The organism is Leptospira licerasiae serovar Varillal str. VAR 010 (assembly GCF_000244755.1).
Lineage (GTDB): Bacteria > Spirochaetota > Leptospiria > Leptospirales > Leptospiraceae > Leptospira_B > Leptospira_B licerasiae.
In genome coordinates, this window is record NZ_AHOO02000012.1 from 115,343 (window position 1) to 173,013 (window position 57,671).

General features: G+C 40.6%; 53 protein-coding genes and 1 riboswitch (2 of these 54 running past the window's edge). Of the genes, 38 read left to right on the plus strand and 15 right to left on the minus strand.

Annotated elements, in window-relative coordinates:
* On the minus strand, positions 1–139 hold the 5' end (the start) of the coding sequence (locus LEP1GSC185_RS15395) for an ATP-binding protein (protein WP_008589717.1). It extends 3,011 nt beyond the left edge of the window; the window shows 139 of its 3,150 coding nt (coding positions 1–139); it begins with the start codon at positions 137–139; the stop codon falls past the left edge of the window.
* Positions 140–422: 283 nt separating this feature from the next.
* On the opposite strand from LEP1GSC185_RS15395, the gene LEP1GSC185_RS15400 reads away from it, so the two are divergent.
* From LEP1GSC185_RS15400 to LEP1GSC185_RS15445, 10 genes are all read left to right on the plus strand, one after another.
* The gene (locus tag LEP1GSC185_RS15400) at positions 423–1,700 is read left to right on the plus strand and encodes an acetyl-CoA hydrolase/transferase family protein (RefSeq protein WP_008591662.1); all 1,278 of its coding nucleotides are present in this window, start codon (positions 423–425) and stop codon (positions 1,698–1,700) included.
* Between the two features lie 209 nt (positions 1,701–1,909).
* The gene (gene ccoN / locus LEP1GSC185_RS15405; protein WP_008590668.1) at positions 1,910–3,349 is read left to right on the plus strand and encodes a cytochrome-c oxidase, cbb3-type subunit I; all 1,440 of its coding nucleotides are present in this window, start codon (positions 1,910–1,912) and stop codon (positions 3,347–3,349) included.
* Positions 3,346–4,035 carry a cytochrome-c oxidase, cbb3-type subunit II gene (ccoO, locus tag LEP1GSC185_RS15410; RefSeq protein WP_008589952.1) on the plus strand — a complete coding sequence of 230 codons (690 nt, stop codon included), beginning with the start codon at positions 3,346–3,348 and terminating at the stop codon, positions 4,033–4,035. The genes ccoN and ccoO overlap by 4 nt, the downstream gene beginning before the upstream one ends.
* 8 nt (positions 4,036–4,043) lie before the next feature.
* Entirely contained in the window at positions 4,044–4,190 is a 147-nt protein-coding gene (locus LEP1GSC185_RS15415) for a cbb3-type cytochrome c oxidase subunit 3 (protein ID WP_008589929.1), read from the plus strand.
* 1 nt (position 4,191) lies between these two features.
* Complete coding sequence (locus tag LEP1GSC185_RS15420; protein WP_008591032.1) at positions 4,192–4,725, plus strand: cbb3-type cytochrome c oxidase N-terminal domain-containing protein; 534 nt, start codon at positions 4,192–4,194, stop codon at positions 4,723–4,725.
* 36 nt (positions 4,726–4,761) lie between these two features.
* Positions 4,762–6,129, plus strand: a complete 1,368-nt coding sequence (gene ccoG, locus LEP1GSC185_RS15425; protein ID WP_008591636.1) for a cytochrome c oxidase accessory protein CcoG — start codon at positions 4,762–4,764, stop codon at positions 6,127–6,129.
* A complete protein-coding gene (locus tag LEP1GSC185_RS15430; RefSeq protein WP_008590550.1) occupies positions 6,119–6,604 on the plus strand; it encodes a FixH family protein in 486 nt (161 codons plus the stop codon). The genes ccoG and LEP1GSC185_RS15430 overlap by 11 nt, the downstream gene beginning before the upstream one ends.
* Positions 6,601–9,054, plus strand: a complete 2,454-nt coding sequence (locus tag LEP1GSC185_RS15435; RefSeq protein WP_008590528.1) for a heavy metal translocating P-type ATPase — start codon at positions 6,601–6,603, stop codon at positions 9,052–9,054. The genes LEP1GSC185_RS15430 and LEP1GSC185_RS15435 overlap by 4 nt, the downstream gene beginning before the upstream one ends.
* Complete coding sequence (ccoS, locus tag LEP1GSC185_RS15440) at positions 9,051–9,209, plus strand: cbb3-type cytochrome oxidase assembly protein CcoS (protein ID WP_008591697.1); 159 nt, start codon at positions 9,051–9,053, stop codon at positions 9,207–9,209. Before LEP1GSC185_RS15435 ends, ccoS begins: the two co-directional genes overlap by 4 nt.
* 9 nt (positions 9,210–9,218) lie before the next feature.
* The gene (locus LEP1GSC185_RS15445) at positions 9,219–9,971 is read left to right on the plus strand and encodes a sulfite exporter TauE/SafE family protein (RefSeq protein ID WP_008590983.1); all 753 of its coding nucleotides are present in this window, start codon (positions 9,219–9,221) and stop codon (positions 9,969–9,971) included.
* 7 nt (positions 9,972–9,978) lie between these two features.
* On the opposite strand, the gene LEP1GSC185_RS15450 is transcribed toward LEP1GSC185_RS15445, so the two are convergent.
* From LEP1GSC185_RS15450 to LEP1GSC185_RS15470, 5 genes are all read right to left on the minus strand, one after another.
* The gene (locus LEP1GSC185_RS15450) at positions 9,979–10,647 is read right to left on the minus strand and encodes a hypothetical protein (RefSeq protein ID WP_008591429.1); all 669 of its coding nucleotides are present in this window, start codon (positions 10,645–10,647) and stop codon (positions 9,979–9,981) included.
* A 42-nt stretch (positions 10,648–10,689) separates the two neighbouring features.
* The gene (locus LEP1GSC185_RS15455) at positions 10,690–11,367 is read right to left on the minus strand and encodes a Crp/Fnr family transcriptional regulator (RefSeq protein ID WP_008590034.1); all 678 of its coding nucleotides are present in this window, start codon (positions 11,365–11,367) and stop codon (positions 10,690–10,692) included.
* Between the two features lie 140 nt (positions 11,368–11,507).
* The gene (locus tag LEP1GSC185_RS15460; protein ID WP_008591663.1) at positions 11,508–12,893 is read right to left on the minus strand and encodes an MBL fold metallo-hydrolase RNA specificity domain-containing protein; all 1,386 of its coding nucleotides are present in this window, start codon (positions 12,891–12,893) and stop codon (positions 11,508–11,510) included.
* A gap of 136 nt (positions 12,894–13,029) precedes the next feature.
* Entirely contained in the window at positions 13,030–13,752 is a 723-nt protein-coding gene (locus LEP1GSC185_RS15465) for a LytR/AlgR family response regulator transcription factor (RefSeq protein WP_008591555.1), read from the minus strand.
* A gap of 7 nt (positions 13,753–13,759) precedes the next feature.
* Positions 13,760–15,109 carry a PAS domain S-box protein gene (locus LEP1GSC185_RS15470; RefSeq protein WP_008589557.1) on the minus strand — a complete coding sequence of 450 codons (1,350 nt, stop codon included), beginning with the start codon at positions 15,107–15,109 and terminating at the stop codon, positions 13,760–13,762.
* A gap of 186 nt (positions 15,110–15,295) precedes the next feature.
* Between LEP1GSC185_RS15470 and LEP1GSC185_RS15475 the strand changes: the two genes are divergently transcribed.
* Positions 15,296–15,727 carry an Hsp20/alpha crystallin family protein gene (locus tag LEP1GSC185_RS15475; protein WP_008590787.1) on the plus strand — a complete coding sequence of 144 codons (432 nt, stop codon included), beginning with the start codon at positions 15,296–15,298 and terminating at the stop codon, positions 15,725–15,727.
* A gap of 84 nt (positions 15,728–15,811) precedes the next feature.
* Entirely contained in the window at positions 15,812–16,369 is a 558-nt protein-coding gene (locus LEP1GSC185_RS15480) for an HdeD family acid-resistance protein (RefSeq protein WP_008589887.1), read from the plus strand.
* Between the two features lie 59 nt (positions 16,370–16,428).
* Here LEP1GSC185_RS15480 and LEP1GSC185_RS15485 read toward each other — a convergent pair whose 3' ends face one another.
* The 4 genes from LEP1GSC185_RS15485 to LEP1GSC185_RS15500 all read right to left on the minus strand — a co-directional run bounded on the left by LEP1GSC185_RS15485 (position 16,429) and on the right by LEP1GSC185_RS15500 (position 19,720).
* Positions 16,429–16,872, minus strand: coding sequence for a DoxX family protein (locus LEP1GSC185_RS15485; protein WP_008591416.1), 444 nt, complete (start codon positions 16,870–16,872; stop codon positions 16,429–16,431).
* Positions 16,873–16,954: 82 nt separating this feature from the next.
* Positions 16,955–17,827 (minus strand): AraC family transcriptional regulator, encoded by an 873-nt coding sequence (locus tag LEP1GSC185_RS15490; RefSeq protein ID WP_008590387.1) that lies wholly within the window; start codon positions 17,825–17,827, stop codon positions 16,955–16,957.
* 55 nt (positions 17,828–17,882) lie between these two features.
* On the minus strand, positions 17,883–18,545 hold the full coding sequence (locus LEP1GSC185_RS15495) for an NAD-dependent epimerase/dehydratase family protein (protein ID WP_008591425.1): 663 nt from the start codon (positions 18,543–18,545) through the stop codon (positions 17,883–17,885).
* On the minus strand, positions 18,542–19,720 hold the full coding sequence (locus LEP1GSC185_RS15500) for an MBL fold metallo-hydrolase (protein ID WP_008590603.1): 1,179 nt from the start codon (positions 19,718–19,720) through the stop codon (positions 18,542–18,544). The genes LEP1GSC185_RS15495 and LEP1GSC185_RS15500 overlap by 4 nt, the downstream gene beginning before the upstream one ends.
* Before the next feature lie 151 nt (positions 19,721–19,871).
* Here LEP1GSC185_RS15500 and LEP1GSC185_RS15505 point away from each other — a divergent pair, with 151 nt between their 5' ends.
* Together LEP1GSC185_RS15505 and LEP1GSC185_RS15510 are read left to right on the plus strand one after the other, a co-directional pair.
* The gene (locus LEP1GSC185_RS15505) at positions 19,872–20,408 is read left to right on the plus strand and encodes a TetR/AcrR family transcriptional regulator (RefSeq protein ID WP_008591148.1); all 537 of its coding nucleotides are present in this window, start codon (positions 19,872–19,874) and stop codon (positions 20,406–20,408) included.
* A 134-nt stretch (positions 20,409–20,542) separates the two neighbouring features.
* A complete protein-coding gene (locus tag LEP1GSC185_RS15510) occupies positions 20,543–23,017 on the plus strand; it encodes a SpoIIE family protein phosphatase (RefSeq protein WP_008589711.1) in 2,475 nt (824 codons plus the stop codon).
* Positions 23,018–23,024: 7 nt separating this feature from the next.
* Here LEP1GSC185_RS15510 and LEP1GSC185_RS15515 read toward each other — a convergent pair whose 3' ends face one another.
* Positions 23,025–26,540, minus strand: a complete 3,516-nt coding sequence (locus tag LEP1GSC185_RS15515) for a nitrate reductase (protein ID WP_010515747.1) — start codon at positions 26,538–26,540, stop codon at positions 23,025–23,027.
* A gap of 336 nt (positions 26,541–26,876) precedes the next feature.
* On the opposite strand from LEP1GSC185_RS15515, the gene LEP1GSC185_RS15525 reads away from it, so the two are divergent.
* The 24 genes from LEP1GSC185_RS15525 (at position 26,877) to LEP1GSC185_RS15640 (ending at position 52,252) form a co-directional block, all read left to right on the plus strand.
* A complete protein-coding gene (locus LEP1GSC185_RS15525) occupies positions 26,877–27,398 on the plus strand; it encodes a hypothetical protein (protein WP_008590464.1) in 522 nt (173 codons plus the stop codon).
* Between the two features lie 292 nt (positions 27,399–27,690).
* Positions 27,691–29,478, plus strand: a complete 1,788-nt coding sequence (locus LEP1GSC185_RS15530; RefSeq protein ID WP_008597122.1) for an alginate export family protein — start codon at positions 27,691–27,693, stop codon at positions 29,476–29,478.
* A 465-nt stretch (positions 29,479–29,943) separates the two neighbouring features.
* A complete protein-coding gene (locus tag LEP1GSC185_RS15535) occupies positions 29,944–30,804 on the plus strand; it encodes an SDR family NAD(P)-dependent oxidoreductase (protein WP_175284903.1) in 861 nt (286 codons plus the stop codon).
* A gap of 119 nt (positions 30,805–30,923) precedes the next feature.
* A riboswitch (cobalamin riboswitch) is annotated at positions 30,924–31,107 on the plus strand.
* Positions 31,108–31,245: 138 nt separating this feature from the next.
* Entirely contained in the window at positions 31,246–31,428 is a 183-nt protein-coding gene (locus tag LEP1GSC185_RS15540) for a CbtB domain-containing protein (protein ID WP_008590003.1), read from the plus strand.
* Complete coding sequence (locus tag LEP1GSC185_RS15545) at positions 31,419–32,234, plus strand: CbtA family protein (RefSeq protein WP_008589708.1); 816 nt, start codon at positions 31,419–31,421, stop codon at positions 32,232–32,234. The genes LEP1GSC185_RS15540 and LEP1GSC185_RS15545 overlap by 10 nt, the downstream gene beginning before the upstream one ends.
* Positions 32,231–33,421: a CbiX/SirB N-terminal domain-containing protein gene (locus tag LEP1GSC185_RS15550; protein ID WP_008591144.1), complete on the plus strand. Its 1,191-nt coding sequence runs from the start codon at positions 32,231–32,233 to the stop codon at positions 33,419–33,421. Before LEP1GSC185_RS15545 ends, LEP1GSC185_RS15550 begins: the two co-directional genes overlap by 4 nt.
* 9 nt (positions 33,422–33,430) lie before the next feature.
* Positions 33,431–33,805 carry a DUF3209 family protein gene (locus tag LEP1GSC185_RS15555; protein ID WP_008591745.1) on the plus strand — a complete coding sequence of 125 codons (375 nt, stop codon included), beginning with the start codon at positions 33,431–33,433 and terminating at the stop codon, positions 33,803–33,805.
* A gap of 8 nt (positions 33,806–33,813) precedes the next feature.
* Positions 33,814–34,566, plus strand: coding sequence for an FAD-dependent oxidoreductase (locus LEP1GSC185_RS15560; protein WP_008590918.1), 753 nt, complete (start codon positions 33,814–33,816; stop codon positions 34,564–34,566).
* 6 nt (positions 34,567–34,572) lie between these two features.
* Positions 34,573–35,679: a cobalt-precorrin-5B (C(1))-methyltransferase gene (locus tag LEP1GSC185_RS15565; protein WP_008591079.1), complete on the plus strand. Its 1,107-nt coding sequence runs from the start codon at positions 34,573–34,575 to the stop codon at positions 35,677–35,679.
* Positions 35,680–36,348 (plus strand): precorrin-8X methylmutase, encoded by a 669-nt coding sequence (locus LEP1GSC185_RS15570; RefSeq protein WP_008589844.1) that lies wholly within the window; start codon positions 35,680–35,682, stop codon positions 36,346–36,348.
* Positions 36,345–37,571: a bifunctional cobalt-precorrin-7 (C(5))-methyltransferase/cobalt-precorrin-6B (C(15))-methyltransferase gene (locus LEP1GSC185_RS15575; RefSeq protein WP_008590708.1), complete on the plus strand. Its 1,227-nt coding sequence runs from the start codon at positions 36,345–36,347 to the stop codon at positions 37,569–37,571. The genes LEP1GSC185_RS15570 and LEP1GSC185_RS15575 overlap by 4 nt, the downstream gene beginning before the upstream one ends.
* Positions 37,572–37,579: 8 nt before the next feature.
* On the plus strand, positions 37,580–38,347 hold the full coding sequence (gene cobI, locus LEP1GSC185_RS15580; protein WP_008589586.1) for a precorrin-2 C(20)-methyltransferase: 768 nt from the start codon (positions 37,580–37,582) through the stop codon (positions 38,345–38,347).
* On the plus strand, positions 38,334–39,488 hold the full coding sequence (locus LEP1GSC185_RS15585; RefSeq protein ID WP_008590336.1) for a cobalt-precorrin 5A hydrolase: 1,155 nt from the start codon (positions 38,334–38,336) through the stop codon (positions 39,486–39,488). The genes cobI and LEP1GSC185_RS15585 overlap by 14 nt, the downstream gene beginning before the upstream one ends.
* Positions 39,485–40,933 carry a precorrin-3B C(17)-methyltransferase gene (gene cobJ / locus LEP1GSC185_RS15590; protein ID WP_008591024.1) on the plus strand — a complete coding sequence of 483 codons (1,449 nt, stop codon included), beginning with the start codon at positions 39,485–39,487 and terminating at the stop codon, positions 40,931–40,933. The genes LEP1GSC185_RS15585 and cobJ overlap by 4 nt, the downstream gene beginning before the upstream one ends.
* Before the next feature lie 10 nt (positions 40,934–40,943).
* Positions 40,944–41,726, plus strand: a complete 783-nt coding sequence (gene cobM / locus LEP1GSC185_RS15595) for a precorrin-4 C(11)-methyltransferase (protein WP_008590180.1) — start codon at positions 40,944–40,946, stop codon at positions 41,724–41,726.
* The gene (gene cobO / locus LEP1GSC185_RS15600; protein WP_008591189.1) at positions 41,723–42,256 is read left to right on the plus strand and encodes a cob(I)yrinic acid a,c-diamide adenosyltransferase; all 534 of its coding nucleotides are present in this window, start codon (positions 41,723–41,725) and stop codon (positions 42,254–42,256) included. The genes cobM and cobO overlap by 4 nt, the downstream gene beginning before the upstream one ends.
* A 6-nt stretch (positions 42,257–42,262) precedes the next feature.
* Entirely contained in the window at positions 42,263–43,642 is a 1,380-nt protein-coding gene (locus tag LEP1GSC185_RS15605; protein ID WP_008590569.1) for a cobyrinic acid a,c-diamide synthase CobB, read from the plus strand.
* Entirely contained in the window at positions 43,639–44,343 is a 705-nt protein-coding gene (locus LEP1GSC185_RS15610; RefSeq protein ID WP_010515758.1) for an adenosylcobinamide amidohydrolase, read from the plus strand. The genes LEP1GSC185_RS15605 and LEP1GSC185_RS15610 overlap by 4 nt, the downstream gene beginning before the upstream one ends.
* A gap of 17 nt (positions 44,344–44,360) precedes the next feature.
* Positions 44,361–44,969, plus strand: coding sequence for a histidine phosphatase family protein (locus LEP1GSC185_RS15615; RefSeq protein WP_008590827.1), 609 nt, complete (start codon positions 44,361–44,363; stop codon positions 44,967–44,969).
* Positions 44,957–45,511: a bifunctional adenosylcobinamide kinase/adenosylcobinamide-phosphate guanylyltransferase gene (locus LEP1GSC185_RS15620; RefSeq protein ID WP_008589428.1), complete on the plus strand. Its 555-nt coding sequence runs from the start codon at positions 44,957–44,959 to the stop codon at positions 45,509–45,511. The genes LEP1GSC185_RS15615 and LEP1GSC185_RS15620 overlap by 13 nt, the downstream gene beginning before the upstream one ends.
* Positions 45,508–48,108 carry a cobyric acid synthase gene (locus tag LEP1GSC185_RS15625; protein WP_008591421.1) on the plus strand — a complete coding sequence of 867 codons (2,601 nt, stop codon included), beginning with the start codon at positions 45,508–45,510 and terminating at the stop codon, positions 48,106–48,108. The genes LEP1GSC185_RS15620 and LEP1GSC185_RS15625 overlap by 4 nt, the downstream gene beginning before the upstream one ends.
* Positions 48,105–49,070 carry an adenosylcobinamide-phosphate synthase CbiB gene (gene cbiB, locus LEP1GSC185_RS15630; RefSeq protein WP_008589975.1) on the plus strand — a complete coding sequence of 322 codons (966 nt, stop codon included), beginning with the start codon at positions 48,105–48,107 and terminating at the stop codon, positions 49,068–49,070. Before LEP1GSC185_RS15625 ends, cbiB begins: the two co-directional genes overlap by 4 nt.
* Before the next feature lie 15 nt (positions 49,071–49,085).
* Positions 49,086–49,688 (plus strand): histidine phosphatase family protein, encoded by a 603-nt coding sequence (locus LEP1GSC185_RS15635; RefSeq protein ID WP_008591744.1) that lies wholly within the window; start codon positions 49,086–49,088, stop codon positions 49,686–49,688.
* Between the two features lie 413 nt (positions 49,689–50,101).
* Positions 50,102–52,252 carry a TonB-dependent receptor gene (locus LEP1GSC185_RS15640; protein WP_008589571.1) on the plus strand — a complete coding sequence of 717 codons (2,151 nt, stop codon included), beginning with the start codon at positions 50,102–50,104 and terminating at the stop codon, positions 52,250–52,252.
* Between the two features lie 3 nt (positions 52,253–52,255).
* Here LEP1GSC185_RS15640 and LEP1GSC185_RS15645 read toward each other — a convergent pair whose 3' ends face one another.
* The 4 genes in view from LEP1GSC185_RS15645 to LEP1GSC185_RS20350 are tightly spaced (at most 59 nt apart) and all read right to left on the minus strand, a layout consistent with a single transcriptional unit that may run on beyond the window.
* Entirely contained in the window at positions 52,256–53,017 is a 762-nt protein-coding gene (locus LEP1GSC185_RS15645) for a response regulator (RefSeq protein ID WP_008590477.1), read from the minus strand.
* 59 nt (positions 53,018–53,076) lie between these two features.
* On the minus strand, positions 53,077–53,556 hold the full coding sequence (locus LEP1GSC185_RS15650) for a response regulator (RefSeq protein ID WP_008589419.1): 480 nt from the start codon (positions 53,554–53,556) through the stop codon (positions 53,077–53,079).
* A complete protein-coding gene (locus LEP1GSC185_RS15655) occupies positions 53,553–54,716 on the minus strand; it encodes a sensor histidine kinase (protein WP_008590384.1) in 1,164 nt (387 codons plus the stop codon). The genes LEP1GSC185_RS15650 and LEP1GSC185_RS15655 overlap by 4 nt, the downstream gene beginning before the upstream one ends.
* Before the next feature lie 17 nt (positions 54,717–54,733).
* On the minus strand, positions 54,734–57,671 hold the 3' portion of the coding sequence (locus tag LEP1GSC185_RS20350; RefSeq protein ID WP_008597091.1) for a hybrid sensor histidine kinase/response regulator. It continues 776 nt past the right edge of the window; the window shows 2,938 of its 3,714 coding nt (coding positions 777–3,714); the start codon falls outside the window, past its right edge; it ends in the stop codon at positions 54,734–54,736.

Sequence of the window (57,671 nt, forward strand, 5' to 3'; positions counted from 1 at the left end):
AACGATTACTCAGGTCTAATATTCCGCTTTCGACCCTAGGTCTTTTCTTCGATAAGGATCCCGAATCGCATCCCAAACTAAAAAGTAAAATCGAGATCAGTAAAACTCCTTGGAATTTCTGAGAGGACGCGGAAACCATCTGCACTTATTCTTCAGACCATTCCGGATTTATAAACCTTTTTAATATTATGTAAGAGTATTCGGGAAGGAAATAGGAAGAGCAAAATTCTCCCTTATTCTAGGGATCTTTTCGATCCTACGGACCTTCTTCTTATCGTAGACATCTCCGGACTTTCGAGACCGGAGATTTTGAAATAGACCCGTTTATTCCGCTGAAGGGTAAAAACAAAGAAATATCAATACATTCTCAAAAATTTTGTCCCTTGACTTCTACTCGGCGAAAATTAGAAAATTCTTTCGATATGGATTTACATTTTGTTTCCCCTAAAGAAGCAGTTTCAGAGATCAAAAACAACCAAAGAGTTTTCATTCACAGTGTATTCGCTTCTCCTAAACTTCTAGTGGAAGCATTAAGCGCCAGAGCATCCGAACTACAAAATATAGAGATGGTCCATATCCACACGGAAGGAGAAGCTCCTTACGCACAAAGCGGAATGGCCACTTCTTTTCATACGAATGCACTTTTCGTAGGCGCAAACATGAGAGAAGCGGTAAAAGAAGGAAGAGCCGATTATCTTCCTGTTTTCTTAAGTGAGTGCCCTTCTCTATTCCGTAAAAAGATATTACCCTTAGATGTCGCCTTGATCACGGTTTCTCCTCCCGACAAACACGGTTTTTGTTCTTTGGGTGTTTCCGTGGACATATGCAAAGCGGCAGTCGATTCGGCCAACATGGTAATCGCTCAGGTAAATCGTTTTATGCCTAGGACCCATGGAGATGGGATCATTCATATAAACAAGATCCATAAATTAGTAGAAGGTAATATTCCTTTATTAGAGGCAAAACATACTCAACCAGACCAAGTAGAGGCTAAAATCGGAGAATATATAGCGGGTCTTGTAGAAGACGGCGCCACTTTGCAAATGGGGATCGGCGCCATTCCGGATGCAGTTCTATCTTGTTTACAAAACCATAAAGATCTAGGAATTCATACGGAAATGTTTTCCGACGGCGTAATTCCTTTGGTGGAAAAAGGAGTTATCACCGGTAAAAATAAAAAAATCCATCCCGGAAAAATTGTAACCGGATTCGTGATGGGAACCAGAAAACTTTACGATTTCGTGGATGATAATCCGGGGGTTGTGTTTTTAGATATAGGTTACATCAACGACACTGCAAATATCCGCAAAAATCCTAAAGTAACTGCAATCAATTCCGCGATAGAAGTGGATATTACCGGGCAGGTATGTGCGGATTCGATAGGAACCAGACAATATTCAGGAGTTGGAGGACAGATGGATTTTATCCGAGGTGCCTCTCTTTCCGAAGGAGGGAAACCGATTATTGCGCTTCCTTCCGTTACATCCCATGGAAAATCCCGAATTGTTCCGATATTACAGCCTGGTGCAAGTGTAACTACTACCAGAGCAAATGTTCATTATATAATCACGGAATACGGTATTGCAGATCTTTACGGCAAAAATCTGAAACAAAGAGCAAAACTTCTCACTCAGATCGCTCACCCGAACCACAGGGAATCTCTGGAAAGAGAAGCTTTCGAAAGGTTCAAAGGATTTTAATTCTCAAAATCGAAAAAATTAAACTCGTTCTATCGTACATTAGAATTTCATTAAACACTAATTTATTGACATCCTAACGCAAACCGTAAAACTCCTGTTGACAATTATCAAGACCGTTTTGAAGGAAGAAGAAGTCGGATTCCTTGCGTTTCGACATTCCAATCTAAAAGTGGAATTATCCTTCACGGAAAAAACCGGAGAGATCAAGAATGAGTTCTTCAGAACAAAAATATAACGATACGATCGTCAAAGGATTTTTGATATCGGGATTGGTTTGGGGAGTGGCTTCCATGCTTGTAGGAGTATGGATCGCTTTCCAAATGGTATATCCTGAATTAAATTTCGGACCCTACTTCACTTTCGGCAGGCTGAGACCTTTGCATACGAATGCGGCAATTTTCGGTTTCGCATTGAGTATCATATTCGCAACAGGTTATCACACAGTACAAAGACTTTGTAGAGTAAAGATTTGGAGCGACAAACTCGCATACTTACACTTATTTCTGTACAATCTTACGATCATAGCTGCGGCTATCACTTTACCTTTAGGCTTAAGCCAATCTAAGGAATACGCCGAATTAGAATGGCCACTTGACCTTATGATCGTGATCTGGTTCGTGATATTCCTAATCAATTATTTCGCGACGATCTTTACGCGTGAAGAAAAGCAACTATATGCTGCAATCTGGTTCTATATCGCGTCTTGGGTCACTATCCCGATACTATTTATAGTTAATAATCTTTCTATCCCGGTAAGTTGGATAAAGTCCTATTCGGTTTACTCAGGTGTGTACGATGCAAACATCCAATGGTGGTACGGACACAACGCTGTTGCCTTCGTTCTCACCACTCCTTTCTTGGGATTGATGTATTATTATCTTCCAAAACATATCAAACAGCCTATCTACAGTCATAGACTCTCCATCATTCACTTTTGGAGTTTGATCTTTTTATATATTTGGGCAGGTCCTCACCACCTACTCTACTCTCCTCTTCCTGATTGGTTACAAACTACAGGAATGGTATTCAGTATCATGTTATGGATGCCTTCTTGGGGTGGAATGTTGAATGGATTTTTGACTCTGACTCAAGCCAAAGAAAAGATCAAAACGGACGCAACTTTAAAAATGCTCTTAGTGGGACTTACATTCTACGGTATGTCCACATTCGAAGGTCCTCTTCTATCGATCAGAGCTGTCAGCGGCTTAGGCCATAACACAGACTGGATCATTGGACACGTTCACGGAGGAACCTTAGGTTGGGTGGGAATGATGTCGTTCGCCGTCATTTATTATCTCGTGCCTAGGTTATGGAATACAAACCTATTCTCTGAAAAACTAGCTAACACTCACTTCTGGGTCGCAACACTCGGGATCTTATTATACATCGTATCCATGTGGGTATCCGGTATTACCGAAGGTTCTATGTGGAGAGCGATAGACGAAACAGGTGCTCTAAAATTCCCTAACTGGGTGCAGATCACTGAAACTTTGAAACCTTATAGATTGTTCCGAGGTATCGGAGGAGGACTCTACTTCATCGGACTGATCATCATGATCTATAATGTGGTTCGCACTATCCTGAATTCCGGCTCCGGATTCAAGGAAATCGATCTAAGGATCGGATCAAAAGAGGAGAAAGTTGTATGAATTGGTTCGACAAATTATTGGATTGGTTCTCCGGTTTTACCGATCAGTGGGAAAAACACGGAGTTAAATTCACTTTATACACCACCGTCGCAATCTTGATCGGTGGAATATTCGAGCTGGTTCCTCCATTCTTCCTCACGAAAACGGCGGAACCCATCCAGAATGTAAAGCCGTATAACGCGTTAGAATTGGCGGGAAGAGACGTATACCAGAAAGAAGGATGCAATAACTGTCACACTCAGATGATACGTCCTTTCAAATGGGAGGTGGATCGTTTCGACCCAGGACATTCTTACGGAAAAGACGGATATTCCAAAGCGGGAGAGTATGTTTACGATCACCCTTTTCTATGGGGATCCAAAAGAACAGGACCGGATCTAGCGCATGAATCCCAGATTCAACCTTCTGCGGAATGGCATAAGACACATTTGATCAATCCTAGAGATACTGCGAAAGGTTCCATTATGCCTGCTTATCCTTGGTTATTCGAAGAATCTTCTACCATAGATGCTTCTAAGATCGCGGACCATATGAGAGGACTTCGAAAAGTAGGAGTTCCTTATACCGAAGAAGATATCGCTTCCGCGAACACCTTATTGGCTGGGAAAACGGCAGGTGATGCGCTTATCGCGTATCTTCTCAAATTGGGAAAAGATACCGCCGAATTATCCAAAAGTTTACAGTGAGATGAAACATGGATCTAGATACATTACAAATTTATAAATCGTTACGGCTTCCAATCCTGGTAATTTCCATATTTACGATCATCCTATACGTATATAGAAGTTCCAGAAAGGAAAGAATGGAAAAACCTAAATTCAGAATGTTGGAGGAGGATTAATATGAGCGATCCAAACAAGGAATTCGACGGGATCAGACAATCTGATAATCCCCTTCCTGAATGGTGGAAATGGGTATTCTTAGGATGTATCCTTTTCGCAGGAATTTACGCGGTATACTTCCACGTTTTTTCGGATTGGGGGACAAACGAATATTATGCCGCCCAAATAAAGGAATACGAAAAAGAATTTCCGAATCGTAACGTTGCGGTAGAATCCAAGGACGGATCCAATCCGTTCAGAGAGAACCAAGATGCGATCAATGCGGGACAAAAAACGTTCCAAACTTATTGTGTCGCCTGCCACGGACCGACTGGAGAAGGTTTAGTCGGCCCAAATCTAATGGATAAGGAATGGCTACACGGAAACACGGATAAGGAACTTTACGAAACCGTTATGAAAGGAATTTCAGTAGAAAGAGCTAAATTAGGCAGAGGACCGATGCCTGCACACGAGAACTCGTTGGGTTCCGAAAAAGTATATCAAGTGCTTGCATGGTTAGCTTCCAAAAATCCGGAGCTTAAATCTTCCAAATAAATTCAACCGTCTCAGAGGATCATAAGGAGGGGCACAATGATCATTTCAAGACCAATGCAGGGAAAGATAAGGACCGCAAGAAATTACGTCCAGGTATTCTTGGTTCTTCTCTTTTTTATAACGCCTTGGATTCGCTGGGACGGATTTCAAGTTATCCGATTGGATATACCGGATAGAAAATTCTTTCTATTCGGTCATATTTTTATTCCACAAGAAGGATATTTCCTTCATCTTTTCCTGATCTCAGCGGGACTTAGCCTTTTTCTTTTCACAACTCTGATCGGTAGAGTTTGGTGCGGATGGGCCTGCCCTCAAACGATCTATACGGATATCTTCGATTGGATAGGAAGAAAGATCCAAGACTCCAAATATGGAAAAAAAGATGCGAACCCGGCTTTAGTTATTTTAACACATATCTCTTGGATAATAGTCAGCTTTGCCGCATCATTCGCTTGGATCTCCTATTTTATCGATCCTTACAAAATGATCGGTTATTTTCAAAATCCTAATTTAGAATTCCCTACTTGGTCTTTATTTTTGGGATTCTTTACATTCGCGATGTATGCGGACATTGCGTTCATACGGGAACAATTCTGTAAATATGCATGCCCATATGCACGCTTCCAAACCGTGATGATGGATAATCATTCCGTAAATATCACTTACGATTATGTAAGAGGCGAACCTAGACGAAAAGGAACCACAAAAATCGGAGATTGCACAGCTTGTAATATGTGCCTTGTCGTATGCCCTACCGGGATAGACATCCGAGAAGGAGCTAATCCGTGGTGTATCGCCTGCGGAAAATGTTCGGATGCATGCACAAAACAAATGGCTAAGGAAAATAAGAAAACCTTGATAGGCTATTGGTCCGAAAACGAGATCGCCGAAAAAGGTTCTCCCGTCCGCTGGATCCGACCAAGAACCGTTGTTTACGGGCTTTTTTTAATACTAGCGATTTCCGCCATCGGAATCTTATTATCCAGCAGAGTGCCTCTCTACCTATCAGTTCTTCCGGATAGAAATATACAACCAATGATGGTCCAAAACGGAGTAATTCGGAATTTTTACGAAGTACAAATGCAGAACTTAACTTCTAAAGATAGGACCCTAAAATTCGAAATAGAAAACTCGGATCTCCAAGGAGAAAGAAAAATACTCGTAGGAGGAACGGAGGAAGCTACGGTAGAACTAAAAGGTAATTCGGAAGAAAGATACAGGCTATTTATAGAGTTAAAAATAGCGGATCAAGACGCCCAAAAAAGAAGTCACGATATCAAATTAAAAGTAATAGACATTCAAGATTTCGAATATTCTAAATCTACGACAGTTCCATTCCTACTTCCGGTATCAATCTCCGGATGGAAAATACAAAATGACGAGAGGATAGTCCATGGACGTTAGTTTAAAAAGAGCCTTTTGGGTGATCAAGATCGCATTTCTTGCCTTGTTCGTAGCCACATTTTTTACCGTAAAACTTGCTTTAGCCGGACACACTCCAACTATCGATTCAAATTATTACGAAAAAGGACTCAAATACGAACAGTCTATTCTCTCTCAGAGGAAAATGATAGAAGCGGGTTATGGATTCCAAGCGGATTGGATCAAAAATCCAAACTCTCTCAGGTCGGGAAAACAAGATCTCCTGTTGGAATTCAAACATGGAGAACAAAAGATCAAAGGAGCACAAATCCAAGTCCAATTGGATAAAACCGCTACAGAAAAGTTCAATGAAAGTATCGTCTTACGGGAAACTTCTCCCGGAAAATATCAGGGAGCGTTATCGATCCCTTTTCCCGGTGAATGGAGGATTTCCATCTCCGCAAAAATCCCCGAAGGAATTTTAGAAAAGACCGTATCGATTAAGGTGACCCATTGAAAGTATTGGAAAACAAAACATTATGTTTTCATTGTAATACTGAAATAGACGGAGTATCCATACGCAGAACGGAGCAAGGTTTAGAAAGGGAATATTGTTGTAATGGATGTGCTGAAATTTCACATCTATTACTCTCAAACGGACTGGATCAATTCTACCAAATTAGAGGAACACAGTCCTTAGAACCGATCGATGCGGAAGATCAAAAATTTTCCCCAGAAGAATTGGACAATGAAACCGTATATTCCGAATATTTGGAAAAGAAGAACGGTCAGAATTCAAACGTATATATCACAGTTACGAACCTACACTGTTCCGCCTGTGTATGGCTGATAGAAACCGTTCTTACAAAAACCGAAGGGATCCAAGAAGCAAGGATCAATTTCGGAACAGGAAGGCTCAAAGTAGAATTCGATCTCTCTAAGATCACACTCGGTAAAATTATCAAAACAATCGAAAGTTTGGGATACAAGGCCAAACTTTACTCTCCACTAAAAGCGGAATCCAAAGTGGAGAAACCATTTCAAGAATTAAGCATTCGGATGATAGTAGCAGGCTTCTGCTGGGGAAATATCATGTTATTTTCCGCGAGCCTCTATGCGGGATATTTCGAAGGGATGGAATTCAATATTAAGAATCTATTCCATTATATTTCCTGGATATTTGCGACTCCTGTTTATTTTTACTCCGGTTATCCATTCTGGAAAGGAGCTTACGAATCTTGGAAAAGAAAACTACTCGGAATGGATACCTTACTGTTCGCAGGAGTAAGCCTCGCCTACTTCTACAGTATCTATGTAACCATTTCCGGAAAAGGAGAAGTCTATTTCGACTCGGTTTGTACGATTTACTTCTTCATTTTGCTTGGAAAATATTTCGAAGCGATGATCCGCTATAAAGCTGGCGCAAAAATAGGCGAATTACTCTCCCTTTTACCCGAGGAATACGAAGTTTCCAAAAAAGGGATTTGGTCCAAACATTCCGCTTCTTCGATTGAAAGAGGAGATATAGTAAAATTATCCTTGGGAAGTAAGGCGCCGGTAGACGGCATTTTAGAATCCGAAATAGCATTTTTCGACGAATCCGTTTTGACGGGAGAAAGCAAGCCGATCCGAAAATCCTCTGGAGCAGAGATCAAAGCTGGTTCCGTTTCGCTTTCCACTAATGTAAAATTCCAAGCAAAAGGAAACGCAAACGAAAGTTCTCTCGCCCAGATCGGTCGAATATTAGAAGATTCTTTATTAACAAAGCCGAAAATCCAAAGAAGTACGGACAAACTGGCCGCAGTATTCATAAAAGTTGTTCTATTCGTCGCAATCGGAACGTTTATCTACTGGTTCAAATTCCATTCCACTGAAGACGCAATCTTAAATACGATCAGTGTACTGATAGTAGCCTGCCCTTGTGCGCTCGGATTGAGCGTGCCGGCTGCACTCGTGATCAGCCACTTACTACAATCAAAAGAAGGTGTGCTCGTTAAAAATCCAGAGTCGGTAGAAATTTTAGCGAAAGCAAATCGCATCTTCTTCGATAAAACCGGTACATTGACTACTGGAAAATTGGAATTAAATGCGGAGAAGTGTTTCTCATTAGAGGAAAATCCTTCCAAGTTCAGAGAGATTGCAATTCGATTGGAATCCCATTCCTCTCATCCGATCGCAAAATCTATTATCGAGGCATTCGCAAACGAGACGCCTCAGTTCTTAGAGAATATTTCCATAGAGGGCCTCTCTTGTGACTTCACAGATTGGAATTCCTACAAAGAAATTCCAGGGGAAGGAATGGAGGCAAAATTCCAAGACAAGGTCTATCGTATCGGAAAGAAAAATTTCGCCTGGGAAAATAAACCTGAAAACGACGGCTGGATACATCTTTCCGAAAACGGCATTCCGTTAGTTGCCTGGGAATTTAGAGATAAAGCCAGAACCGAAGCGAAGGGTTCCGTCCAAGAACTAAAATCATTTATTCCTAACATGGAGATATTATCAGGCGATATTCCTACGAAGGTGGAAACACTTTCTAAAGAACTTGGGATCCAAAACTTCAAAGCCAATCTAACGCCTATCCAAAAAAAAGAAAGGATCTTAGAGGCCCAGTCTTCCGGAGAAGTTGTTCTTATGGTGGGAGATGGTATCAACGATTCTGCGTGTATTGCACAGGCGGATCTGGGAATTTCCATGGGAATGGGTTCGGATCTTTCCTTGGATAAATCCGATATCATTCTTGTAAAAGATAGATTGGATTCCCTTCCAAAATCGATATTGATCGCACGAAAAACAAGACGGGTGATTCTGCAGAACATTTGCCTTTCTTTAGTTTATAATTCTATAATGATCCCATTGGCAGCGGGAGGATTAATGCTCCCAGTTATCTGTGCGGGATTCATGACGCTGAGCTCCTTGACAGTAGTATTAAATTCCATTTCTTTAAAAAATAGGGTATTTACATGAACGCTTTGTATTTGACCATTCCAATCGCACTCGTGATCTCCTTCGGAGCATTTTACGTATTCCTTCTCAATTTTAAGTCTGGCCAATACGAAGACATTGAGGGGCCAAAATACAGGATGTTATTTGAAGAAGATAAACAGGAAAAATCGAATTAGGAGTTTATCATGGAACTGACTTCTGCGATATTATTCGGATCTTTTTTGAACGGACTGACAGGCTCTTTTCATTGTTTGGGAATGTGCGGTCCTTTAGCGGGAAGTTTAAATCTTACACTTTCCCCGACTGATAAAAAGACAAGTCCGGTCCTATTACAAATTTTGTATAATTTGGGAAGGTTGGTCTCCTACACTTCAATCGGATTAGGTTTCGGATTTTTAGGAAAAGTCACAAACCAAAGCCTTTCTCTATTACTCCCTGCACAAGAATTTGCGGCCTGGTTCGGAGCGGTATTCATTCTACTCTTTGGAGTTTCTATCCTATTTCAAAAGGATTGGACCCAAAATAGATTTTTCTCCAAAGTATTCTCAAAGGTCGGATCCAAACTTTTAAAATTCAGAGAGAATAAAAGTCCAAGCTCTCGTTTAGCGATCGGATTTATGTTCGGGATGTTAACAGGATTTTTACCCTGTGGGATCTTATATCCTGCGTTCGTCATGGCTTTTGCAACCGGCTCACCCGCGTTCGGAGCATTAAGTATGTTCTTCTTCTTTTTAGGGACCTTTCCTATGCTTTTCGGGTTCGGTTTAGGATTTAGAATGATCTTAGCGAAATTCGGGAAAGACAAACTTAAACTCGCAGGTTTTGCGATTATTCTTCTTTCTATTTCCTTAATGTTATTCAGAATGAATCATACTCATAACCACTCCGAATCGGGAGAAAAAATGGAAGATAGTGGCGCTCATCACCACCATCACTAGTCTTAAATTAAAATTCGGCGAATTCCCTGGATCTTTTTTCAGGGAAAAGATACCATCTTTGTATTGCTTCCGAAACTAAAAACCATTTGGTACTATCTTCAAAATGACTGGGAGACCCAGGCACAAAATAGACTTTTTTGATGGATGTCTCAATCTTAGAAAGTGCAGAACGATTCACTATTCTGCCGGTAAAATCAAGTTCACCTAAAATATTCAATACGGAAGTATTCAAAAACTTACCGCTATATTCTTGAAGACCGTTACCTATCAGTATAAGACTCTCCACCTGAGAATCCGTATTGCCTGCGGCACGGAACATTCTCCCCGCAATAGAGGACGAACCTATATAAGAAACTTTTAAAGAATCGGCGCCTTCCAAATTTCGGACCTGTTTAGTGATCTCGGAGAGGCGATCCGATAAAAGATTCACATCGGAACGATTGGCATGGATCTCTCTTTCTTCTTGAGTCAAGAGACCTTTTAGAAAAAGAGTGGCCACTCCCCTTTCATTAAGAAAATTTCTCATCTTAGAAAATCGATCCGCAAATTTGTCATCCTTCTCATCCAAAACCAGGACGGCTAAAAACACTGCCTGGCTCGGAATAAAAAGTTCTCCTTTTAATTGGACCCGATTTACTTGAAAGTCTAGAGTGGTTTGAAAATCATATCGGACCATTTTATAAAACTTTAATTGTCGATTTAGAAAAGGTTCGATAGCTTAATCCAATAAACGAAGAAGAGCCTCTTCATTTCTGATCACTATTTTTCTTTTATCTATCTCCACCCAACCTCTGCTTTTAAAATCAGCCAAGGCACGTACCAAGGTCTCTGTAGTCACACCGATCATGGATGCCATGATCTCGCGTGTGAATGGAAGATCTTCTTCCGAGTCTTGGGATTCTGATAACTGTAGTAAAAATTCGGAAAGTTTTGCGTGAACCTGGCGAGTTCCGAGAGAATAGATCTTATTCTCCGCTTCCACCGCTTCGATAGTCACTTGTCTGAATACTGAGTTTTGGAATTCGGAATCGCAGTTTAAAAGTCTACGAAGTTCTTCTTCTTCCACAAATAGGACGGTTGATTCGACGAGCGCAACCGCGTGGTGTAGAAAATTTCCTCCGATGGCAGCGTCTCTGATTCCGACCCAGTTACCTGGATGATAAATTTTGAATGTGTGCTGTTTTTCTCCGGAACCCGAAGTCCGATAAGATCGGATAGAGCCGGTCTCGACTATATAAAATCCGTTTGCCTGTTCTCCTTGAGAGAATAAGATCTCGTTTTTGGAAATCTTTCTACGGGTAAAATTAAGTTCATGGTGGAAAAGTTTCTCTTTTGGAAAAATTTCCCTTGGTAAAACTCGGTTTGTTTCAGTTTCGATTTTTACTGCGCTGGTCATGTTTTAAGTCCCTTTTATATCTCGATGTTCTTACCATACGCGAGAAAAGAATAAAGGTCAAGGGCCGGTGGGATATCCTACTGATTGGGGCGGTTTCCTGCGGATTTCCAGGGTGAAAATCCGCAGCCAGAAACTAGGAATTAAACTTCAAATTCGAAAACTTCTCCTCTTTCCGGGATCTTAGTTTCCCAGCCGTATACGCTGCGGATCCGATTTCCCAAAATCCTACTCGCATCCTCTTCTCCGTGCACGATGAACACTTCTTTGGGCGGATTTTTGATCTTGGATAACCAATTGATGAGTTCTGTTTGGTCGGCGTGAGCGGACAAACCGTCGATATTCTGAACGTCGCATCTGACTTCGTGGTATTTGCCTCGGATCTTGATCTCGGTATCCCCTCTAAGCAATTTGTTTCCTCTCGTTTCCCTTGCTTGGTAACCTACGAACAACACTAAGGAATTCGGATCTCCCAAAGAATGTTCCAAATAAGAAAGAACCCGACCTCCTGTGGCCATTCCACTTCCGGCGATCACAATTTTAGGGCCTCTTTTGCTCACTATTTTCTTAGTCTCGGAAGATTCAGTAATACATATGATATCGTCTTTGAGTTCAGCCAGTTCATCTCCCCTAAGCTTATGCCATTCGCTTCCGTAAATATCAAATAGATCTAAAACTTTAGAACCCATGGGAGAATCCATATAGACCGGAATATTCGGTATTTCACCCTCTTTCATCAATTTCCAGATCAGGTACATTACCGCTTGTATTCTCTCTACCGCAAAACAAGGAATTACAATAGTTCCTTTAGTAGTTGAGAATTCGTGGATCAACTGGGCCAAACGTTTGATCGGATTTCCCCTATGGATCCTATTTCCATAAGTAGATTCTATCAGAATAATATCCCCTTCTTCCGGCTTTTCCGGGGGAAATAAAAGAGGGTCCTCGTCTCTTCCGATATCTCCCGAAAAAATAAGGGTCTTATTTCCGATCTTAAATTCGATAAAACTTGCCCCTAAAATATGCCCGTTATATCTAAAGCGAAATTTTATATTCGGCTCTAGATCGATCCATTCCCCGATTTCTACCGCATAAAATAGCTTGATTGTCTTCTCGGCATCATCGCTATCATATAAAGGAAAAGCAGGTTTATGTTTGGAATATCCGCCGGAGTTTGCAAGTTCGGCGTCTTCTTCCTGCAATTTTGCGCTGTCTCTCAGAACTATATTAGATACATCTAATGTAGGTTTTGTACCGAATATTTTTCCTCTAAATCCCTTTTTGACGGCTCTGGGTAAATATCCGCAATGGTCCAAATGTCCATGTGTAAGAAGAATATGATCGATTTCTGTCGGAAAAAATTGATCGGAGTCCCAGTTTAGAAGTCTTAACTTTTTCTCCCCCTGGAAAAGCCCGCAGTCGATCATTATGGATTTTCCGAAGGCTTTTAAAAGGTATTTAGAGCCTGTAACGGTCCCCACTCCTCCTAAAAACTGTAAACTAACGAGACGTTCGTTCTGATTCTCCAACTTGTATTCTCCTTTTGACGTAATTCTTGCAGATTGTATGGAAAGGCACGATGATATGCAAAATTCTTTATTAAGTCAATGCCGAAAGAGAGATCCGGTAAAATCAGTTATTAAACGACAAAATCGCAGGGAGAAATTAGAGAAGTTCCTTAATCTTAGCGATATATTTTCTTCCGACAGGTAGTTGTGTTTCGTCGTCGTCCTTTAAATGTACGGAATAATTTCCCATATTATCGCTTTGCAAATGGGATAACTTTTCTAGATTAATTATGTATTGCTTATATATTCTTAGAAACTTTCCGGGAGGAAGTTTCAGCTCCAGACTTTTTAAGGACTTATAAGTCACATATTGTCTTTTTTCAGTATGCACTACGCTAAAATTATCCCGGGAAGAAATATAAGTAATCTCTCCGTAAGGGATCAGAAAATGGTTTTCCTTTTCTAAAATAAAAAGTCCGTGCTCGTTAAATACATTCTTAGCTGGTTTGCCAGCTTCATTTCCTAAAATATCCACTGCCCGATCTACCGCTTTAAAAAACCGTTCTTTAGAAAAAGGTTTGAGAAGATAATCGATCACTCCGAATTCGAATGCCTCGATTGCTTTGTCTCTTAGCGCGGTGATAAAGATTACATAAGGAGGATTTTCTAGTCTTTCCAAAATATCCAAACCGGAAAGAATAGGAAGGTTGATGTCCAAAAACGCAAGATGAAATTCCTCATTTTGGAGATATTCCAAAGCTTCTTCCCCATCCTTTGCGACTTTTACTAACTTTAATTCGGGACGGGCCAAACAATAATTTACGAGTAATTCTCTGGTGGGGGCTTCGTCCTCAACGATAAGTGTTTTCCATTCAACCATATTATTTCTAATTTTTTGCGGCTTTAAAGCTGATCGTTACGATCGCGCCCCCCTCGGGATGATTCTCTATCTTTACTTCCGACCCGTAAAGATAAAATTTCAGGCGTTCTGAGATGTTTGCGATACTTCTAGAATGGATATTGGAATCCTTTAATCCACTTCCGTTATCCCGAATTGTTACCAAAGTTTTACCGTCTTGTATCGAGGCCTTGACGCTTATCTTTCCTTTCCCTTTTTTATTTCTTAAACCGTGTATATACGAATTTTCCACCAAAGGCTGAAGGGTCAAAGGTGGAATTAGGCATTGCCTAAAATTTCCCAACTTTTCTGACTCGACCTCCAAAAAGTCGGAAAATCTAAGTCTCAAAAGCTGCAGATAATTCTCCATAAATTCCCATTCTATATCGAATGGCACTAGCTGCTGGTTTGCCTGGTCCATTAAGAATCTATAATTATCTGCAAGCATTAATATTGCCGAGTCTGCAAGCCCGGGATTTGTCTGCAAATAGGAATGAATGATACTCAATGTATTAAAAAGGAAGTGAGGACTCATCCTATCCTGAAGGATCTTCAGATTGTTCTCTGCATGCCTAGCCTTATCTTCCGTTTCTTTTCTTTCTGTGATATCGTTTCGGATCGCTAAGTATTGGTAAGGTTTTCCGTTACCGTCTAAAATGGGCGAAATTGTAGTATCGACCCAATAATACCTTCCGTCCTTAGCCTTGTTCTTAATTTCTCCCTTCCAGATCTTTCCCTTGGAAATGGTTCTCCATAAATCCGTAAAAAATTCCTTAGGATGATAACCTGAATTGACTACCCGGTGAGTATGACCCAATAATTCATCTCTGGAATAACCGCTGATATCGCAAAAGTTTTGGTTCACATAGATGATCGTTCCGGCTTTGTCGGTAATCGCTACAATAGAAACCGCGTTAAGTGCAGTTTGAAAATCGGAAAGTTCTTTTAAGGAGCTCGTTAATTCCCTTTCGATCTCCTTGGTCCTCGTGATATCCACTCCCACGAACCAATTCGTAGAGCCAAAAAGCGGGAACTCCGACGAAATATTTGAAAGAGAAACTAGTTTGGATTTTCCTTCCTTTGAGATTAGATCCAATTCCCAATTCTTAAAATCCGAATTCAAAAATCCCGGATCGAATCCGGAAGATTCCCCTTCTCCTCTGCCTGGTATCAAATTTCGAAAGGAAAAATTGCGATCGTTCAAGATCTCTATAAAAGAATATCCTAAAACCCTTTCGCATTCATGGTTCCACGAAACAGGCCGAAGATCCTCGTCCAAGGAAAAGAAGAGGATAGGCATATTATCCAGAACGTCTTTCAGCCTTCTCTCGTTCCCCATAAACCTTTAAACCGCAATATTTTCAAGTAAGTCATCGTTAGATTACATACTCTGAGTTCCGCTGCAATCAAAATTATGCGGGATACCCTGCAGGTTTGCGTTTTCCTCTTGGATCGCGCCGTTTTCCACTTCGGTGGTTGACTGGTCTGAAAAAATGGTCTAAAACCATTCGCAGGAGTATTCGCAATGAATAGCATCACAAAACCAACTGATCATTTAGTGAATTTTTCCAGTTTGGACCATTTCGTCCAATCCTGGAACGAGTTACTAAACAGAAGTTCCTTCCACCATGTCCCTGCGGTAAATGTGGTGAAGACCAAAGACGGGTTCGAATTGGATTTCGCTGCTCCCGGATTAGAAAAAGGGGACTTTAAGATCGATTTAGAAGGCGACCAGCTTACCGTAAGCGCGGAAAAGAAATCCGAATCAAAACAGGAGGATAAATCTTATAGCAAAAGGGAATACAATTATTCATCTTTTAGCAGAACATTTACTCTCCCTGATAACGTAATCAAGGATCAAATTAGCGCTAAATACGATAACGGTGTTTTGAAACTCACAATTCCAAGAAAGGAATTAGAGGCACCGAAAAAATCCGTTAAGATAGGAGTAAACTGAGAACTCACTTTATCTGAGCTAAATACCGGCGGATCTGTTTCAAATTCGCCGATTTTTTATCGAATACACGTAAGTAGACATTTCATGACAAGCATAACAATACAAGAATCCAAACATTGGTGGCTCCAAATATTAGTCGGAATCCTTTGGATCGCAACTGGTATCATAACCGTATTATTTCCAGGACAAAGTTTTTTAGTTCTAGCTCTCGCTTTTTCCGTCATCTTAGCGGCTACAGGAGCAAGCCATATCATATTTTCTTTATACAACAGAAGACATACCGAGATATTCATCTGGAATTTGGTGGTAGGGGTACTAGACATCTTGATCGGTTCCCTTTTATTCATTCATCCGGAGATCACTGCGGTAACACTTCCATTCGTATTCGGATTTTTATTGATATTTCGATCGGTTTCCTTAATTTCCTTTTCCATCGAGATTCGCAGGTTAAGGAACTCTCATTGGGGATATGTTCTAGTATTAGGGATTTCTACCTTACTTTTTGCGATATTCGTATTATTCTTTCCTTTGATCGGGATATTTACGATCGTTTTCTGGACGGGTGTCGGATTCTTAGTATCCGGTTTAGGGAATTTATATTTAGGATGGAAAGAATTCAAGATAGAAAGATCTAGATCATAGATTTTTAATATGTTCGGTTTCCGAGAGAATTTCAGGAAACCGAACAGACTTTCTTAAACCTATTTCAATTTTTCGGACAAAATGCCGTCTAACGAAAAGGCTCCCCCTCCGGAGAAAGCCAATATAAACGCAAGTCCCATTGCCAAAACATGGTATTCATACCCTTCTCCCGCTTGGTTCCCGAACCAGTTCATAAAAAATCCGTTCTGTCTTTGGAATATAGCTGCTCCTAACATGGTAACACCTATCCCGAAAGCGGATAATTTAGTGCAAAAGCCTAAAATCAAACCTAAGGCTCCGAAAGATTCAGCAAGGATCACTAGAACACCTATTAGACTAGGAATCCCCTGGGAAGAAAAGAAGCCTAAAGTAGAATTCCAGCCGTAACCCCCGAACCAACCGAATAGTTTCTGAGCTCCGTGAGGGATCATCACAATTCCCAAAACCAATCTACCTACTGTAAAAATAAAATTCGGCTCAGTTGCGAAAAACTTTTCCAACATTAAAATCTCCTAATATGGATCGTAGGATCCATAAAGAAGAATAAGGGATATTGGAAGAAAGTAAATGGACGAAAGATATATTTTATTGTGCTTTTCGTCCAGACTTCCTAAACTGTTCAGGAGTGACACCTGCAAGTTTTTTAAAATACCTGCTGAAATAAGCGTTATCTAAAAAACCCAATTCAAAACAGATTTGAGTGATATTCAGATCCGAATGCATTAATAATCTTTTACACTCCAATAAAACCCTGTCATGGATAACGGACTTAGCCGATTTCCCCAAGATATTTTGGCAAATTCGATTTAAAGTATTCGGGGCTATACCCAATCTCCTGGAATAAAAAGAAGTCCCCCTCTCTTTTAGAAAATGTTTTTCCAATAAACTCTGGAATTCGCAAACAGGACGATTTTTTTTTATAAATAATTCGGAGGAAGTATCGTATTCCTTTTTGATCTGCAACAAGATCAATTGACTGAGTAAAAATAGGACTTTAGGCTCGGAACCTTCTTCAAACTCAGTCACTAATCTAGAAAAATCCGACTTTAACTTTCTAGGATCTATTAAGACGATCTTAGAAAGACTTGGTTCGTAGCCAAAGAATGGAAAACTCCTTAGTTCAGAGTTTCTTTCATTCTGTTCCAAATGAAATTCAGGACTGATCTTTAATGCAAATCCTTTCGGTTTTTTATCGAATTTCCAAGAATGCACCTGTCCTGGTTTTAAAAAGAAGATCGAATTTTTTTCTATTTCAAAATTTTGGAAATCGATCTTATGAGTTCCTTTTCCTTCCGAAAAATAGAAAACGGCAAAATAAGAATGTCTGTGGGAACTATCATATTCTGAAAAACTAGGCGGTAGGTCTTCCAACCTTCCCGCATAGAATATTTTATCTCTGGAATTTTCCGAAATTTCGGACAAATGGATCAAGGGGACTTTGCCGGCCGACTTGGACATCCATTTGAAGTCCGAATAGTTTCAGAAAAATTTCAAGTAAAAACCGGGATCAATTTTAGGATTTGGACAATTCCAGGATATCCTCCACTTCCACAGTATTCTTATTATAACCGTTCTCGCTAGCACGGATCATGGCAACTGCAAGTTGTTTCAAAGTAGAAACACGTTTAGGGAACATCGTTCTTAAAATCGGAAAACTCCAGCCGATATACTTGTAAGCAGACAAAGTATTTTTTGCTCCCGGTGTTGGATGCATATAACCTGGACGGAAATTATATACTTTTGCAAAAGGGAGTTTTAATAGATCATTCTCCGTTTTTCCTTTTACTCTTGCCCACATCGTTCTTCCTTTTTCTGTGCTATCCGTTCCTGCTCCCGAAATATAAGAAAAACTCATACCGGGATTAAGTGATACTAAGGTGTTTGCCACATGCAAAGTTATCGTATGGGTAAGTTTAAAGAACTCTTCTTCCTTTAAACCAATAGAAGATACTCCTGAACAGAAAAAGCATGCATTATACCCTTTCAGCTTGTCCTTGATCGAAGATATATCCGAAAAATCGGGATGTAAGACTTCTTCAACTTTAGGATGATTTATGCCGTACGATTTTCTGTTGAGCAGAAGTATCTTTTCCACATTAGGATCTTCTAAACATTCCAAGAGAACCCCTTCACCGACCATTCCGGTCGAACCTGTGATGATCACTCTTAATTTCATTTCATTACCTCGCTGCTTGCAGTTTCTTCTTCGAGTTGACTAGATAAAATAGGATCCTCTTTAGAGGTTTTGTAAGGTAGTTTCGGCCACCATGCAATATAATCTTTTTGCAAACCAGGTTCCGAACTTTCTCCCGGTCTAGGGGTAATGACCGTAACTCCAAGTTCTTTAGATTTTTCTAAAACTCTTTCGATTGGTTCGGTCCAACCATGCGAAGCAAGAGCAAATAATCCCCAATGTATCGGAAGTAGGACTTTTCCTTTCAGTTGTGTATGAGCGATCACAGCTTGTTCCGGGCCGATATGCCAGTCTGGCCAAGCCTGATTGTATTGCCCTGTTTCTATCATAGTAAGATCGAAGGGGCCGTATTTTTCTCCGATCTCCTTCATTTTAGGAAACAAACCCGTGTCCCCCGAAAAATAAACCCTATGTTTTGGCCCAAGCAACGCATAACTGGACCAAAGTTTTTCGTCTTTATCCAAAAGATATCTACCGGAGGCATGTCGTGCAGGAGTGCTTACTATCTCAATATCCTTGATCTTCTTAGTTTCCCACCAATCCAATTCCACGATCTTTTCGGCCGAAACTCCCCAATAGGAAAGATTCGCTCCCAAACCGAGAGGGACCACAAACAATATGTTTCTATCTTTGAGTTCCGAAATAGTCCCTAAATCCATATGATCATAATGATCATGAGAAATTAAAACGATATCAATCTCGGGAAGATCTTTCAAAGGGATCAACGGAGGATACCATCTTTTTGGACCAATCCAAGAGGAAGGAGAAGTTCTTTCCGACCAAACCGGGTCCGTCAGTATCCTAACTCCATCCAATTCTATTAAGGAAGAGGAATGTCCAAACCAAGTTATCCTTAAGCCGGACTCAGGTAATTTAGAAAATCTTGATTTTTCCACAAAGACCACCGGAACAGGATCTTTAGGGTTTACGTCCACGCTTTGTCGCAACATAGTTCCCAATGCCATCCAGAAATCGTTGATCAAAGGTTGAGGATTTACGAATTGTCCTTCTTTCCATTGTGGCGACGCTTGTATCCTGACTAATCTTTCTCCGTCCGCCTTTTTACCCATCGCTTGACAGGTATAAAAAAATGTGGCTCCCAAGATTAACACTAAAAACGGGAAGAACCATTTTCGAGAACTATGTACATTCTTCATTTTATATTATTTCCTCATTCAGAATGGATCTCCCGAAGATCCGGGTGCATATCATTCTTACATATTGACAATTTTAATCTAACTTGTCAATTTTCAGACCTGGGAACGCGGATAAAGTTGACATTTTTTTATGAATTTGTCAAATAATCTTATGACCCGAAAGGTATCACACGCAGACGAGGAAAGAAAAAAGGAAATTTTAGACGCTGCCTTATATTGTTTTCTTCAATTCGGGTATTCCAAAACTTCCATGGATGATATAGCCAAGCAGGCCAATTTGTCCCGACCTCTTCTCTATTTGAAATTTAAGAATAAAGAGGATCTATATGAAGGTATTTTCGATTACACATTGGAAGGAAGTTACGAAGAAGCGGAAAAGGTTTTAAATCAAAATATTTCTCCGAAACAAAAACTGTTCCGAATATGCGAACTGATACTGATAGAACCCTGGGCTAAAATTGAAGGAAAACCAAAGACATCTGAGTTTTATGAAACTTGTTCTAAATTATCTCCTAAAAGCACCGAAAGATACGAACGTCAAATCATCAAATTCGCGGAACGAATATTAGGGGACAAAGAAATTTCAAAAGTGTTTTTCCTGGCTTTGGAAGGACTTTCTGCGGACCTTCCCAAAACGAAAGTATTACGCAAAAGAGTGGAATTACTCTGCGAAAGATTTGTACGTTAGAGATATTTTAGGTTTTCAATAATTTTCCGACCGTCCCGGGTCGAAAATTACGATCATGCTACGTCTTAGGATTTAGCTCTTGCCAATAAATCGGGGTATTATACCCTGCAGCAGACTTTTTGCCAGAATTCATAATGACCAAACTGAATTTTATCATTCCATCCAATTTACACAGATTTGTCTCACAAAAACTTCTTATATTCTGCCTAGTTTTCTCCCTTGGCAATTGTGAGAGAGCTTCCTGGATTGCGGAAGATTCCATTCTTTCCTTGAACGGAGAATGGGAATTTATTTCCGACAATAATACGAATCCCGATTTCAAAAAAGGAACAAAGATCACTGTTCCATTCGATTTTAGTTCCGATGATGTTTACCAAAACTTCGACGGATGCCTTTCCATACGTCACGCGTTACCGGAGAAGATCCGTACATGGATGAATGGGCAAGCCTCGGTTGCAATCGACTCAGGTCATAGTTCGGACTTCGCGGAATTTTATCTGAATGAAACTTCTAAGTTAGGTTTGATCGGAAAAACGGGAAGAAGGGATCCATATCTTTCCGGACAAGACGGCAGGATCGTATCCGTACTTCCTGCCGCAGCATTTCGCCCGGGCGGAGAAAATTATATCTACGCAAAGATCTGTAAGATCCCGGGAAAACCTTTCCATTGGAGCGGACCTAAAGTTTCCTTAGGTCTATCCGAATCCATTTTTAAAAAATTCGGCTTAGAGCTAAGTGTAGCATTCCTTCTCGCAGCAGTGTATATCAGCGTCGGACTTTATCATCTTCTTTTGGCAGTCAGAAGACCGAGCGATATATTCAATTTATATTTCGGATTATTTGCCATCTTCTTCTCTATATTCCATCTTACCAACAACTCAACTGCAGAAATACTTTTCGGCTCCCATAGGCAATTGCAGTCCAAGGTAGACCAATTCTCATTGATGATGTTCATCGGAAGCCTCCTATTATTCATTGCGAGGTTTTTCCAAGGAAAACATCCGAAATTCGCAATATATTCCGCAGCTCTGTACGGGATAGTGGGCTTTTTGGATATATTCGTAAATCAGTATATTCGAGATTTATTACTTACGATCGCGGCTGGTCTTACCGTGGTTTTTGTTCTTCCCTATATCTCATTCATCACGGGAAGATCCGCTTGGAAAGGAAATTCGGACGCGAGATTACTTTTAGGCGGAGTGGCATTGATCGCTCTCGGAGGCATACATGATTACGCCGTAACCAACAGGCTAATCAATTCGGCCCTCATTATGCCCTTTACTTTCCTGGCGTTTATCTTAGGGATCGCATTCATATTGGCGAATCGTTTCGTTCGAGTTCATAACGAAGTGGAAGAGTTAAACGCAAGTCTTGAGGAAAAGGTCAGACAAAGAACGAATGACCTTCAAAAAAGCCTAACCGAGATCAAGGAGCTCAAACACCAGCAGGACGGAGACTATTTCCTAACTTCCCAGTTGATGCAACCGTTGGCAGGAAACTATGGACACAGCGATATCGTAAGAGCCGAAATACTTTGTCGCCAAAAGAAAAGATTTCAGTTCAGAAATTGGCAGGGAGAATTGGGCGGGGATTTATGCGCTGTATATTCCCTAAAATTAAAGGGAAGACCAGTATTAGTTTTCTTTAATGGAGACGCAATGGGTAAATCCATGCAAGGAGCGGGTGGCGCGCTTATCATGGGGACCATTTTTAAGACCATAGTTACCAGGACCCAAAACACCTTGGAAATGCAGGATCTTTTCCCGGAACATTGGCTGAGAAGATGTTACCACGAACTGAAAAGTGTATTCGTCTCTTTCGATGGAAGAATGTTGATTTCAATGGTAGTCGGGATCGTAGACGAAGAATCCGGTTTGATGTATTTTGTGAATGCGGAACATCCTCAAGTGGTGATGTACCGGGATGGAAGAGCGGACTTCTTATCCGAAAACGGAATGTTGAGAAAAGTAGGAGTAGAAGACCCAGAAGAAGTTTTCGTAGTCCAAACCCTCCAGCTCAAACCTAACGATGTCATCCTAATAGGTTCCGACGGAAGAGACGACGTTCAATTAGGGATCAACGAAGACGGAAACCAGATCATCAACGAGGATGAAAGAGCATTCTTAAGAGATGTAGAGGAAGCAAAGGCCGAACTATTACAAATAGAAGCGCTAATCCATGAGAGAGGAGATATCATAGACGACTTGAGCCTTGTAAGAATTTCTTATAAGGAAGAAATGACATCTGTCGCGGATATTTTGGACGATCCTTTCCATAACCAACAAATTCCGGATGCGATCTCCGAAAAGGCGAATCGCAGAAAAGCCCTCAGAAACGCGATAGAAGAGAAAGATTATATTTACGTCGGATCGGAAGGCCAGAAATATCTGGAAAAATATCCGGACGACAGCGCAGTCTATCTCTGGGTTTCTTACGCTCTTGCGAGACTTGGAAATTACGATAAGGCGATCGATTTCGGAGAAGTTCTTTTAATGCGAGATCCTACACATTCCAAGAACCTGGAACATCTAAGTAAACTACATTATAAAAATGGAAACAAAGTAAGAGCGGAGGCCTTATTAGCCGCATCTAAATCCAAATTGGACTGAGGATCCTTTAAGCTTCTTTCAACATACCTTTCAGGATTGTGGTAACTTCCAATCGGCAGCTTCCACATCCTGTTCCTGCTCCGGTCCTTCTGCCAATAGCCTCGAGGGTCTTTTCTCCATCCCGGATTGCCTCTCTAATATTGCCTTCTCCCACTCCATTACAGGAACAGACTACCTTTCCTTGGAGTGGTTTCATCATCTCTCCGTCGTTCAGTAGATGTTTCCTTCGATCTCCCAATTCTATTCCGGAAGAAACCCAATCTTTCATCCTACTAAATGAAGACTTGTCTCCGATGAGTATTGCAGCGACCAATCTGTCATTTCGGATAATACATTTTTTATAAAAACGTTTTTTACGATCTAAGAATATGATCTCTTCGAATTCTTCCCGTTTATCCTTTGGGATCTCCATCGGAACATCCGGAAGACGAATGGTTGCCAATTCCAAGCCTGGGATCTTTAAGATATGTGCGTGCAAGGAACCGATATATTCGTTCAATGCGTAGCCGAATAAATGTTGAGCCGCGATCTTTGCTTGGTCGTCCACGGCGGAAATATTTCCATAAGTCCCGGTTTTATGCTCCGCAATCTCGCCGATGCAATAAACATCCGGATCGCTTGATCTTAAAAATGAATCCACTACTACTCCGTTATTACAATCCAATCCGCCCTTTACCGCAATCTCGAAATTCGGCTTGGTACCGATCGCAAATATAATTCCGTCCGGTTCTATAAAATTCCCATTTGTGAGTTGGACTTTAGAAACTCTTTCCGTTCCTTCTATTTTAGAGATCTCGCATTCATATATTATTTCAATTCCCCTAGCTTGAATTTCTTCCTTTAAGATATCGGCTCCGATCGAATCCAATTTCTGGGACATCAAACGATCGGACCTAACTAGGACAGTTACTTGTACACCCACACCTTTCAAAGCGGCGGCAAGTTCTAAGCCCAAAAGCCCACCTCCTACGACCAATGCATGGGACTTCGGGACAAAAAATCCTTTGATCCGATCCGCGTCAGCCTTACTTCTTAAACTAAATACTCCTTGCATTTCGGACGGGATCTTATTAGGCCAGACCGGCGAACTACCCATTGCAAGGACTAGTTTATTATAAGAATATAATGTTCCTTCCGTATCACGGACTTTCTTCCCTTCCGTATAGATCATCTGAACCGATTTATTCGGAAATAGGTCCAAATTCCAGGACTTGACTTCTTCCGGATCGGCAGGCATCAAATCGTCAAATTCCTTTTCCCCTCCGATATAATCAGGAAGCAACACACGATTGTAGAACGGATCCTCCTCCCTACACATTACGGTGATATCGTCTCCGGGAGCAAGGTTACGATATTGTTTTAAGAATGCATAAGCAGCAGTACCACCGCCTACAATGAGTATTTTCTCTTTAGGTTTTTTATAAGGAGTGATACGGACCGCTGAAATTTTAAAACCAGGCTGTTTTGAATACGGATCGGAAGCGGAACTCGTAAGATTATTGGATCTGAAGATGTCGGTTCCGTTCTTTCTTCCCCAATGCATCGGTAAAAACACGACGCCTCGTTTGATCGATTCGGTCAGAAGCGCTTTTGCACGAACAGATCCTCTCTTACTCGAAATGGTTACCACCATTCCGTCTTTAATATCGTATTTATAAGCATCGTCCGGATGAATCTCTAAAAACGGTTCTGGCCTATGTTCTCTTAATTTTTTAACCTTACCGGTACGAGTCATCGTATGCCATTGGTCCCTAATCCTGCCCGTGGTAAGCACCAAAGGAAAATCCTCGTCCGGTTTCTCCGAATCGTCCTCAGATCTGACGGAGTGGATCATTGCCCTTTCGTTCTTTCTATAAAATTTTCCATCTACGAATAATCTTATATTATCGGAATGTCCTTTTCGAGGATAAGGCCATCTTACTGTCCTATGTTTACGAATTTCTTCATAATCTAAACCTAATATATCGATCTTAGTCCCTTCGGTTAACCTGCAATGCTCCAGAAAGATCTCTTCTTCGTCCGAATATTGAAAAGAAGGACCGAATCCCATTCGTTTTGCAAAATCTTGAATGATCCAAGAATCGGCTTTGGCCTCTCCAGGAGGTTCTAAAATTTTAGGAAGGACCGAAATACTCCTGTCGGAGCTTGTCATTGTACCTTTCTTCTCCGCCCATCCCGCAGCAGGCAAAACAAGATCCGCAAATGGAATCACACTTGAGTCCGCAGAAATATCCTGAACAACAACAAACTCAGCCAAACGAAGACCCGATTCCGCTGCCCTCACATCAGGAAGACTTACTGCAGGATTTGTGCAAATGATCCAAATAGCTTTCATTCTTCCGGAAGCAAGCTTCTCAAAAATTTCAGTCGCACTATAACCTGGAGTTCCCGAGATTGAATCTACTCCCCAAAATTTTGCGACTTCCTTTCTATGTTCCGGATTTTCCATATCTCTATGAGCGGGGAGAAGATTACATAGACCGCCGACTTCTCTCCCTCCCATTGCATTGGATTGTCCCGTTAATGAAAATGGACCAGAGCCAGGTTTACCGATATGTCCGGTGAGTAGGGAGAGATTGATCAAAGCTAAATTTTTATTTACTCCGACCACACTTTGGTTCAGTCCCATTGCCCATAGACTGATAAAACCTTTCGCTTTCGAAATATACTCGGCGGTCTTATAAATGAGTTCAGGCGAAACTCCGCAGATCTCCGCAGCTTTCGAAATAGAAATATCAAAAACTTTCGCTTTTAAATCCTCAAAACCCTCGGTGTGATCCTGGATAAACTTAGGGTCTATCCAATCCTTCTCTATTAGAATTCTCGCAATTGCGTGAAACAAATAAATATCAGTACCAGGATCTATCTGCAAATGGATATCCGCATGTTCGCAGGATTCAGTTCTTCGAGGATCTACTACGATCAATTTAATATTAGGATTTTCTTTCTTTCTGGCTTCGATTCTTCTGAATACGATCGGATGACACCAGGCTGGATTTGCACCAGCTACTAAAAAACAATCCGCAACATCAAGATCCTCATAACCGACCGGAACGGCATCTTCTCCAAATGCCATCTTATATCCAGTAACGGCCGAACTCATACAAAGCCTGGAGTTAGTATCTATATTATTTGTTCCTAAAAATCCCTTAGTTAATTTATTTATAATATAATATTCTTCCGTTAAAAGTTGTCCCGAAACATAAAAGCCCACCGAGTCAGGGCCGAAATCGCGGATAAAACTTTTGAATTTTTCCGCAGCTAAGTCGAGAGCCTTATCCCAACTCGTTCTTTTCAAAGGAGCAAAACGATCCGTCCTCATCATCGGGAACAAAAGTCTGTCCGACCTGTCCATAACGGAATAATGCAAATTCATCCCCTTCGAACACAGGATCCCTCTGTTTGTAGGATGATCCGGATCCCCGCTAACGGAAATATCCAGGGGTCCGGTTTTCTCCACTTTTAGGCCGCAGCCCACCCCGCAGTAAGGACAAGTGGTCTGAAAAGTTTCAGCGGTTTGCATATCTATATTCATGCAATTATCACGCCAAATGCCTGATTATTTGGAAAACGAAGCGAATCTAGGCTTATGGAATCAGTTTTCAAGGAGAGATAATTACCTCATCCTCAGTTCCGAGGCAGTTTGTGTAGAATTTCTGCAATGTAGTATCTTCTACAAAACTGTTAAGACCAAGAACTCTTGGACCTTTCAGCCAAGAAGCGAGGAATATACACTGGAATAAGGATTCAGACTGATTAGAAACGAATTGCCTTTCTTTTTTAGATCTGGCATTTATCCTGCATATAAAGAAATGGTATCTGTTGGATACTAACGAGTCCCAAGGCTCGAACCCTAAAAATGAAAGAGAAGAACGAGCATGAAATTTTGTTTTTTTTCTATTCCCAAGCCGATTTTTTAGAGGAAGTCTGGGCGGAATACAAAAGATCCCCCGCAAAACTTTCCTGCCTAAATCTTGTGAATTGGATCTTTGCAGCTTTTCCCATTTACGAAGATATTTCGAAACTTCTCCCTTCAGTGATCTCAAAAACAAAACTAGCTTCCGAGAACGGGACCGATCCTGATTTTTCTTATGAATTGAAAAAGGTGGATATAAACGTAAAAACTCCGAGCGAACTCGTATCGATCTATAAAAGAGTCTCCGAAAGCAAACAGACGGATAAGAAGAAGTCCATTCAAAACAGTAAATATTTCTGGAATCTTCAAAAAGAAATCCAAGAAGGAAGAAAAGGACCCTTGTTAGTGTCATTGGAAGAAACCGCCAAAAGTATAATTCGCTTCAATAACGAACTCGAACTGGAATTGATCGAACATTACGGATTCAATTTCCGTAAAAAACTGAACATAGACATTGTCTCCTGATAAGCAAATATTGTGCCATTTTTAAAATATTTATTAAAATAACAAAACTGCTATCGGATTCGTTTCCTTTTCAAAGCTGTAGAAGTTACTACAAAAAGAATTTCCCTAGAAAATGTATATAAAATCTACACTACGCACATATTCGTAGCGTACAAAAAAGAATACATTCGAATCAAGTTCAAACAAATCAACCTCTCACGTCAAAAAATTCAATATCTCCATATTTTTCATACATTGGCATAATAATTGCTATAGACTTTAGAAAGATACTTTTACTGTGGGTCGCTCCTGGATGAACACTATCCTGAAACCAAAACTTAATTTTATACTTCTCTTAATAACTATCGTTATTAGTATAACTGCCTATTCGGAAGAGGAGCCGAATAAAAATACGAAAGAGACAACACAGAACTCCGCGCCCCTTCCTTTGGATACAAATAAGCCTGAAGTTGCCGATCCTAAAAGTAAGAAGCAAGAACCTAAATATAATTCTCCATGGAAGGGCAATATTCCGGTGGATCATCTTAGAACTCTTTTAGTCACCCCGGAGCAAATGAAGGATACCCAGAAATCGGATCTGTTTTGGCTGGATAATTTGAAATTGGGAGTTTCTATCCGCCCTAGATTCGAAGCGAGAGAAAATCCTGACTTCAACAAAAAGACAGACGACTACAGTTCCTTTGTAGGACAGAACACTCAACTTTGGTTTTTATTCGATCCCTCTCCCTATTATGCGATTAAAGTTACCATGCAAGATAGTAGACTTTGGGGAGGAAGCCAAACTCCTCAGAATGCCGGAAACTGGACTTATGGACTCAGCACCGGTGCCGGGACCACTTTAAGCCCGACTACTTCTAATAATACAAATATAAGGAACAACACGGACATTCGAGAAGCTTATATAGTATTCAAAAAAACTGATAAACTTCCCGTTTCTGTTCTTGCGGGCAGACAGGTATTCGCTTTCGGAGATCTTAAAATTGTTGGCCCTTTGAATTGGCTTCACACAGGCTTTGCGTTCGACGGAGTTAGGTTTGTACACGATTCTCAATGGTTTAGATCACACGTATTCGGAACCATCTTATCTAACCAATACGATGCACCCTACGGTTTGACTACGAGCAACGGAAGATCCAAAGGTTCTATTGATCAAGCTTACTTTTTCGGTGCTTACAATACGATCAAGTTCGGAGAAGAAGCTCATCTGGATCTATATGTGTTCGAAGTTTCCAAAAAATGGATCCCAAACTCTAATCCCACCGATTTCGAAAATCGTTTGAAACAAAGAGACGATCTATTGACCACAGGTTTTAGATTTACGAATAGGACGAATAATAACCTCTTACCTGCCGGAAAGATCTGGGACTGGACCATAGAATCCGCATGGCAGTCGGGAATGACCGGGGACAGAGTTAAAGCCGATTGGGATATTCTGGACCAAAGAGCAGCTAACGGTAAAAATATATATACTGAGAAGGTACAGTACGACACAAGACTTCTCTCTTTAGAAACCGGGATCAAGGTTAACGATTGGATCCGTTTAGGTTTAGGTTATACTTATGCATCTGGAGATCCTAATAGATCCGATTCAAAAGTAGGCACCTGGCAAAGTTTATTTCCACAAATCGCAGGCTCTTTTCCGAATTGGAATACTATGAACGGTCAATCTTTAATGGCCGGTTTTGAGAATATAAAGTCTTATTCCATCAGAGCAAATCTCAAAACTGAGTATGGAATGTTCGTATTTGCGATTTACGATACCCAGAAAGCAAATCTACAAGATGCTTGGTATAAGGTCTCCGGGGTTCCGAATACCGGAGCAAGCACGGAAAATTATTCCAACGATAAGTTCTCTTATGAGAATTCCAGATTAGGAAGAAGATTATTTTATCAGTATGATTTTACTTGGATCTATAATTATACCGAATCAGTTTCTATCTGGATGGGAATATCTCTGGTGAAAGCTAAAGAGGCAATTGGCAACGAAAGAACAAACCCGTTTGCCTCTAATCCTGAGAACAGGTATACGTTTGACGATACTTCTAAGTTCTTTTATCTCATGGTCTCCGCCTCTCTATAAGGCAATCCTTTCTAGAAGGGAGGCCTATAGTAACGGCCTCTCCTTTCTTTTTTAAAGAGCTTAACTTATTAGTAATGACTAGGATGTATTAGACAATAATTCAATACCCAATCGAGCTCAAAATGGTTCTATAATTTATTAACAATAGTTAAGACGAAAAACTTCCTTTTTGCTGAGCACAGTTTTCGCCGGGACCTTCCTTTCTTTTAACATGGAAGTATAACGGTCTCAATTTTTTCCAAACTTGGGATCTTCTTCCTTAGATTTTCCAGGAAAGGTATATTCTGCATTAAGGACCTTGGATCTCCCGTATTCAGTATCATAGGAGGGAAAAGGCAAGATTTGTTTTTGGACCAAAGCGTTTAAGATTTTGGAACAAGTTCTCGTATTCTTTATTTAAAAAGTCTCTAATTAGATTGAATAGTTTCCCAAAAAGGGAAATCTTGCCCGCATTGAAGAGAATTTATAAACATGTCATTCAGCAGATACAAAGGTAAAAAAGTATTTATAACGGGCGGTTCAGCAGGTATAGGAAAAGGGATCGCTATCGAATTGGCTAAGGCGGGAGCAAGTGTTATCGTTTCAGCCAGAGGAAAATCAAACTTAGAAAAAACTGTCCAAGAACTAAGGGCTGTAGGAACTCCAACCGCAATCTTCGGATTCGCAGTTTTAGACGTTTCGGACAAGAAAGCTTTGGAAAAAGAAGCTAAAAAGGTAATCCAAACTTTAGGGGGATTGGATCTTTTGATTTGTAGCAGCGGCTTCGCAAAAGCGGGTGAAGCTTCCGATCTAGACGAGGAAATTTACAGAAACCTAATGGATGTGAACTATTTCGGTCATGTAAACAGTGCACTCGCCTTTAACGATCATTTTGCAAAACAAAAAAGCGGAGAGATCGTATTTTTAGCCTCTACTTTGGCGTTCTTTTCTATCTACGGATATGGAGCTTATTCGGCCAGCAAATTTGCGATTGTCGGTTTTGCGCAAGGTTTTCGCCAAGAGATGATGCTTCATGGAGTAAAAGTGAAATTATTCCTTCCTCCCACAACGGACACTCCAGGTTTAGAAAAAGAAAACACCGACAAACCCGAATTGAGCAAAGAAATTGAAATGGGTTCTGCTTTAAATAAAGTGCATGCGATTGATTCAGTAGCGAAAGCGATATTAAAATGGATACCGAATAAAAAGTTCATCGGATACACAGGCTGGGATTCTTGGCTCCAATATTTTCTATTTAGACATTTTCCGGAATTTAGCATCAAACTTACCGATTCCGAATTAAAAGCGGCTCAATCCAGACTGGATAAGAAAAAACGACTCCAATAGAAGACACCTCTTTGAACTAGCCTGAATCTAAAGCTCCAAAGGTAGAGGCATAGTATAGAATTTTACTCGATAGAAAATAAAATACTATACAAAATCACTCACCTAAATAGATCCTGAAATCTCAGTCTATTTTTGTAGGAACATAGATGTCTTCATCTATGGGAAGACGGTGCAAATCCGTCACGGTACCCGCCGCTGTAAGAGGGACAAAAGGCACAAGATGTCACTGGGTGTAAAACCTGGGAAGACGTGCTGAGTAGGACGATCTCGAGTCAGAAAACGACCTTACAAAAATCCTGAAGCTACGTGATCCAGTCTCGGATGTAAGACCGGCCGTAACTAAATTAAAATTTTTTTACACATTCGATGCTTTGGCTCAATCTTTTGTGCCTTAGTATCGCATATATCTTGTTAGGTGAAGATCTCTTAGGAGGGATTTTTATGCGCTCGATTTCCGTTTCGAAGGATTTTTCCGGAGCCGGATCACGGCTTAGAGCTTTCGCTCTAGTTTTGGCAGGGTTTCTCGCTTTTTCTACGATCTATGTGGTCGGTTTGGAACCCATGGTGTATTTACATGATACTTTTCACGATATTAGGCATTCTACGGGATTTCCATGCCATTAAGATCCGGATTTTCTGATCTTTTACGAACGGGAATATTCTCCGGTCTGGCATCAGGTCTTGTTTTGGGAATTCTGGTTTGTGTTTGGAATCTTCCTCTCATCTCTGAAGCTGAGAAGTTTGAATCCAAATCTATATCAGATAATTTGAATACAGTCCATGGACATTCTCACTCTCATGGCCATGGAGACGTCAATTCTCAGTCAGAAGAGAAATCCGCTTCTTTTGAAAAAGTCGAGAAAGATAATTTTTGGCAAAAAAGAAATTTAGGAACATTCGCAGGTTCAGTTCTATTAGGCATTTCTTTCGGTATTTTAATTTCCCTCTGGATGGTAATCTTTCCTCCGGATGGTTTTTTTGAGAATCCTTCCCTTTCTAAAGCAATCGCACTAAGTATTTCATTTACAATAGGAGGATTTTTAATATTCTTCGGAATTCCATTTTTGGGCCTTCCTCCAGAATTACCGGGCAGGACTTCGGGCGTATACGACTATCCGGAAAGACAGGCATGGTGGTATCTTTGCGTTGGATCCAGTATTGTCGGCCTTTCGGTATCTCGATTCCTTCTAACATATTTAAATATCCATAATATTTTAAAATGGATATTGGCCGCAGTGACCGTTCTATTTTTTGTCGGAATTCCCTTTTATATTGGTGTACCTGAGATCTCGGAGGATTTTGCCGCTCCAAAAGAATTGAGGCTGCAATTCGAATATGTAACTTTCCTCACCAATCTGATCTTCTGGTTTCTATTATCTTCTCTATTTTTTCTATTCTTGAAACCGAAGAGGGCATTGGAATTCGAATGAAACCGAAAATTGCGGTTCTGGTATTAGGCCATGGCAGTAGGGAAGAAAATTCCAATTTGGAATTCGTTTCCTTGGTAGAAGCATACTCTATCTCCCGCCCTGATCTGAAAATTTCATATGCTTATGTGGAACTTGCAAAACCGGATCTGGAAACCGCTCTTAGAGACCTCAGTAAAGAATATTTAAATATTATAATATTTCCACTATTTTTGTATTCTTCCGGCCATATCAAAAACGATATCCCGATCGTTCTAGATAGAGTTAAATCGGAGTTCCCAGGCCATTCCTTTAAAATTGCGAACAGTTTAGGTATTCATTCTAAAATGATATCATTACTTAGAAAACGTACGGAAGAATTTTTACCTCTAAATAAAGAACAGTCCCATAAAACCGGAGTGATAGTTGTAAACAGAGGTTCTTCCGATCCGGATGCAAACGGAGATTTTTATAAGACTGTCCGTTTATTCCAGGAAGGAAATTATTTCTCCTTTGTTCTTCCTTGCTTTATAGGGATCGCTAACCCACTTCTATCAGATACTTTGGAGATGGCTTCCAAGTTGAGACCGGAAAAACTTTTAGTAGTCCCGTATTTTTTATTCGGAGGCAAGCTGATCCAAAAAATTTCCGCCTTGGTCCAAAACTTCTCCGAAAAATTTCCTTGGATCAAAACTGAACTATCCCCCTATCTGGGTCCTGATCCGGAACTATTATCCGTTATCGACGAAAGGATCCAAGATTCTATTTCGGGAAAATCCTCCCTTCCTTGCGACAACTGTGAATATAGAACGCAACTTCCTGGTCTTTCTAAAAAAGTAGGAGGATTAAAGGCGCTTCTTTGGAGCATTCGCCATTTGGAAACCCATAACCAAGCTGCTCCGCATCAATTCCCTCATCGTAATTTACAAAAACATATATTCGTTTGCGATAATATAGATTGTGCAGACAAGGGAAGCTCCGCGTTGGTCGCTCGGATGAGATCAATCCTAAAAGTAAGGGGAAGACATTTAGATTTCAAAATTTCTCGCTCTTCATGTATGGGAAGATGTGGAGAAGGCCCGGTTGTAGTAGTGTATCCCGACGGAGTTTGGTATCAAAAGGTAAATGTAGAAGATGCTGAGGATCTCGTTTCTGAACATCTGCTGCAGGATAAACTCGTTTCTCGTTTAATTGATAATATTATGCAATAGGAATATAGTATGGCATGTCATGAAATTGCAGCACTAAGATTAGGGATGATGAATATTCTTGGGATCAAGGACGAGTCCGTTATCCAACATGAAAAGAATGAAATAGGAACGGAAGCCCTTTCTTCGCCGGGACCGATCAGGTCTTTGACGAATGCGGGTAATTTCGATGATCTGATCCGATTTTTCGAAGCGAGTTTGGTTGAACTAGAGCAAAAAATCTCGGAAGTATCTTCAACAGATCCTAAATCGGGATATTACACTTCTCTTTTGATACTTACTAAAAAAGTAGAGTTAGATCTGAAAAATTCCGCTAAAGCATTCCAAACCTTATATTTGGATTTAGAAGAAATGCATGATTTCGTGCATGAGATCTACCCTTCTTAGGAGGAAAGTTGAACCGAAAATTTTTAAAACTAATTTATAAGGAAAACGTAAGTCTTTCTTCCGATATATACCATTTTAAAAGGTCAGATAACTCTCCATTAGAATTTGTAGGAGGACAATACGTTATCTTGAATGTTGGAAACGATACAGAAGGAAAAGTTATCAAAAGAGCTTATTCCATCTTATCTTCCGATTCCAAAACGGATTCATTCCAGATCTGTGTAAAACGGTTAGGAACCGGAAAAGCATCCAGTATTCTTCCTGAATTAAAATTAGGATCTGAGTTGGAATATTCAGGTCCTTGGGGTAAATTCGTAGGAGATCCAACCTGGCCTTCTTCCGGTTTTTCCTTAATTCTGGCAACAGACACGGGAATTACTTCTCTTACGGGACTTCTCCTTTCCAAAAAATTCTCAGGTAGATTAGACAGTACGACGGCAGTCTGGCTAAAAACAAAAGATGAAGATTTCCTTTCTGAAAGAGAATTAAGAAAGATCCTCTCGGGAATTTCCAATTTTCCGAATATATTCAGGATCCCTTCGATTTCAGATCCGAGCAGGGTATCCACAGTATTAGAAATTTTGAAATCGATCTTGGGAGATTGTACCGTTCCTGAGAACGCATTCCTAAGCGGAGATGGAAATATTTTAAGAGAAGTAAGATCCGAACTAGTTCGTTTAGGAACCTTAGAATCTAGGATAGGAACGGAAGCGTTCTTCAATACTCAGAAATATCCGTTGCCAGTAGTAAATATCGGATAATCTTAAATGGCAACCAAGGAGTTAAGAGAAGGATTTACTACGGGAGCCTGTTCCGCTGCAGCTGCAAAAGCTGCAACACGCGTTCTGGTCTTAGGCCAGACCATTACAGAAATTGAAACCACCCTCCCGAATAAAAGAAAAGTCACCTTCGAACTAAAACGTTGCGAGATTTCCGACGATAGCGCGGTTTGCAGTATTATAAAAGATGCAGGGGACGACCCTGATTGCACTCACGGTGCAGAGTTGACTGCAGTAGTAAAACTTAATCAAGAAAATAAGATCGTATTAAAGGGTGGAGAAGGAGTAGCGGTAGTCACTAAAGCAGGTCTAGGCTTAGAGATCGGAGAGCCTGCGATCAATCCGATCCCCAGAAAGAATATTACGGAAATGATATTGGAAGAGCTGATCGGTTCCACATTTTCAGGAGCAGAGGTCACTATCAGTGTTCCGGGCGGGCAAGAAATGGCTAAAAAAACGATGAACGAACGTTTAGGGCTCATCGGAGGCATTTCAATCTTAGGAACGACTGGTATCGTAAAACCGTATTCCACCGCGGCATATAAGGCAAGTGTAATACAAGCGATACAAGTCGCGAGAGAATATGGAGAACACTGTATCGTCTTAACCACAGGAGGGAAATCCGAAAAGTTTGCGATGGACCTTCTTCCTAACATCAACGAGATCGCTTTTATCCAAGTCGGCGACTTTATAGGAACCGGGATCAAGACGGCGATCAAAGAGGATATCCGTCATGTGATCATTGTTGGAATGATTGGAAAACTCTCCAAAATGGCTGATGGAGTCATGATGACTCACAGAGGAGGTTCTTCCGTTAATACAAAGATGCTTGCAAAAATTGCAAGAACTTTGGAAATCCCCGAGCCTGTCTGCTCGGACATAGAAGCAGCAAATACGGCAAGGCATGTATTAGATATCTGTAAAGAATCTGGACATTTTCACATCACCACTAGGATCTGCGAGATCGTTTCTGAGAATTGTTCGAGGCACGGATTAGGACTAAGAGTTTCGGCCTACATGGTCGATTTCGACGGAGCACTTTTAGGAAAATTCGAGGCTCCGGAAAACTGGGGAATTAAAGGAGAAGCGGAATAAATGAACGACATGCGGCAGATGACTTCCCTTGGAAGAGAAATCGAAAATAATTCTTTTGCGATCATAGACGAAGAAGCGGGAAACCATTTCCATCCGCCGGACGATTGGGAAGTTGTCAGAAGGATCATACATGCCACTGCAGATTTTGAATATAGAGATCTAACAAAGATCCATGAGAATGCGATCCAAGGCGGAATCAAAGCATTAAAGAAAGGTTGTGCGATTATATGTGATGTGCAGATGATCATCGCCGGTTTAAACAGCGATCGTTTGGATACTTATGGTTGCAAAACTTATACCTTCATAAGTGACCGGGAAATAATCCAGAAAGCAAAGGAAAATAATTCCACAAGAGCAATTGAGTCCATGCGAAAGGCTTCTAATTTAGGACTTTTGAATGGAAGCGTAATCGCGATCGGAAATGCGCCTACAGCTCTATTGGAGATCGTAAGACTAGTAAAAGAAGAAGGAGTCCGCCCTTCCCTTGTGATCGGAGTTCCGGTTGGATTTGTTTCAGCGGCAGAATCTAAAGAAGCTTTATTGGACATCAAATTCCAATCAGAATATTCCATCCCTTACATACTTACTCGAGGAAGAAAAGGCGGAAGCACAATCGCTGTTTCCATTATACATGCTCTTCTACTCCTTTCAACGGAGAAAAAATATTGAAAGCTGTTACAGTCATAGGGATCGGAGACGACGGTTGTGTCGGACTATCCAGCAAGGCAATGGGTGCGGTTGCAAGGGCAAGGATCCTTGCAGGAGGAGAAAGACATTTGGACTTCTTTCCTCAATTTGATGGAGAAAGGATCATCATTAAAAGTGACGTTGTTCGTACTGCGGAGAAAATCGCAGAACTTTCAGCGGAGCATACGATATGTGTACTTGCTTCCGGAGATCCTTTGTTTTTTGGGATCGGAAATCTGATCTTAAAAAAAGTGGGAAAAGATCATGTAGAATTTATACCTGCTCCAAGTTCCGTTCAAAACGCTTTTTCTAAGATAGGGGTAAAATGGGACGACTCGTCCTTTCTCTCATTGCATGGAAGACCGATCGAAGGATTCATTACAAAATTACAAAGCATATCCAAGATAGCCTGTCTCACCGACGAGGTAAACTCCCCTTCCAAGATAGCAAAGCATCTATTAGATTATTCTGAAATAGATTGGAAGGCGTTCGTTTGTGAAAATCTGGGAGGAAAGAACGAGAAGGTCCGCGAATTCGAACTGGAAACTTTAGCGAATACTCCTGACATTTCCGACCTAAACGTACTTATTCTACTTAGAAAAGATCAAAATTGGAAACCTTCTCCGCTTCTTCCCTTTTTAGGAGAAGACGAATATGCGAAACGTCTTCCCAAGAAAGGACTTATTACAAAAAAAGAAGTCAGAATTCTTTCGCTCTCTTCATTGGAGATCCGACCGAATTCGGTAGTCTGGGACATCGGAGCAGGCTCCGGAGCCGTTTCTATAGAAGCTGCAAGAATTGCCAAAGAGGGAAAAGTTTACGCTATAGAAGTAGATCCGGAAGGAATAGAGATCTGCCGACAAAATATCTTCTCCCATAAAACAGATAATGTTTTCTTAATACACGGAAAAGCTCCTCAGGCGCTAATCGATCTACCATTACCAAACTGTGTATTTATCGGAGGTTCTAAAGGGAATATGAAAGAGATCATAGAACTTTCTTGGGAAAAATTAAGATCCGACGGATGTTTAGTGGCAAATGCAATCACCCTGGACAATGTTTCCGAGGCTTACAAAACATTCAGAGAATTGGGTCTAACTCCGGAAGTAAGTCTGATCAATATATCCAGAGGACAAAAACTCGCCGATTACCTCAGATACGAGGCGTTAAATCCGATCCATATATTTAAAATAAGGAAATCGTAATACTTTTTATGAATGTTAAAACTAAATTCGGAAAATTATTCGGCGTCGGAGTTGGTCCAGGCGCAACGGATCTAATTACTCTCAGAGCGGTCCATGTTCTGAACACCGTTCCCGTATTAGCTATTCCAAAAAGCAGCGAATCACTTCCTTCATTTTCCTGGAGAGTATGCTCCCCCATTGTGCAGGAAAATGAATCTCAGGAGAAATTGTTCCTACATTTCCCGATGACCAAAGATCCGAATGTCCTAATCCCGGCTTGGGATAAAGCATTCAAAGAAATAGGAATAAGATTAGAAAAAGGTTTAGATGTCGCCTTCATCACGCAAGGAGACCCTTCTGTGTATAGCTCTTGGAGTTATTTATTAGATGAAGCGCCGGAAAGATGGCCGGGCATAGAGATCGAAATTGTTCCGGCGGTCTCTTCCATTACAGCTATTCCCGCGAGTTTGCTTACTCCTCTTGCAGACGGGAGAGAAAGATTCTGCGTTCTTCCGGCAACCTATGGATTGGAAGATCTGGAAAAACTCATCCAAGATTTCGATACGATTGTTCTGACTAAAGTAGGACAAGTCGTTCCCGAATTAATAAATATATTAAAAAAACAAAATATTTTAGAAAATGCAACTTATGTTTCCTATGGAACGACCGACCGCCAAAGGATAGTAAAAGATATTGAGTCGATCAAGAACGAAAGTTGCGATTATTTTTCTATGGTTGTAATTTCCATCCGAAAAAGAAAAGGCGTCTTAAGAGGTATCTCGGATGATTCTGAGTAGAAAACCCTACGCAATATACGTAATCACCAAACACGGTCTTAAAACGGGGATAGAGTTACTTTATTCTATAGGTGAAGCAGAGCTATTCGTTTCTCCTAAATTCATTTCGGAAGCCCCGGAGGGATCCAAACTATTAAACCTTCCGATGGAACCTACTCTGAGAGAAACTTTTACGGAATACGATTGCCATATTTTTGTGATTAGCGTTGGCGCGGTAGTTAGGATGATTTCTCCACTTTTGGTCAGCAAAAAAACAGATCCAGCAGTTCTCTGCATAGACGACCAAGCAAAATTCACCGTTTGCCTGCTGTCCGGCCATGTAGGAAGAGGTAATTTTTTTACTCAGAGAATTTCAGATCTCTTAGGAAATATTCCGGTCATCACAACTGCATCCGATGTTTCCGGTACTTTGACTGTGGATATTTTAGGAAGAGAACTGGGCTGGAGTTTGGACGATCATGATAGAAACGTAACTAAGGCATGCGCCGCCGTAGTGAACGAGACTAAAGTTTTGTTCGTGCAAGAGACTGGCGAGCCGAACTTTTGGCCTTTGGAAAAAGATCTTCCCAAAGGTGTGGAATATTCTCTCAACTTGGAGAACGTCGTTCCGGAAAATTATGAGATCATATTGATCGCAAGCGATAGGACCGACATCAAAACAAAAACTCCGGAAGTATATTCAAATTCAGTGATATATAGACCTAAGTCCCTAATTTTAGGATTAGGGTGCGACAAAGGGATTCCAATAGAAGTAGTAGAGAATGGGATATTAAAAGTATTAAAAGAATACGATCTTTCTCTTGAAAGCGTAAAAGGGATCGCAAGCGTAGATGCTAAAAAAGAAGAGCCTGCTTTTTTGGAAATTTCCCAAAAATATGGATGGGAATTCATAACCTTCTCTCCCGAAAAATTAGATCATGTCGAAGGAATTTCAGAAATCTCTAAAGCAGCTTCCGAATATGTAGGCACACGCTCCGTAAGCGAGGCGGCTGCACTTCTTCTGTCCGGATCGGATAGATTGCTCGTTACTAAGCAGAAATACAAAGAAACGGAAGGCGGCAAAAATCTCACAGTAGCAATTGCAAGAATACAATTTGCAGCAAGGCCGCAAATTTACTCGGCAAACCTGGAGAAAGTATGAAAGGAAAATTGAATATTGTGGGTATAGGTCCGGGAAACGATTTACATATTACTCCCGCCGCATTATCCGCAATAAAAGAAGCGGATTCTATAATAGGATACACAACTTACATCAATTTGGTGAAACATCATTTGAGCGGAAAACAAGTCACTCGCACAGGAATGACTGAAGAGATAACTCGTGCTCAAACTGCTGTGGAATCCGCGAAATCCGGACAAACCGTAACATTGATCTCTTCAGGAGACGCAGGTGTTTACGGAATGGCAGGTCTCGTATTCGAAGTTTTAAGGAATACCGGTTGGAAAAAAGGAGACTCTCCCGAGATTAGAATGATCCCAGGCATTAGCGCAGATAGTTCTTGCGGTTCTCTTGTAGGAGCTCCAATGGTCCACGATTCAGCCAGGATCTCTCTCTCCGATCTTTTAACTCCTTGGACTGTGATCGAGAACCGTATCGAGTCTGCGGCAAAGGGAGACTTTGTGATCAATCTATATAATCCTGCTTCCGGGAGAAGACAAAGGCAAATCGTGGAAGCTGCTCGTATCATCAAAAAATACAGGACCGGAACTACTCCAGTTGCACTCGTCAAGAGCGCATATCGTAGACAGGAGAATATCCAATTTTCCGATTTGGATCATTTTCTGGAATTTGAGATCGGAATGAATACTACAGTTATCATAGGGTCTTCTCAATCGTTTGTTTATGAAGGATTTTTTGTAACCCCAAGAGGATACGGAAACAAATACTCTTTGGAAGACGGCTCTTTAAAGCCGGGGCAAAACAGAGCGGTCTCTCTCAGAACGGAAAACGATCTTGCTAGCAGGATTCCAGAAGAATTACCTTCTCCTAATTTAAATATTACTAAAATACAAGGTGCATTCGTAAAAACGAGCACGACCTTTTACGAACAAGAAACAGAAGAAGTCCATATAGAGGATTCTTCTGTGGAAACCGCTTTAAAGGCGTTACAATTCTTAGAGATTGCTCCTCGAAAAAAGGAAGGAAAGATCGAGGAATTCAAGTCGGAAGAAAAAATCCATTATTTAGGGCGCATAGGCGGAGCTATTCTTTATAAAAATGAAGAAGACTACTATCTGATAGGAAAATTAAAACGACCTACTGAAATGGAAACTTTCGGTTTTTATGATCTGACAGAGCAAGATCAAAAATTGACAAAGCTAAAAATTAAAGACCGTAAAATCGTTTTGCAGAACCGTTTTGATATTTTAATCACATTCGTTTCAAAAGCTTCTCCTCAGGAAGTTTATGACCTATTTTCCATTTATAGAAATTCATCCATTAGCGAAAGACTCTGGAATTATGTTTTAGAAAATAGTCGAACTATTTTGTCCGAAAATAATACGTACGCGGATGCAAGATGGCTCGGGCATTCTCCCAAACAAGTTTGGTCTTCCTTTAGAGACAGTATTTTAAAATGCGATTGAGGGAATTAATATGAAAGTATATATCATCGGTGCCGGTCCGGGAGATCCGGATCTAATCACTATCAAAGGAGCAAGACTCGTAGAAACCTGCCCCGTCGTAATTTATACTGGATCTCTTGTACCTCAAAGAGTTATAGAAAGGGCGGCTCCAAATGCAACAGTATTAGATTCTTCTAAAATGACTTTAGAAGATATTATTTCTATCTTAGAGGAAGCCAAGAGTAAGGATCAGGATGTTGCAAGAGTCCACACTGGAGATCCCTCCATTTTCGGATCCACAGCCGAACAAATGAGAAAAATGGATGAACTGGGGATTCCTTATGAGATCGTTCCCGGAGTTTCTTCCTTTACTGCCGCTGCGGCGATGCTAGGAAAGGAACTCACTCTTCCCGAAGTTTCCCAATCGGTAGTGATCACTCGTGCGGAAGGAAGAACTCCAATGCCGGAAAAAGAGAAGTTGGAGACTTTTGCTTCCACCGGGGCTACTTTGGTTTTCTTTTTAAGTGTTTTACATATTCGTAAAATTGTAGAAGAACTTATTCCCCATTATGGTTTGGATTGTCCGGTTTCTGTCGTACAGAAAGCGACCTGGCCTGAACAAAAGATAGTTACAGGGACATTGGAAAATATAAGCTCAAAGGTGAAGGAACAAAAGATCACTGCTACTGCGATCATATTCGTAGGCAAAGTATTGGACTGCGATGATTTTGCAGATTCCAGACTTTATGCCTCAGACTTCTCTCATAAATTCAGAAAAGCGAATAAGAAACAAATTGTTTCGGAAATATTATGAACTCTTCACCGAATAAAAAAGGACTCATCTTAGTATTCACAGGCCCCGGAAAGGGAAAAACTACCGCGGCTTTAGGAATTCTATTCAGAGCATTAGGAAGAGAAATGAAATGTGGTGTTGTTCAGTTTCTTAAAGGAAAATGGGAGACTGGAGAGAGAAAATTCGCAAAAACCATCCCGGATCTGGATTTTCATGTAATGGGCCTCGGCTTTACCTGGGAAAGCGATGATCTAGATAGGGACAAAAAAGCGGCGAGATCAGCCTGGGAAAAATCCTGTGAGATGATATTATCAGAAAATTATAAAATCATTATACTCGACGAGATAACTTACGCTTTCCATTACGGTTGGCTTACTCCTGAAGAAGTTTCGGAGGTCCTATCCAAAAAACCATTAGATCTACATATCGTTCTTACTGGCAGAAATTGCCCAAGCCTTTTAACCGATATAGCCGATCTAGTTACACATATAGATTCCCCCAAACATCCTTTCAAAAAAGGAATTCCGGCTCAACTTGGGATAGATTATTAAAAAATCATGATTCAAGAGATCAAAATACCTAGGATACTGATCTCCGGATCAGGAAGTGGGACAGGAAAGACCACGGTCACAATAGCGCTCACCAAAGCATTACAAGCTCGAGGCTTAAAGGTTTCAGTATTCAAATGTGGACCTGATTATATAGATCCGGGTTATCATTCCTTCGTCACAGGCAAAACCTGTCAAAATTTAGATGGCTGGTTAATGGGAAAAGAATCCGTAATTTCCAGTTTTATAAGCACAAGCAAAGGATCGGACATCTCCATCATCGAGGGAGTGATGGGATTATTCGACGGGCATTCTCCCAATTCTGAAGCAGGCTCCACTGCAGAAATTGCAAAATGGCTACAAGTCCCTACTATCATATTGATAGATGCATCCGGAATGGCGGCCACATTTTCAGCTATCGCCTCCGGTATCAAAAATTATGACCCAAACGTTCCAGTTCAAGGCTTCGTTGCAAATTTTATCGGAAGCAAGAGCCATCTTTCCATTATAGAAACTGCAAGTAGTCCTTTGCGCGTCTTAGGGGGATTTCCTAAATCTTACGAATATTCCTTTCCGGAAAGGCATTTGGGACTTCATTCAGCCGGCCCGGATATTTTGACGGATGAAAAACTTTCCTTCTGGAAAAACCTATCGGAAGAATGGTTGAAGATAGATAATATCTTAGAGATCGCAAACTCAGCACCTCCAATTTTAACGGAAACATCCGCAGAGATCCAAATTAAGGATAAGAATTGTAAGATCGGGGTGGCCTACGATGAAGCATTCCATTTTTATTATGAAGATAATTTTAAAAAATTGAGAGAAGAAGGAGCCGAACTATTTTTCTTCTCGCCTATAAGAGATACTAAACTTCCCGAAGTAGATGGACTGTACTTAGGCGGGGGATATCCGGAGCTATTCGCCGATAGTTTATCGAAAAATCGAAATCTATTGGAAGAGATCAAAAATTTTGCAAATTTACAAAGGCCTATCTACGCGGAATGCGGAGGATTGATGTATCTTTCTTCCGAAATCCAAAACATACAGGGGCAAAGTTTTCCTATGGTAGGCCTTATCCCGGGCAAGACTGTCATGAGCTCTAAACTAAAAAGCTTAGGTTATGTTGAAGTTAATACGCAAAGAAAAACGATCTTAGGAGAGGCAGGTACCCGCTTTAGAGGACATCAATTCAGATATTCAGATCTGATTTTGGAAAATGAAGATGAGTCGTTATTCTCCTATTGTATTAGAAAACGTAAATCAGAACAAACAACCAGAGAAGGTTATACAATCTCCAATGTTTTGGCAAGTTACGTACATGCACATTGGGCTTCGAACACAGAAATCCCGAAAAATTTTCTATCTTCTTGCCGGAGATCTAAAGTTTGAGCTTTTTTCAGCAGGATAAAATTCAGGTGTCCGAGAGATGGTTGGAACTCGGACTTTCAAAACCTCACTCTTCTTTAAGTTGGGCAGTCGTAGGCGGAGGATACTTAACCACAAACAAAGCGTATTGGCTAAAAGTCTCCAATTCGGAATTAAGTCCGGAGATCATTCCGGAAAAATTTTATAGAGATAGATTAGTAGAAAAAGGAGAAACTGAAGAAGTTTTAGGTTTTATGACAAGCGCTTCTCTCTTAAATTATTCAGTATCGGAAAAAAGTGTGGAAGGACTACACGTAAGATCCATTGCAACAGTAGGTTTAGGAAATTCCGTCAGAGTAGGAAATCTTCCCAAGCATAAGAATAAAATTGGAACGATCAACCTACTCATCCAAACTTCGGAAGCTCTCACCTTCTCCGCAAGTATAGAAGCGATCGCAATAGCTTCCGAGGCAAGGACTCTTGCCGTTTTAGAGTCGGAGGTTGAAACTCAAACTGAGAAAAAATATGCGACCGGTACCGGGACGGATTGTATCGGAATTATCTCTCCCCTCGGAACGAACGGAATAGACTATGTCGGAAAGCATACCGCCTTCGGATATTTGATCGGAGCCGCCTCTCTTGAAGCGACTAGGCTTGGTATACTTAAATGGAAAAAATCAAAAAGTCTCCTGCACGTAGCACAGAATGGTTCCTTAATTATATGAAGAAAACATTATGCTTAATGAGACAACCAAGTATCCTTTCGGAATATCGTGGAAAATATTTGGGAAGAAAAGAAGTAGCACTCTCAAAAGAAGGTTTTCAAGAAATACTAAAAATAAAGAAGAAAGTTCCTGATAAATTCCTAAAAGGAAAAGTATATATAAGTCCTACAAAACAATGTATGGAAACTTTTGAAGCATTAGAATTTCAGAGCGAGATCAAACCGGAAGTTAAAGAAGAATTGCAAGAATTAGACTTTGGAGATTGGCAAGGCAGATCTTTTTCGGAACTTACGAAAATAGACTTAGAAAGTCTGAAAAAATTCGCCGATTTTCACCCTTCTTTCAGATTTCCTAATGGAGAAAGTTTAAATGAATTTCAAAAAAGAGCGGAGGTATTTAAGGAACATATTCTTTCCTCATCAGACCGGCATATTTTTATTTTAAGTCATGGCGGGATTCTCTCGATTCTACTCTGTTCATTTTTAGGACTTCCCTATTCTTTCTATCTAAAATTCAAAATTTCTCCTTCGACTCTAGTTTATTTAGATATATTCCAAAATGATCAGGTAGTTCTTACCGATCTCATTAGAATTTCTTCCGCAAGGAGATCGGAATGGCCGGGATAATTTTAGTTACTGGCGGTTGCAGAAGTGGCAAAAGCGGATTTGCTTTAAAAATGGCAAATGTACAGGAAGGAAAAAAATTCTTTTTAGCCACTTGCCCGCATATAGATTCCGAAATGGATGATAGAATACAAAGACATCGCCAGGATAGATTCGGATGGAATACGATAGAAGAGGAACTCGAAATTTCTTCCGTGTTCGATTCTATGTCATCCGGTTCCATAGCGGTATTAGATTGCCTAAGCCTTTGGATCAATAATTTAATGTTCGATGCAAATAACAAAAATATACATCTTACACAAGATCGGGTCAAAGAAATCTGTTCTAATTTAGGAAAACATATCTTAGAGTCAAAAGCCAAAAGCGTATTCATAGTTACTAACGAAGTTGGAATGGGCCTGGTTCCGGAAAACAAAGAAGGCAGGTTGTATCGAGATCTATTAGGTATCTGCAACCAAACATTCGCATCGATCGCAAACGAAGTTTACTTTTTAGTGAGCGGTATACCGGTTCCCATCAAAACTTTTACGGATACATACATATGAAATCGGATCGTATCGACCTTCACGGAGGAAACTTATTCAAAATGGCGAATATCGCCGGGGCCGATCCAAGTGAAATCCTGGATTTTTCATCCAACTTAAATCCATTGGGATTTCCGGATTGGGTCCGCCCCTTGATCAATTCGAAAATCAGTGAGCTGATACATTATCCCGACCCAAATTACACTAAGGCAAGGAATTCTTTAGAAAAATTTTGGAATATTCAAAAAGAAGAAATTGTTTTTGGAAATGGAGCATCTGAACTCATTCATATTCTTCCGAGGATCAAAAAATTCGATCTGGCTGTCATCGTACAACCTTCTTACATAGATTATAAAAAAAGTATAGAATTGGCCGGGATACAAATCCAAGAAATCCATCTCCGGAAAGAATCTAACTTTGAACTGAACCACGAAGAACTAGTTCATATCTTCAAAGAGAACCCTAAAAAACAGATATTAGTTTTGTTAGGACATCCAAATAATCCTACTGGGAAATTATTAAATAGAGAAGCGATCTTACAGATTGCCTCGGACCACCAAAATGCGTTTTTTGTAATAGACGAATCTTTTATCGACTTTTGCTTAAATGATGTTTCCTTCCGAAATTATAGAACCGAAAACCTGGCAGTTCTTTGGTCTTTGACTAAAATTTTAGCTCTTCCCGGACTTAGGATCGGGTTATTATTAGCGGCACCCGCGATCGTTTCCGAAATTTCTAAATTTCTTCCGAGCTGGTCCTTGAATAGTTTAAGTGCTTCGATTATAGAAAGATTTGGGGAAGATCAGTTTTTTTTACTTAAAACAAGACAAAAAATCTCTGAATGGAAGGGTATATTCAAAGAGGAGTTAGAAGATCTAAAAACTTTCCGAGTTTATGATACGAATACGAATTTCATTTTACTAGAATTATTAGACAAAAAAATCTCTACATCGGAATTAGAAGACCTTCTTCTTAAAAGATCCAAAATCGGGATACGGAACTGCTACAATTTCATAGGATTAGAAAATGATTATATAAGGATTGCGATCAAAACGCCGGAAGAAAACGAAAGACTAATACATGCCTTTCGCTCCGCATTCGATAAAAAGCCAAAAAATTCTATAACAAAAAAAATAAAACCTTCTTTGATGCTCCAAGGTACGGCTTCCAATGTCGGAAAAAGTATATTAGCAACCGCATTCTGTAGGATTTTCACTCAGGACGGTCTTAAAGTTGCACCTTTCAAGTCTCAAAACATGGCGTTAAACTCCTTTGTGACTCACGAAGGAGCAGAGATCGGTAGAGCACAAGCTTTGCAAGCACAGGCATGCAAAATAAAAGCCGACTATAGAATGAATCCCATCCTTCTCAAACCTTCTAGCGAAAAAGATTCTCAAGTTATTTTGAATGGAAAACCGGTAGATGCAATGGATTTCAGGGACTATATGAAATTCAAATCAAGCGCTTTCGACGAGGTAAAAAAATCCTTCGATTCACTTTCGGAAGAATTCGACATGGTAGTTCTGGAAGGAGCCGGTGGAGTTTCTGAAGTTAATTTGAAAAATAAAGATATTGTAAACATGAGAATGGCAGAATATGCCAAATCAAAAGTATTATTAGTAGGTAATATAGACCATGGAGGTGTCTTCGGATCTTTCGTAGGAGCGATGGAAACAATGTCGGAATGGGAAAGAAAGCTAGTTTCAGGTTTTCTAATCAACCGATTCAGAGGAATAAAAAGCCTACTTGATCCAGGGATCAGATATTTAGAAGAAACCACTCGTAAAAATGTATTTGGGATCGTCCCCTTTTTAAACGATCTACGATTACCTGAAGAAGATTCATTAGAATTTAAATCAGGAAGTCTGAACGACACTTCTCCATTAGGAAACAGGATCGATATTGTCCTAATCGACACACCCAGGATTTCCAATCACACCGATCTAGATCCACTTAGGATAGAACCGGATGTAAGAGTAAGAATCGTTCAGAGAAAGGAAGAAATCGGAAATCCGGACGTTTTAATACTTCCGGGAAGTAAGAATGTAATCACCGATCTAAATTACCTAAAAGAATCGGGGATCTCGGAAATTATTTTAAATTTTCATAAACAAGGGAGAACCGAGATCATAGGGATATGTGGAGGCTACCAAATGTTAGGAGAATCCATACATGATCCGTTCCAAATAGAAAGTACTTTAGGATCCGCGGAAGGGTTAAAACTGATCGGCGTCAAAACAGTATTAGAAAAAGAAAAATTACTTAAACAAACTGAAGGCACCCATGTTCTGTCCGGAAAAAAAGTATCCGGCTACGAAATCCATCATGGAAATACAAAAGAGATCTCCGCAAAGTCCTTGTTCCAGAATATTTTCGGAGAAAGTTTAGGTCACCAAGGAATTTCAGAAAGAGTATGGGGGACTTATTTACACGGAGTATTTGACGAGGACGAGTTCAGAAGATGGTTCTTAGATAAGATCCGCGTCGAAAAAGGGATGAAACCCTTAGGCAAGATCCAGGCCAGATACGAATTAGAAACCAATATAGATCGTTTAGCGAACGAAGTCAGAAAATCGGTAAATATGAATGAAATTTATCGGATCTTAGGACTAAAATGAATTCGATCTGGATCCTTCCCACCTCTCTACTTCTAGATCTGAGCATTGGAGATCCTCAAGGATTTCCTCATCCGGTAAGGCTCATAGGAAAGTTTGCCAGATTCATGGAGAAGGTCACAAGAAAGCTCATTCCTTCGGAAAGAATCGCGGGATCAGTCACTGCATTGTCTGTATATTCTATTTCTTTTATATTCTCCTGGATGATTGTAGAATGTTTCCGATATCTACATCCTTTTTTAGGAGAATTGGCTTCCGCATTCGTTATCTATACTAGTATCGCCTTAAAGGATCTATTGGATCACAGTAAAGACGTGTATTCGGCACTAAACGATAACGATCTTAAAAAGGCAAGAATCATGGTTGGAAAGATCGTAGGGAGAGATACTGCAAATTTAGAAGAACCGGAAATAGTAAGAGCAGGTTTAGAAAGTGTTGGAGAAAGTCTGGTGGATGGGATCACTGCCCCCCTTTTTTTCGCGGCGTTAGGGGGACCAAACTTTGCCATACTATATCGATCCATCAATACTTTGGATTCAATCTTCGGTTATAAGAATGAAACATATCTAAAATTCGGTTGGGCTTCCGCCAGAACGGACGATTTAGCAAATTATATTCCTGCAAGACTCACCGCCCCTATACTTTGTATTTCTTCTGCAATCTTAGGATTTTTTCCATTAAACTCCTTTAAAATACTTATCAGGGATGGAAAAAAACATCCCAGCCCAAATTCCGGACTTTGTGAGGCGGCTTTGGCGGGAGCTTTAAACGTCCAATTAGGTGGAAAAAACTATTATTCGGGAATACCGAGCGAAAAGCCAAAATTAGGGGATTCGGATCGGAAACTATCCCCTAATTTGATCTTAGATGCGAACAAAATTGTCTTCTTAACCTCTATTCTATCCTCTATATTGTTTTTGGGCTTGGGACAAATGGCTCATTTTTTCCTCGGATCTTTCTTATAATATTATATTTACTTCATGAAAAAAGATAAATATCACATTTTTATAATTCGACACGGAGAAACGGATTGGAACCGAGAAGGAAGATTACAAGGACAAAGTGACACTTCCCTCTCAGAGCAGGGGAAAAAACAAGCATCCAGACTGGCAGACAAACTAAAAAACGAAGGCATAGAGCTAATCTTTAGTAGCGATTTAAAAAGAACGAAAGAGACTTCCGAAAAGATCGCTCATAAACTAGGGATAGAAATAGTATATCATCCGGGACTTAGGGAAATCCACTTGGGAGAAGCACAGGGGTTTTTAGAATCAGATCTTTCCGATAAATTTGGAGAAAAATCCTATTCCGCCTGGAAAAGTTCAGATCAAACATACGATCGATTTAGATTTCCTGGAGGAGAAACCAAATCGGAGGCAGAGTCCAGAATTATCACTACTATATTACATTTATTGAAAATACATGGAAAAAATAAAATTGCAGTTTGCAGCCATGGATTCGTTCTTTCCAGATTTTATAAACATTTTTCTTTTAACGAATTTGCTTATCCTAAACTTGGAAATTGTGAGACATTTGAATTATTCATTCCATCTGATATTGTGGAAAGATCCTTACAGAAGTAGAATAAATTTGTACGATATTTTTCTAAGCTAATGCGACTTTTTTATTGAATAAACTGAGACGATTCAAATGATCGTCTTAACTTTCAGGATGAAGTTGGGTGTAATTCCCACGCTGACCCGCAACTGTGATCGGAACGAATCAAAAAGATATGATCTTTTTGTTCTCATTTCGCAAGCCAGATCTCCCTGCAGACTAAGACCTCGAGGTTAGGTATGTTAGCATTCTCGCCAAGCACGTCCGTGCATCCGCGAAGGGCCCCGAAAGTTAAAAATCGGGGCTACCGCAAACCAGGATAAATTTCTAATTTTGTATATTAGAATATCTATATATTCTTATTCTATTAAAAATTAGGCTAACAGTCGTTAGTTTTCCTAGATTCGGAAGTTTTCCAAAGAAAACGGACGTAAAAAACATGAGGCAAATTGTTCTTCGGATTGCCTGCTTAAGCATATCTTTATCGTATTTCGTATCTGCGATATTCTCCCCTGCCCTTTCCCAAGATCGGGAAACAAAGTCGGCTAACGGAAAGGAAAGAACAGATTCTGAAAAATCGGAACTGAAAAGAAAGATCTCCGAGTACAAACCTGATACAATCGTAATCAGGGATAGAAGATCTAATTTAATCGGGATCGCTTCTTCCGCAAGTGAAGGTGTGGTAGGTTCGGATCAAATCAAAACAAGACCTATCATGAGACAGGGAGAAGTCGCAGAGTTGATCCCTGGAGTTATCGTAACCCAACACAGCGGCGGCGGAAAGGCCAACCAATTCTTCTTAAGGGGCTTTAACTTGGATCACGGAACCGATCTTTCCTCCAATGTCGACGGAATGCCAGTAAATAACGTTAGCCATGCTCATGGACAAGGTTATACGGATCTAAACTTTCTGATCCCTGAACTTGTGGAGCAGATGCAATATAAGAAAGGAGTTTATTATGCCGATCAAGGCGATTTCGCTTCTGCTGGCGCATTCAACATTTCTTATTTTAAAAGCCTAACAAAAGGGATCGCTAATTTTGAAGGAGGGACCTTCGGTTATGCAAGGACACTTATCGCAAAATCCCACAAAATAGGTCCGGGGGATCTTCTGTATGCTTTCGAAGTTTCTCATAATGACGGGCCTTGGGTAATTTCGGATAACTTTAGAAGAGTGAACAGTGTCACAAGTTATTCAATAGGAGATAAACAGAAAGGTTTCAGCATCAGCTTTATGGGTTACAAAGGTAGCTGGCATTCTACAGGCCAGGCTCCAAAACGGGCTCTTAGAATGGGTGATTCTTGGTTGGATCCGGATTCAGGCCTGAGTAGATTCGAAAGTGTCGATCATAACGATGGAGGATGGTCCAATCGAGCAAGCGTCAATTTCGAGGCTCATCGTCTTGAAAAAGGATACGAAGCAAAGACTCAGTTTTACGGAATATATTACGATTTACGATTATTCTCCAACTTCACTTATTATTTGGACGATCAACAAAGAGGAGATCAGCATGAACAATCGGATCGAAGAACGATTGCAGGAAGCAAATCCAGTTATAAGGATATAAGCGAATTCTGCGGGATCCGGATGGAGAATACTATAGGACTTCAGATCAGAAGAGACTACATCCAAAACGGTCTATTCCATACCGAAAAAAGAGCAAGATTGGAAACAGTAAGAGAGGATGGGATCATACAAATTAGCTCCGGAATATATTATGAAAACAAGATACAATGGTTAAAAAAATTCAGGACAGTATTCGGACTGAGAGGTGATTATTATAAATTTGACGTAGATGATTGGGGAGCGAAAGAAAGATCGATTAGGAATGCCAAGATCTATAGCCCTAAAGGAAGTATCATCATCGGACCTTGGTCGAAGACCGAATTTTACATAAGTGGAGGATATGGATTCCACAGTAACGACGCAAGAGGTGTAGTACAAAAAACGAACGCGGCAGATCCACTTGTCCAAACAAGAGGTGGAGAAATCGGCCTCCGAACCGAGCCTATCCATGGTTGGCAGTCCACAGTCTCCTTTTGGCAATTGGATATGAATTCTGAACTATTATTTACCGGAGACAATGGGACTACTGAAGCAAGCAGACCAAGCACTCGAAAAGGGTTCGAATGGGCCAATTATTATTCTTACAATGCTTGGCTCATGATAGACGCCGATTTTGCGACTTCCAAATCTAGATTCAGGAACGATGATCCCTCCGGGAATTATATTCCAGGATCGATACGCCATACATTGGCTTCCGGAATTACTTTAAAAAACCCTAATGGATTTTTCGGATCCTTTAGAGTGAGATATTTCGGAAATCGCTCCCTGATCGAGGACAATTCCGTGCGCTCTCCCGCGACAACTACGGTGAATTTTCAGTTCGGAAGGAATTTCGGAGAAGATCTAAATATAGTTTTTGAAGTATTTAATTTATTGAACGCGCATGTAAGCGATATAGATTATTATTATGCTTCCAGATTAAAGAATGAACCCGTCGGTCCTAACGAAGGAGGATATAACGATATACATACCCATCCGGCTCAGCCAAGATCGATACGACTTTCGATGAGAGCTTCTTTTTAATGTCTACTTTTTGACGTAATCCCGTATTACCAGGATACGATCCACGTCCACTTCCTTATTTTTAGGAACGGATTTAGTAAACGTAAACACTTCGGTGCTGAGTCCGTTCTTTGAAAGTAAAAGCCCGTGCGAGGGAACCGTTTCAAGAGGTATTTTTTCCGCAAAATGATTATCCAATTCAAAACTTTCAATATCCGGAAGATTTTTCATACTTAAGACGTCCCCGAGAGATTTTCCTATAGCATCCGATTCCAACCAACCGGTAAGCTTCTCCGCGGATAAATTCATAAAAGAGATCTGTCCTTTAGAATCGAAAGCGATCACTCCCTCATGCATATTTCGTAACTCTGCGGAGACCAGCCTGGCCTTCTCCATCAGTTCCTTCTCCACCTCGTGTTTATACAGGATGAGTTCGATCACAATTTGTAATTCTCTGGTCTGAAAAGGTTTTAGAATATATGCATTCGGCTCCGTTAATTTTGCCCGTGTCAATGTTTGGGAATCGGAAGATGCAGTGATATAAACGATTGGAACGTCTAAAAATTTTCGGATTCTTTTGGCGGCATCTATTCCGTCCAAATATCCGTTCGCAAGGACTATATCGATCAGGATTAGGTCCGGTTGAAGTGCAATCGCTTGTTTGACTGCGGTTTCGCCGGTATTTGCAATGCTTGGCTCCGGATATCCCATCCTTATCAGTCTATGACGAATATCCTGAGCGACAAGTCCCTCGTCCTCTACGATCAAAATCCTAGTGTCTTTCATTTCATCTCCGAAAATATTCAAAATTATAAAATTAGAATATTATTATTACTCAAATCAGATCATACCCCTGCCTCTTCCGAAGAAGGCTTGATCAGATCCTTTACGCCATGCAGTATGGCGGACATATTCCTTCTTTCTCTTTTTCTTTTTTTATCGAGCCCATGCTTGTTTAATGCGATCTCTATCGCTATCTGTAATTCTTTGGTCTGAAAAGGTTTCAGTAAATATCCGTAAGGTCTTGTCGGCTTACTACGAAGAAGAGTGGATTCATCCGCATATGCGGTAAGATATATCACAGGCAGATCCATCTTATCCAAAATTTCCTGGACTGTTTCTATCCCGTCGTAATTCCCTCTGGATAACATAATATCCATGAGCAGAAGGTCCGGTTTATCCAGATAAACTTTTCTTAATGCTTCATTCCCAGTAGAAGCGATACTTACGAAATCATAACCAAGATCGGATAATTTGCTGAGTATATCCTTTGCTACGATACTCTCGTCTTCTACGATCAGTATTTTTGCTTCGCTGGAGATCATTTTCGGACTCGGCTCCTTTCCCGAAAGACTAAGGTGAATTTAGTTCCCTTGCTCCGATCCAAGATTAAACTTCCGTCTATTTGATGGGTCAAAGTATTGACTAATTGTAAACCCAAAGAGTCCGTTTGTCGATAGTCAATTTCTTCGGGGAACCCGACCCCGTTATCTTCCACAGTCAAAGAATACTCTTCGTATTTAGAAGTAATAGAGATCTGGATCGTACCTTCTTCTCTATCCTTAAATCCATATTTTAATGAGTTGGTAACCAATTCAGTTACAATCAATCCGCAATGGATTGCCGTATCTAACGTTAGATGAACGGACTCAGCATGTATTTCGAATCGTATTCTTGAATTTACACGATAGGTCCTCAACAGGTTTGTAACCAAACTGTTTAGGTATTCCTGGAAGTCTGTATGCGCCAGGTCCTCGTTTTGGTATAACAATTCATGGATCAAAGCTATGGATTTGATCCTAGATTGGCAATCTTGGAACATTTCTAAAGACTTACGATCGGTTATGTAGTTTCCCTGCAAACTTAGGATGCTGGAAACAATTTGAAGATTATTTTTTACCCTATGATGGATTTCCCTGAGCAGAACTTCCTTCTCTTTCAGCGAAGCAGTCAATGCTTCTTCTGCCCGCTTTCTTTCCGCTATCTCAGTCAATAGTTCGTTATTGACTCTATGCAGTTCGAAAGTCCTCTCCTCTACACGTATTTCCAACTCATCATGGCTTTGCCTCAAGAGTTCTTCTTGGATCCTTAATATTTTGTTTTTCTTATGTAGATCTACGAATACCGCCGCCTTGGATCTCAATATCTCAGGCGCGGTAGGTTTCACTAAAAAATCCACCGCTCCCAAAGAATATCCTTTAAACATTCCGGTTTCGTTATTTGCGTAAGCGGTAAGAAATATGATCGGGATCTTGGCGCATTTCTCTCGCTGCCGGATCAACGCAGCGGCTTCAAAACCGTCCATTCCAGGCATTCTTACGTCCATGAAGATCAATGCGACTTCCTCCGGTTCATCCAGAAGCGCCTTCAATGCTTCTTCTCCCGAACCCGCTTTGATCAAATTCAATTCCGGACTCTTGAGAATATGCTCCATTACCTGCAGATTGTCCACATGGTCATCTACCAGTAAAATATTCACTTTCATTGTCTGTTCCATATTTTCTACCTGCACAACAACACCCGGAGCAGAGAAAGCAAATGGTCCACACTCACCGGCTTAGTTATATATTCGGTCGCACCGGCTTCTATACACTTTTCCCGATCCCCTTTCATTGCCTTTGCAGTGAGCGCCAAAATCGGTAGATTAACAAATTCAGGTTTAGAACGGATCACTTTCATCGCCTCGTATCCGTCCATATCCGGCATCATCACGTCCATAAGAACGATCTCTATGTCCGGATTTTTTTCCAAAATATTAATTCCGTCTAATGCATTCTCTGCATAATGTATTTTCATTTTATGCAATTCCAACATACTCGTTAACGCGAATATATTTCTTACATCGTCATCCACTATAAGGACTTTATGCCCTTCGAGGGAATACGTATCGCCCGACTTAGAGACTGATTCAGGTTCATGCAAATGGATCTTGATCTCTTCCAAAGAAGTCGCGTAGGAATTTACGAATTTCAGAATATTCGAGCCGTTAAAAGATAGGAGTTTCTGAAAAGTTTCCGGTCCATTCTTCTCGTCCGAAAAGAACAACAACAAAGTTCGCTCCGGATCCAAAAGAGTAATTTTGGAAACTAGATCGTAGACGGACATGTCCTTAAATTCAGTGCCGATCAGGATACAATCCGGTATTTCCTTTTTTAGAATGTCCAAAAGTTCCTGACCGGACTCTAATCTTTTTAAGGTCAGATCCTTTGAGGTCAGTTTTTCATTCAGGAATTCGGAATGATCCTTTTCTATTCCACAAACATAAAGTGTTTTATCCGTTTTATGCAGATATGTTTTGATCTTTTCGAACGCCTCATTCAAAGATTCTATCCCGACAGGTTTCCTTAAATGAGAGATCGCTCCGATCTCCAAACTTCTTCTCCAGTCATTTCCTCCGGAAAGAACATGGACCGGGATTTGTCTAAGTTTAGGATTTCTTTTCAGCCAATTCAGGATCAAACTTCCATCCATATCCGAGAGTTGGACGTCCAACAAGACAGCATTAAAAGAAGATTCTTGTAATGCCGAGATCCCACTCTTTCCATCCAAGGCAACCGTTCCCTTGAACCCGTTACTTTTTGCGATCTCCAAAAGAGACTTAGCGAACGTTTCGTCTTCTTCTATAATCAAGACCTTCTCTTTAGATTCGTTCTGGGTCTCGTCCTCAAGAACTCTTCTGGTTGTTTTGATCTTACTTCTTACATAAGAATCTCCCGAACCTGATGAATCACTATCGGAGTTTTCAGCCCATTTGATCGAATCCTGTTCAGTCGGATTTTCTTCCACTTGGATATAATCCAAAGGAAGATATAAGGTGAATTTACTTCCTACCTCTGGTTCACTTTCTAATTTTAATTCTCCGCCCAAAATACGGGTGATCTCTTTACTGATAGAGAGCCCTAATCCTGTTCCTCCATATTTTCTACTCGTGCTTCCATCGGCTTGGCGGAAGGCTTCGAAGATCAAACCTTGCTTTTCTGAAGAAATTCCGATACCGGTATCGATCACCGAAAATGCGATCACCCCGCCCGCTTGGTTCAAGATCTTATGGTCTTTACTCCATCCGGAAGAAGAAGATTCTATCCTCAGCTTTACTCCTCCTTTATGAGTAAATTTGAATGCATTGGATAGAAGGTTCTGAAGGATCTGTTGTAATCTTTGTAGGTCCGTCGTAATCCTAGAAGGAAGTTCCGGATCTATTTCAACTTGGAATTTTAAGTCTTTATTCCTTGCAGTTTCTCGGAAGGAACGATCCAGATATCCTCCCAATTCCTCGATAGAAACCGAATCCAGATCCACACTCATCTTACCGGATTCAATTTTAGAAAGATCTAATATGTCATTGATTAACTGCAACAAATCGTTTCCGGAACTATGGATTGTTTTAGCGTATTCCGTTTGTTTTTCGGATAGGTTTCGGCTTTCATTATCATACAATAATCTTGAAAGGATCAGCATATTATTCAAAGGAGTCCTTAACTCGTGGGACATGTTAGCCAAGAATTCAGATTTGTATCTGGAAGTAAGAGCCAATTGCCTTGCTTTTTCTTCCAAGGAATGTCTGGCTTGTTCTACTTCTCTGTTTTTTCTTTCCACCTCGCTGTTCTTCTTGGCAAGAAGTCTCGCTTTTTCTTCCAACTCTTCGTTCTTTTCTTGTAACTCTTCCCTTTGGTCCTTGAGCATGTCTTCGGAAGCCTTAAGCGATTTGGCTTGTTCTTCCAAACGTTGGTTGGTGCTGGTCAATTCTTCTTGTCGTCCTTGCAACTCTTCAGTCAAAGTTTGGGATTGGATCAGAAGTTCTTCCGTTCTCATTCCTGCCGCAATCGTGTTCAACACGATCCCGATACTTTCAGTCAACTGATCCAAGAAGTTCAAATGGATCGGAGTGAAGTTGGAAAAAGAGGCAAGCTCTATTACTGCCTTCACTTCCCCTTCGAATAACACAGGTAAGACGACTATATTGATCGGAGGAGCTTCTCCCAGTGCGGAATTGATCATGATATAACTGGAAGGAACATGAGTTACGAGTATCCTTTCTTTTTCCAGAAAACATTGCCCGATCAGACCTTCTCCCGGATAAAAACGGTTCGATACATTCTTCCTTTCTTGGTAAGCGTAACTTACTAATAATTTGAGAAGAGGACCTTCTTCTACGTTTTCCGTTATGAAAAATGCTCCATGCTGCGCGGATACAAGCGGAGCAAGCTCCGACAGGATCAATTTACTTACGTTGACTAAGTTTCTTTGTCCTTGTAGCAATCGAGTGAATTTTGCTAAGTTTGTTTTTAACCAGTCCTGTTCCGTATTGATCCGAGTGGTTTCCCTTAAGTTCCGGATCATTTCGTTGATGTTATCTGATAAGGCCGCCACCTCTCCTGCCGCTTGGATCGTAACTGTCCGAGAAAGATCTCCCTTGGTCACACCGGTTGCCACTTCGGCG

Bases quoted from the DNA above. Each gene is read 5' to 3' on its own strand.
- LEP1GSC185_RS15530 (WP_008597122.1), top strand. From the start codon at position 27,691: ATGAACACTATCCTGAAACCAAAACTTAATTTTATACTTCTCTTAATA.
- LEP1GSC185_RS15500 (WP_008590603.1), bottom strand. From the start codon at position 19,720: ATGAAGAATGTACATAGTTCTCGAAAATGGTTCTTCCCGTTTTTAGTG.
- LEP1GSC185_RS15645 (WP_008590477.1), bottom strand. From the start codon at position 53,017: ATGAAAGACACTAGGATTTTGATCGTAGAGGACGAGGGACTTGTCGCT.
- LEP1GSC185_RS15605 (WP_008590569.1), top strand. From the start codon at position 42,263: ATGATTCAAGAGATCAAAATACCTAGGATACTGATCTCCGGATCAGGA.
- LEP1GSC185_RS15465 (WP_008591555.1), bottom strand. From the start codon at position 13,752: ATGGTTGAATGGAAAACACTTATCGTTGAGGACGAAGCCCCCACCAGA.
- LEP1GSC185_RS15555 (WP_008591745.1), top strand. From the start codon at position 33,431: ATGGCATGTCATGAAATTGCAGCACTAAGATTAGGGATGATGAATATT.
- cobM (WP_008590180.1), top strand. From the start codon at position 40,944: ATGAAAGTATATATCATCGGTGCCGGTCCGGGAGATCCGGATCTAATC.
- LEP1GSC185_RS15625 (WP_008591421.1), top strand. From the start codon at position 45,508: ATGAAATCGGATCGTATCGACCTTCACGGAGGAAACTTATTCAAAATG.
- ccoS (WP_008591697.1), top strand. From the start codon at position 9,051: ATGAACGCTTTGTATTTGACCATTCCAATCGCACTCGTGATCTCCTTC.
- LEP1GSC185_RS15415 (WP_008589929.1), top strand. From the start codon at position 4,044: ATGGATCTAGATACATTACAAATTTATAAATCGTTACGGCTTCCAATC.
- LEP1GSC185_RS15565 (WP_008591079.1), top strand. From the start codon at position 34,573: ATGGCAACCAAGGAGTTAAGAGAAGGATTTACTACGGGAGCCTGTTCC.
- cobI (WP_008589586.1), top strand. From the start codon at position 37,580: ATGAATGTTAAAACTAAATTCGGAAAATTATTCGGCGTCGGAGTTGGT.
- LEP1GSC185_RS15450 (WP_008591429.1), bottom strand. From the start codon at position 10,647: ATGGTCCGATATGATTTTCAAACCACTCTAGACTTTCAAGTAAATCGG.
- LEP1GSC185_RS15620 (WP_008589428.1), top strand. From the start codon at position 44,957: ATGGCCGGGATAATTTTAGTTACTGGCGGTTGCAGAAGTGGCAAAAGC.
- LEP1GSC185_RS15525 (WP_008590464.1), top strand. From the start codon at position 26,877: ATGAAAGAGAAGAACGAGCATGAAATTTTGTTTTTTTTCTATTCCCAA.
- LEP1GSC185_RS15510 (WP_008589711.1), top strand. From the start codon at position 20,543: ATGACCAAACTGAATTTTATCATTCCATCCAATTTACACAGATTTGTC.
- LEP1GSC185_RS15455 (WP_008590034.1), bottom strand. From the start codon at position 11,367: ATGACCAGCGCAGTAAAAATCGAAACTGAAACAAACCGAGTTTTACCA.
- LEP1GSC185_RS15475 (WP_008590787.1), top strand. From the start codon at position 15,296: ATGAATAGCATCACAAAACCAACTGATCATTTAGTGAATTTTTCCAGT.
- LEP1GSC185_RS15485 (WP_008591416.1), bottom strand. From the start codon at position 16,872: ATGTTGGAAAAGTTTTTCGCAACTGAGCCGAATTTTATTTTTACAGTA.
- LEP1GSC185_RS15550 (WP_008591144.1), top strand. From the start codon at position 32,231: ATGAAACCGAAAATTGCGGTTCTGGTATTAGGCCATGGCAGTAGGGAA.
- LEP1GSC185_RS15445 (WP_008590983.1), top strand. From the start codon at position 9,219: ATGGAACTGACTTCTGCGATATTATTCGGATCTTTTTTGAACGGACTG.
- LEP1GSC185_RS15515 (WP_010515747.1), bottom strand. From the start codon at position 26,540: ATGCAAACCGCTGAAACTTTTCAGACCACTTGTCCTTACTGCGGGGTG.
- ccoO (WP_008589952.1), top strand. From the start codon at position 3,346: ATGAATTGGTTCGACAAATTATTGGATTGGTTCTCCGGTTTTACCGAT.
- LEP1GSC185_RS15420 (WP_008591032.1), top strand. From the start codon at position 4,192: ATGAGCGATCCAAACAAGGAATTCGACGGGATCAGACAATCTGATAAT.
- LEP1GSC185_RS15470 (WP_008589557.1), bottom strand. From the start codon at position 15,109: ATGGGGAACGAGAGAAGGCTGAAAGACGTTCTGGATAATATGCCTATC.
- LEP1GSC185_RS15480 (WP_008589887.1), top strand. From the start codon at position 15,812: ATGACAAGCATAACAATACAAGAATCCAAACATTGGTGGCTCCAAATA.
- LEP1GSC185_RS15640 (WP_008589571.1), top strand. From the start codon at position 50,102: ATGAGGCAAATTGTTCTTCGGATTGCCTGCTTAAGCATATCTTTATCG.
- LEP1GSC185_RS15570 (WP_008589844.1), top strand. From the start codon at position 35,680: ATGAACGACATGCGGCAGATGACTTCCCTTGGAAGAGAAATCGAAAAT.
- LEP1GSC185_RS15505 (WP_008591148.1), top strand. From the start codon at position 19,872: ATGACCCGAAAGGTATCACACGCAGACGAGGAAAGAAAAAAGGAAATT.
- LEP1GSC185_RS15545 (WP_008589708.1), top strand. From the start codon at position 31,419: ATGCCATTAAGATCCGGATTTTCTGATCTTTTACGAACGGGAATATTC.
- LEP1GSC185_RS15490 (WP_008590387.1), bottom strand. From the start codon at position 17,827: ATGTCCAAGTCGGCCGGCAAAGTCCCCTTGATCCATTTGTCCGAAATT.
- LEP1GSC185_RS15400 (WP_008591662.1), top strand. From the start codon at position 423: ATGGATTTACATTTTGTTTCCCCTAAAGAAGCAGTTTCAGAGATCAAA.
- ccoG (WP_008591636.1), top strand. From the start codon at position 4,762: ATGATCATTTCAAGACCAATGCAGGGAAAGATAAGGACCGCAAGAAAT.
- LEP1GSC185_RS15650 (WP_008589419.1), bottom strand. From the start codon at position 53,556: ATGATCTCCAGCGAAGCAAAAATACTGATCGTAGAAGACGAGAGTATC.
- LEP1GSC185_RS15585 (WP_008590336.1), top strand. From the start codon at position 38,334: ATGATTCTGAGTAGAAAACCCTACGCAATATACGTAATCACCAAACAC.
- LEP1GSC185_RS15540 (WP_008590003.1), top strand. From the start codon at position 31,246: ATGCGCTCGATTTCCGTTTCGAAGGATTTTTCCGGAGCCGGATCACGG.
- ccoN (WP_008590668.1), top strand. From the start codon at position 1,910: ATGAGTTCTTCAGAACAAAAATATAACGATACGATCGTCAAAGGATTT.
- cobJ (WP_008591024.1), top strand. From the start codon at position 39,485: ATGAAAGGAAAATTGAATATTGTGGGTATAGGTCCGGGAAACGATTTA.
- LEP1GSC185_RS15635 (WP_008591744.1), top strand. From the start codon at position 49,086: ATGAAAAAAGATAAATATCACATTTTTATAATTCGACACGGAGAAACG.
- LEP1GSC185_RS15495 (WP_008591425.1), bottom strand. From the start codon at position 18,545: ATGAAATTAAGAGTGATCATCACAGGTTCGACCGGAATGGTCGGTGAA.
- LEP1GSC185_RS15615 (WP_008590827.1), top strand. From the start codon at position 44,361: ATGAGACAACCAAGTATCCTTTCGGAATATCGTGGAAAATATTTGGGA.
- LEP1GSC185_RS15430 (WP_008590550.1), top strand. From the start codon at position 6,119: ATGGACGTTAGTTTAAAAAGAGCCTTTTGGGTGATCAAGATCGCATTT.
- cbiB (WP_008589975.1), top strand. From the start codon at position 48,105: ATGAATTCGATCTGGATCCTTCCCACCTCTCTACTTCTAGATCTGAGC.
- cobO (WP_008591189.1), top strand. From the start codon at position 41,723: ATGAACTCTTCACCGAATAAAAAAGGACTCATCTTAGTATTCACAGGC.
- LEP1GSC185_RS15655 (WP_008590384.1), bottom strand. From the start codon at position 54,716: ATGAAAGTGAATATTTTACTGGTAGATGACCATGTGGACAATCTGCAG.